The 55,343-nt window shown below is 70.1% G+C and carries 54 protein-coding genes and 1 pseudogene (2 of these 55 running past the window's edge); 21 read left to right on the top strand and 34 right to left on the bottom strand.

All coding sequences use genetic code 11. The features are described from left to right. The 3 genes in view from P9K36_RS21575 to P9K36_RS21565 are tightly spaced (at most 1 nt apart) and all read left to right on the top strand, a layout consistent with a single transcriptional unit that may run on beyond the window. Nucleotides 1–448: the 3' portion of a hypothetical protein gene (locus tag P9K36_RS21575; RefSeq protein WP_043759044.1), read on the top strand. Its footprint begins 53 nt before the window's first position; only the last 448 of its 501 coding nucleotides appear in the window; the start codon falls outside the window, past its left edge; the stop codon is at nucleotides 446–448. Next, nucleotides 445–1,083, top strand: coding sequence for a hypothetical protein (locus tag P9K36_RS21570; RefSeq protein ID WP_278305965.1), 639 nt, complete (start codon nucleotides 445–447; stop codon nucleotides 1,081–1,083). Before P9K36_RS21575 ends, P9K36_RS21570 begins: the two co-directional genes overlap by 4 nt. Before the next feature lies 1 nt (nucleotide 1,084). Then, nucleotides 1,085–1,507, top strand: coding sequence for a hypothetical protein (locus tag P9K36_RS21565; protein ID WP_052083663.1), 423 nt, complete (start codon nucleotides 1,085–1,087; stop codon nucleotides 1,505–1,507). A gap of 31 nt (nucleotides 1,508–1,538) precedes the next feature. Here the strand turns inward: P9K36_RS21565 and P9K36_RS21560 are convergent. After that, nucleotides 1,539–1,634 (bottom strand): annotated as a pseudogene (locus P9K36_RS21560) (IS5/IS1182 family transposase); the annotation flags it as partial. A 425-nt stretch (nucleotides 1,635–2,059) separates the two neighbouring features. Here P9K36_RS21560 and P9K36_RS21555 point away from each other — a divergent pair. Continuing rightward, nucleotides 2,060–2,590 (top strand): GNAT family N-acetyltransferase, encoded by a 531-nt coding sequence (locus P9K36_RS21555; RefSeq protein ID WP_278305964.1) that lies wholly within the window; start codon nucleotides 2,060–2,062, stop codon nucleotides 2,588–2,590. A 178-nt stretch (nucleotides 2,591–2,768) separates the two neighbouring features. Here the strand turns inward: P9K36_RS21555 and P9K36_RS21550 are convergent, their stop codons facing one another. From P9K36_RS21550 to P9K36_RS21505, 10 genes are all read right to left on the bottom strand, one after another. Then, nucleotides 2,769–3,251 carry a hypothetical protein gene (locus P9K36_RS21550; protein ID WP_278305963.1) on the bottom strand — a complete coding sequence of 161 codons (483 nt, stop codon included), beginning with the start codon at nucleotides 3,249–3,251 and terminating at the stop codon, nucleotides 2,769–2,771. Continuing rightward, entirely contained in the window at nucleotides 3,248–3,496 is a 249-nt protein-coding gene (locus tag P9K36_RS21545) for a hypothetical protein (protein WP_043759042.1), read from the bottom strand. Before P9K36_RS21545 ends, P9K36_RS21550 begins: the two co-directional genes overlap by 4 nt. Before the next feature lie 111 nt (nucleotides 3,497–3,607). Then, nucleotides 3,608–4,021 (bottom strand): hypothetical protein, encoded by a 414-nt coding sequence (locus tag P9K36_RS21540; RefSeq protein WP_043759040.1) that lies wholly within the window; start codon nucleotides 4,019–4,021, stop codon nucleotides 3,608–3,610. Continuing rightward, complete coding sequence (locus P9K36_RS21535) at nucleotides 4,018–4,230, bottom strand: hypothetical protein (protein WP_278305962.1); 213 nt, start codon at nucleotides 4,228–4,230, stop codon at nucleotides 4,018–4,020. Before P9K36_RS21535 ends, P9K36_RS21540 begins: the two co-directional genes overlap by 4 nt. Before the next feature lie 144 nt (nucleotides 4,231–4,374). Next, nucleotides 4,375–4,647 carry a hypothetical protein gene (locus P9K36_RS21530; RefSeq protein ID WP_278305961.1) on the bottom strand — a complete coding sequence of 91 codons (273 nt, stop codon included), beginning with the start codon at nucleotides 4,645–4,647 and terminating at the stop codon, nucleotides 4,375–4,377. 49 nt (nucleotides 4,648–4,696) lie between these two features. Then, nucleotides 4,697–5,707, bottom strand: coding sequence for a GSU2403 family nucleotidyltransferase fold protein (locus P9K36_RS21525; protein ID WP_043759035.1), 1,011 nt, complete (start codon nucleotides 5,705–5,707; stop codon nucleotides 4,697–4,699). Nucleotides 5,708–7,852: 2,145 nt separating this feature from the next. Beyond that, complete coding sequence (locus P9K36_RS21520) at nucleotides 7,853–9,445, bottom strand: tyrosine-type recombinase/integrase (protein WP_278305960.1); 1,593 nt, start codon at nucleotides 9,443–9,445, stop codon at nucleotides 7,853–7,855. Further along, the gene (locus tag P9K36_RS21515; protein ID WP_278305959.1) at nucleotides 9,442–10,512 is read right to left on the bottom strand and encodes a tyrosine-type recombinase/integrase; all 1,071 of its coding nucleotides are present in this window, start codon (nucleotides 10,510–10,512) and stop codon (nucleotides 9,442–9,444) included. Before P9K36_RS21515 ends, P9K36_RS21520 begins: the two co-directional genes overlap by 4 nt. A gap of 689 nt (nucleotides 10,513–11,201) precedes the next feature. After that, on the bottom strand, nucleotides 11,202–11,777 hold the full coding sequence (ssb, locus tag P9K36_RS21510; RefSeq protein ID WP_278305958.1) for a single-stranded DNA-binding protein: 576 nt from the start codon (nucleotides 11,775–11,777) through the stop codon (nucleotides 11,202–11,204). Nucleotides 11,778–11,945: 168 nt separating this feature from the next. After that, on the bottom strand, nucleotides 11,946–12,965 hold the full coding sequence (locus P9K36_RS21505; RefSeq protein WP_278305957.1) for an NADP-dependent oxidoreductase: 1,020 nt from the start codon (nucleotides 12,963–12,965) through the stop codon (nucleotides 11,946–11,948). 124 nt (nucleotides 12,966–13,089) lie between these two features. Here P9K36_RS21505 and P9K36_RS21500 point away from each other — a divergent pair, with 124 nt between their 5' ends. Both P9K36_RS21500 and P9K36_RS21495 read left to right on the top strand, forming a co-directional pair. Then, a complete protein-coding gene (locus P9K36_RS21500; protein ID WP_278305956.1) occupies nucleotides 13,090–13,488 on the top strand; it encodes a DUF4174 domain-containing protein in 399 nt (132 codons plus the stop codon). A 137-nt stretch (nucleotides 13,489–13,625) separates the two neighbouring features. After that, nucleotides 13,626–13,802, top strand: a complete 177-nt coding sequence (locus P9K36_RS21495) for a hypothetical protein (protein ID WP_164706367.1) — start codon at nucleotides 13,626–13,628, stop codon at nucleotides 13,800–13,802. 12 nt (nucleotides 13,803–13,814) lie between these two features. On the opposite strand, the gene P9K36_RS21490 is transcribed toward P9K36_RS21495, so the two are convergent. The 3 genes from P9K36_RS21490 to P9K36_RS21480 form a co-directional block, all read right to left on the bottom strand. Next, nucleotides 13,815–14,192 carry a hypothetical protein gene (locus tag P9K36_RS21490; RefSeq protein WP_139239466.1) on the bottom strand — a complete coding sequence of 126 codons (378 nt, stop codon included), beginning with the start codon at nucleotides 14,190–14,192 and terminating at the stop codon, nucleotides 13,815–13,817. A 110-nt stretch (nucleotides 14,193–14,302) separates the two neighbouring features. After that, nucleotides 14,303–14,698, bottom strand: a complete 396-nt coding sequence (locus P9K36_RS21485; RefSeq protein ID WP_043385158.1) for a hypothetical protein — start codon at nucleotides 14,696–14,698, stop codon at nucleotides 14,303–14,305. 68 nt (nucleotides 14,699–14,766) lie between these two features. After that, complete coding sequence (locus tag P9K36_RS21480; protein WP_051044952.1) at nucleotides 14,767–15,696, bottom strand: protein-methionine-sulfoxide reductase heme-binding subunit MsrQ; 930 nt, start codon at nucleotides 15,694–15,696, stop codon at nucleotides 14,767–14,769. Nucleotides 15,697–15,905: 209 nt separating this feature from the next. On the opposite strand from P9K36_RS21480, the gene P9K36_RS21475 reads away from it, so the two are divergent. From P9K36_RS21475 to P9K36_RS21430, 10 genes are all read left to right on the top strand, one after another. Next, nucleotides 15,906–16,916, top strand: coding sequence for an aldo/keto reductase (locus P9K36_RS21475; RefSeq protein WP_043761401.1), 1,011 nt, complete (start codon nucleotides 15,906–15,908; stop codon nucleotides 16,914–16,916). A 367-nt stretch (nucleotides 16,917–17,283) separates the two neighbouring features. Then, nucleotides 17,284–18,048 (top strand): ribosome maturation factor RimP, encoded by a 765-nt coding sequence (gene rimP, locus P9K36_RS21470; RefSeq protein ID WP_043385087.1) that lies wholly within the window; start codon nucleotides 17,284–17,286, stop codon nucleotides 18,046–18,048. A gap of 64 nt (nucleotides 18,049–18,112) precedes the next feature. Then, the gene (gene nusA / locus P9K36_RS21465; protein ID WP_043354656.1) at nucleotides 18,113–19,756 is read left to right on the top strand and encodes a transcription termination factor NusA; all 1,644 of its coding nucleotides are present in this window, start codon (nucleotides 18,113–18,115) and stop codon (nucleotides 19,754–19,756) included. A 25-nt stretch (nucleotides 19,757–19,781) separates the two neighbouring features. Then, complete coding sequence (locus P9K36_RS21460) at nucleotides 19,782–20,504, top strand: RNA-binding protein (RefSeq protein WP_043354654.1); 723 nt, start codon at nucleotides 19,782–19,784, stop codon at nucleotides 20,502–20,504. Nucleotides 20,505–20,580: 76 nt separating this feature from the next. Then, the gene (gene infB / locus P9K36_RS21455; protein ID WP_278305955.1) at nucleotides 20,581–23,511 is read left to right on the top strand and encodes a translation initiation factor IF-2; all 2,931 of its coding nucleotides are present in this window, start codon (nucleotides 20,581–20,583) and stop codon (nucleotides 23,509–23,511) included. Nucleotides 23,512–23,614: 103 nt separating this feature from the next. Next, on the top strand, nucleotides 23,615–24,043 hold the full coding sequence (gene rbfA / locus P9K36_RS21450) for a 30S ribosome-binding factor RbfA (protein WP_043354641.1): 429 nt from the start codon (nucleotides 23,615–23,617) through the stop codon (nucleotides 24,041–24,043). Between the two features lie 67 nt (nucleotides 24,044–24,110). Next, entirely contained in the window at nucleotides 24,111–25,127 is a 1,017-nt protein-coding gene (gene truB, locus P9K36_RS21445) for a tRNA pseudouridine(55) synthase TruB (protein ID WP_051044951.1), read from the top strand. 134 nt (nucleotides 25,128–25,261) lie between these two features. After that, complete coding sequence (locus P9K36_RS21440; RefSeq protein ID WP_278305954.1) at nucleotides 25,262–26,647, top strand: dihydrolipoyl dehydrogenase; 1,386 nt, start codon at nucleotides 25,262–25,264, stop codon at nucleotides 26,645–26,647. Nucleotides 26,648–26,731: 84 nt separating this feature from the next. Further along, nucleotides 26,732–29,347 (top strand): histidine kinase dimerization/phosphoacceptor domain -containing protein, encoded by a 2,616-nt coding sequence (locus P9K36_RS21435; RefSeq protein ID WP_278305953.1) that lies wholly within the window; start codon nucleotides 26,732–26,734, stop codon nucleotides 29,345–29,347. Next, nucleotides 29,344–29,937 (top strand): biliverdin-producing heme oxygenase, encoded by a 594-nt coding sequence (locus P9K36_RS21430; protein WP_043385097.1) that lies wholly within the window; start codon nucleotides 29,344–29,346, stop codon nucleotides 29,935–29,937. The genes P9K36_RS21435 and P9K36_RS21430 overlap by 4 nt, the downstream gene beginning before the upstream one ends. A gap of 5 nt (nucleotides 29,938–29,942) precedes the next feature. Here the strand turns inward: P9K36_RS21430 and P9K36_RS21425 are convergent, their stop codons facing one another. After that, nucleotides 29,943–30,836 carry a LysR family transcriptional regulator gene (locus P9K36_RS21425; protein ID WP_043385101.1) on the bottom strand — a complete coding sequence of 298 codons (894 nt, stop codon included), beginning with the start codon at nucleotides 30,834–30,836 and terminating at the stop codon, nucleotides 29,943–29,945. A 100-nt stretch (nucleotides 30,837–30,936) separates the two neighbouring features. Between P9K36_RS21425 and P9K36_RS21420 the strand changes: the two genes are divergently transcribed. Then, nucleotides 30,937–31,383, top strand: coding sequence for a DMT family transporter (locus P9K36_RS21420; RefSeq protein WP_043354631.1), 447 nt, complete (start codon nucleotides 30,937–30,939; stop codon nucleotides 31,381–31,383). Nucleotides 31,384–31,396: 13 nt separating this feature from the next. On the opposite strand, the gene gmk is transcribed toward P9K36_RS21420, so the two are convergent. Further along, on the bottom strand, nucleotides 31,397–32,059 hold the full coding sequence (gene gmk / locus P9K36_RS21415) for a guanylate kinase (RefSeq protein ID WP_053610106.1): 663 nt from the start codon (nucleotides 32,057–32,059) through the stop codon (nucleotides 31,397–31,399). A 52-nt stretch (nucleotides 32,060–32,111) separates the two neighbouring features. Next, on the bottom strand, nucleotides 32,112–32,969 hold the full coding sequence (locus tag P9K36_RS21410) for a YicC/YloC family endoribonuclease (RefSeq protein WP_278307317.1): 858 nt from the start codon (nucleotides 32,967–32,969) through the stop codon (nucleotides 32,112–32,114). A gap of 255 nt (nucleotides 32,970–33,224) precedes the next feature. Here P9K36_RS21410 and P9K36_RS21405 point away from each other — a divergent pair, with 255 nt between their 5' ends. After that, on the top strand, nucleotides 33,225–33,848 hold the full coding sequence (locus P9K36_RS21405; RefSeq protein ID WP_244538840.1) for a PAS domain-containing protein: 624 nt from the start codon (nucleotides 33,225–33,227) through the stop codon (nucleotides 33,846–33,848). Nucleotides 33,849–33,919: 71 nt separating this feature from the next. Here P9K36_RS21405 and mltG read toward each other — a convergent pair whose 3' ends face one another. The 5 genes from mltG to P9K36_RS21380 all read right to left on the bottom strand — a co-directional run bounded on the left by mltG (nucleotide 33,920) and on the right by P9K36_RS21380 (nucleotide 39,126). Beyond that, nucleotides 33,920–35,335, bottom strand: coding sequence for an endolytic transglycosylase MltG (gene mltG, locus P9K36_RS21400; RefSeq protein ID WP_043759011.1), 1,416 nt, complete (start codon nucleotides 35,333–35,335; stop codon nucleotides 33,920–33,922). Between the two features lie 163 nt (nucleotides 35,336–35,498). After that, entirely contained in the window at nucleotides 35,499–36,389 is an 891-nt protein-coding gene (mutM, locus tag P9K36_RS21395) for a bifunctional DNA-formamidopyrimidine glycosylase/DNA-(apurinic or apyrimidinic site) lyase (RefSeq protein ID WP_043759009.1), read from the bottom strand. A 162-nt stretch (nucleotides 36,390–36,551) separates the two neighbouring features. Beyond that, on the bottom strand, nucleotides 36,552–37,187 hold the full coding sequence (locus P9K36_RS21390) for a Smr/MutS family protein (RefSeq protein ID WP_043354621.1): 636 nt from the start codon (nucleotides 37,185–37,187) through the stop codon (nucleotides 36,552–36,554). Next, nucleotides 37,184–38,380 (bottom strand): MltA domain-containing protein, encoded by a 1,197-nt coding sequence (locus P9K36_RS21385; protein ID WP_179697123.1) that lies wholly within the window; start codon nucleotides 38,378–38,380, stop codon nucleotides 37,184–37,186. The genes P9K36_RS21390 and P9K36_RS21385 overlap by 4 nt, the downstream gene beginning before the upstream one ends. 32 nt (nucleotides 38,381–38,412) lie before the next feature. Continuing rightward, nucleotides 38,413–39,126 (bottom strand): Tim44/TimA family putative adaptor protein, encoded by a 714-nt coding sequence (locus P9K36_RS21380; protein WP_043354619.1) that lies wholly within the window; start codon nucleotides 39,124–39,126, stop codon nucleotides 38,413–38,415. A 349-nt stretch (nucleotides 39,127–39,475) separates the two neighbouring features. Between P9K36_RS21380 and secB the strand changes: the two genes are divergently transcribed. Further along, nucleotides 39,476–39,976, top strand: a complete 501-nt coding sequence (gene secB, locus P9K36_RS21375; RefSeq protein ID WP_012320646.1) for a protein-export chaperone SecB — start codon at nucleotides 39,476–39,478, stop codon at nucleotides 39,974–39,976. 406 nt (nucleotides 39,977–40,382) lie between these two features. Continuing rightward, nucleotides 40,383–41,615, top strand: coding sequence for an MFS transporter (locus P9K36_RS21370; protein ID WP_278305951.1), 1,233 nt, complete (start codon nucleotides 40,383–40,385; stop codon nucleotides 41,613–41,615). Nucleotides 41,616–41,821: 206 nt separating this feature from the next. Here P9K36_RS21370 and P9K36_RS21365 read toward each other — a convergent pair whose 3' ends face one another. From P9K36_RS21365 to P9K36_RS21330, 8 genes are all read right to left on the bottom strand, one after another. After that, a complete protein-coding gene (locus P9K36_RS21365; protein ID WP_012320644.1) occupies nucleotides 41,822–42,697 on the bottom strand; it encodes an RNA polymerase factor sigma-32 in 876 nt (291 codons plus the stop codon). A 319-nt stretch (nucleotides 42,698–43,016) separates the two neighbouring features. After that, nucleotides 43,017–43,622 (bottom strand): CarD family transcriptional regulator, encoded by a 606-nt coding sequence (locus tag P9K36_RS21360; protein WP_043354614.1) that lies wholly within the window; start codon nucleotides 43,620–43,622, stop codon nucleotides 43,017–43,019. Between the two features lie 506 nt (nucleotides 43,623–44,128). Then, entirely contained in the window at nucleotides 44,129–44,467 is a 339-nt protein-coding gene (fdxA, locus tag P9K36_RS21355; RefSeq protein ID WP_043354612.1) for a ferredoxin FdxA, read from the bottom strand. Between the two features lie 219 nt (nucleotides 44,468–44,686). After that, entirely contained in the window at nucleotides 44,687–44,980 is a 294-nt protein-coding gene (locus P9K36_RS21350) for an RNA-binding S4 domain-containing protein (protein ID WP_043385109.1), read from the bottom strand. A 12-nt stretch (nucleotides 44,981–44,992) separates the two neighbouring features. Continuing rightward, nucleotides 44,993–48,229, bottom strand: a complete 3,237-nt coding sequence (locus P9K36_RS21345; protein ID WP_278307316.1) for a helicase-related protein — start codon at nucleotides 48,227–48,229, stop codon at nucleotides 44,993–44,995. 205 nt (nucleotides 48,230–48,434) lie between these two features. Beyond that, nucleotides 48,435–48,752 (bottom strand): hypothetical protein, encoded by a 318-nt coding sequence (locus P9K36_RS21340; RefSeq protein ID WP_043351171.1) that lies wholly within the window; start codon nucleotides 48,750–48,752, stop codon nucleotides 48,435–48,437. Nucleotides 48,753–48,944: 192 nt separating this feature from the next. Beyond that, nucleotides 48,945–49,235, bottom strand: coding sequence for a DUF1330 domain-containing protein (locus P9K36_RS21335; protein WP_043385113.1), 291 nt, complete (start codon nucleotides 49,233–49,235; stop codon nucleotides 48,945–48,947). 72 nt (nucleotides 49,236–49,307) lie between these two features. Continuing rightward, a complete protein-coding gene (locus P9K36_RS21330; protein ID WP_051044790.1) occupies nucleotides 49,308–50,156 on the bottom strand; it encodes a DUF3108 domain-containing protein in 849 nt (282 codons plus the stop codon). A 454-nt stretch (nucleotides 50,157–50,610) separates the two neighbouring features. Here P9K36_RS21330 and rpmB point away from each other — a divergent pair, with 454 nt between their 5' ends. Further along, on the top strand, nucleotides 50,611–50,913 hold the full coding sequence (gene rpmB, locus P9K36_RS21325; protein ID WP_043351177.1) for a 50S ribosomal protein L28: 303 nt from the start codon (nucleotides 50,611–50,613) through the stop codon (nucleotides 50,911–50,913). 276 nt (nucleotides 50,914–51,189) lie between these two features. Here rpmB and cobT read toward each other — a convergent pair whose 3' ends face one another. The 4 genes from cobT to P9K36_RS21305 form a co-directional block, all read right to left on the bottom strand. After that, entirely contained in the window at nucleotides 51,190–53,097 is a 1,908-nt protein-coding gene (cobT, locus tag P9K36_RS21320; RefSeq protein ID WP_278305950.1) for a cobaltochelatase subunit CobT, read from the bottom strand. Nucleotides 53,098–53,102: 5 nt separating this feature from the next. Next, nucleotides 53,103–53,609, bottom strand: a complete 507-nt coding sequence (locus tag P9K36_RS21315) for a DUF29 domain-containing protein (protein ID WP_278305949.1) — start codon at nucleotides 53,607–53,609, stop codon at nucleotides 53,103–53,105. Between the two features lie 5 nt (nucleotides 53,610–53,614). After that, entirely contained in the window at nucleotides 53,615–54,598 is a 984-nt protein-coding gene (gene cobS, locus P9K36_RS21310) for a cobaltochelatase subunit CobS (RefSeq protein ID WP_043358054.1), read from the bottom strand. Between the two features lie 208 nt (nucleotides 54,599–54,806). Then, nucleotides 54,807–55,343: the 3' portion of a DnaJ domain-containing protein gene (locus P9K36_RS21305; protein WP_043358056.1), read on the bottom strand. Its footprint extends 90 nt past the window's final position; 537 of the gene's 627 nt are visible here — the last part of the coding sequence; its start codon lies beyond the right edge, outside the window — the gene reads right to left on this strand; the stop codon is at nucleotides 54,807–54,809.

Below are 55,343 nucleotides of genomic sequence, written 5' to 3'. Positions count from 1 at the left end.
GGCCGCTTGGGCCGAACCGACACTGGGGCTGGCCGAGCGCCGGGCGATCGCCGCCTATCGTGAAGGCCGCTTCCCGGCGCAGGAAAAGGCGGTTCAGGAGGCGGCAGGCTTCCCCGTGCCGGTCGAGGTGGCGTGGGATCAGCTCACCATCCCGGGTGACGCGCCGTACTACGCGGATCCGGGCTACTTCGAGACGACGATCTTCGAACCGCTGGCGGCGGGTTTGCGGGACGTGACCAAGGACCAGATGGGCCGTGATGCCCTGCGGGCGAAGCTTAAAACGGTTCGCATCCGTTATGACGAGAAGACCGCCCCAGCCTCGGCCTACCAAAACGGCCTGAAGTTCGAGGGCGGCGTGCTCGACGTGAACTGGCGCCCCTTCGCGAACGTGGCCGACTTCAAGGACCGGGTCGAGGCTGTGGTCAAGGTTCTGGAGAAGAACCTGTGAAGCTCTGGACTTGGGTCAAGCGCGGCAGCACTGTGAGCTTGCTTGCTCTGACGTTTGCCCAGGGCGGCGGCGCGGCGGCAGAGACTGCACCGCGATCGGGTCGTTACGGCAGCCTCGTCCTCGCGGTGCGGGGCAGCAGCGTATCGGGCGTCTTCGCGGACGTGCGCGGCGGGATCAACGGCATGCCGTCCTTCAGCTGCATCTTCCTCCTACGCGGCACGCTGTCCGGCCCCCGCGCGGCGCTCGAGACTTGGTACCCAGGCGAGGCTGAGCGCATCGCCGGCACCCTCACCTTCACGGCGGAGGGGGCCGAGCTGAGACTGGTGGAAGACCATGGCGGCTGCTCGATGACGACGGGCGGCATGGTAGACAAGCCCTACACCCTGCCGCGGGAGGTGCAGGAAGGAGAGGCGCGACCTGAGAACTGGCGCGGTGTCGGACTGGTGACCGCTCGACGCGCCGCTCTCCGGACCGAGCTCGGCCAAGCCCCGAGACGGACCCCTTATCTTGTGGCGGACGACGCGGTTGTGGTGCTGGAGCGCCGGGAGGGCTGGGTGCGGGCGCTCTACCAAGGCGGCAAGGCGCCCGTTGTAGGGTGGCTCCCGGCGACGGACCTAGCCGTCGAGGAGCCGTGACATGTTTCGTCGACCTCTCTCGCCGACGCGGCTTGTCCGGGCGGCGGTGCTCGGCGCGGCCCTTCTGAGCACCTCAACTGCCGCGGAAGCGCGACGCGCCGCGCTTCGGGCAGACGTCGAGGGTTACGCGATGGCTGCCTGTCTGACCCGGCAGGACGTACCGTACCTGCGCGAGCAGGGCCATCTGTGGGGCAATGCGATCTTGCAGCGCGGGCACGGATCAGTGGAGGATTGGACCACACTCGCCGACGCCGTCGGCGCAGCAGCCGCACGGCAGACCATGTCCATGGCTCGAGGCGACGGAGCAGTTCATGACGCGCTGAAACCGATGCCGCTGCTGTTCTGTCACGAACTCGTCCGCAGCCCAGCGGTCCGCGCCGCCAAGGTTCGGGCGATGCGGCACTTGGCACCGGATTACCGATAGACCGACCGTCCCGACCGACGATCCCACAGGCGAGCGGACGGCAGAAGCGATCCGTGAAGGCTTGGATCCTGGTCGTGCACCCACCCCGTGAGCGGCCGATGGCTCGGCTCTGCTCCCCTTTTTGCCCCTCAGGCGCAGCATTGGGCCTTCGGCGGCGGAGTCGCATAGCACCTGGGAAGTGGTCCGCCCGCTCGGGTGAACGTCCCGAACGACCTGACCTTGCCCCCTTGGCTGCCCGGGGCACGAAGCCAATTGTAGATGGTCGCGTTCGGCCCGGTGAGGGCCCGCGGTGCGTCCGTCTGAACGTTCGCTTACGGCGGAAGCGTGGAAGCCTACGGCCCGGATTTGAGGCGAAGGTGTCTGCTTTCGGGGCGTGCTTATGGGTGTCCGTACGGCTGCCGTGGGTCGCCAGCGGATGGACCGCTCAGGGTGGGTTCCTGCCTGTCTGCCTTGAGGCGGCGGATGCACCGAAGCGGACATGGCTATGGCGTCCTCACGCGGCCTACGGCAGGATTGTCTCTGTCTCCCTGCCCTTCAGCGCAAACCCTATCGATGATCAGCGCCACCTTCCAATCGGCGGATAGAGCGGATGCAGCCGCCATTGCCTCGCTTCATGCAAAGAGTTGGCAGGACGCCTATCGCTCCATACTAGATCCGAATTTTCTTGCTGGGCCAATCGAAGCTGATCGTCTCACACTTTGGTCCGACAGACTCGCCGATCCAGCACCGTCTTTGATCGTACAGACCGCCCGAGGCTCAGCCCATCAACTGATTGGTTTCATCGCAGCCTTTCGCGATCACGATCCGCGTTGGGGTAGCTGGGTAGATAATCTGCACGTTGCCCCAGAAATGCGAGGCCAAAAGATTGGGGAACGCCTGCTCCGCTCCATGGCGCAAAATCTTGCCTCTCAGGGCGCGGATAATGGACTGTACCTATGGGTGTTTGAGGCCAATCAAGCAGGGCTGCGGTTTTACCAAAGGCTTGGCGGTAAAGTGGTAGAGCACGACACCTCGCGGATCCCCGCGGCGAGCGGGAAGACCATCTTGCGAGTTCATTGGCCTACCCTGTCAGCCTTGGCTTGAAATCAGCGACAGGTAGCATCGTAGCCAACCCATTCGAGCGACCACGAACGGCCGCTATTGAGGGCCCCAAATACCGTTCATTTCGACTGGTTTGGGTCGGTGGCGGCTCTTGGCGGCGGATGCCAAGTGTCGGATTTGCACCACCAGGAGGACGACTTCGCGCGGAGCGGCGGCGCCGTCAGGTACCCGGCGGTCTCAACGGGCCTAAGTTGACGATGAGATCCTGGTGACGTTGGTTCACAAGGAGGTATTGCCTCTTGACCTCGTCGAACAGGGTCCGGCTTGCGGGGGCGATGAGGCCGCAGCCGGGTTCGTCGATGTCGGGGAAGAATTTACGAGTGTAGGGCAGAAAGGCGCGCTTACGGACGTCGATGAAGAATGCGACCTGACCGCCGAGACGGGATGCCTGTTCCCGTCCGACCTGGATCACGCCGATCGGCAATGCGTCGCCGAATTTTCCGACCTTCGAGGATGTGTAGACGCCCACGACCAATCCACGGGCTGGGACATCCGCAGAGGTCGCCGCACCGGCCTGCTGCTGCGTGAAGGCAGCGATGACGCAGGCCGCGTGTCGAACCAAGCCGGGCTCATCCGGTTCATTCTCGAAGGGAAACCGCGTCCAGACGAAGTCACCTGATCGAAACGGTATGGGTCCGGTCAACGGAAGAGGCTCAGCCGAGACTCGTAATCGGCGTCGGTTTCATCCGGATCGCGCTGCATCTCGTAGTGGTCGAGATCGAATGCCGGCATCGCCGGATCGAGATCGCCGAGGGTCGCTACGTATTCGGAGTGGCGGCGAACGAGGTCTTCGACGAGCGTCGACACGTCTACATTGTCCAGCTTCGCGACGCGGCGCGCGGCTTCGTAGACGTCGGCGTTGATTTCCAGCTGAACGGTTCCGGCCATGTCTCGGACATCCGAAGGTTCGGAGAGGAGCATATCCTACCCGATCGCCGACGCCCCGTCATCGGACTACATTTCGACGCCGCGTGTTCCGGGAACGGGTCGTCGCCGCCGTCATACGCCCCGAACTCCGCGCCCCGTGATCATGGCCTCCTCGACGTGCCTGTATCGGGCGAGCTGCTCCCGCAGACCGCGCACCTCTGCCCTCAGGGCTGCGTTGTGCTGCTCGAGCTGCAGGATGCGTCGATCGCGGCGGTCGGCTTTCGGCTTCGCGTCAAGCTCGTCGGATGCATCGTCCGCCGGCGGTGCCGTTCCCAGCCGCCTGACAGCCTCATCGAGGAGTGCCTTGGCGGTCGGGTTCTTGTAGAGCGTCTGCCGGTCGAAGCCGCAGGCGATAGCGATGGCCGACAGGTTCGGCTTCCCGCTCCTCTCCGGCAGCAGCTCGCCGGCGGCTTGCAGGCGGTCCAGATAGGCGCGAAGCGTGGCGACGTTGCGCTCGCCGATCTCGCGCCCGGAGACGCCGGTCATTTCCTCTTCGCCTTGCGCCGAGCATGCTGCGGAAGCGACAACCCCTTCTCCTTCCGCAGATCCAGGTCCGTCTGCCCCCGATCGACTTCGTCCCACCCCTCGTCGAGCTGCGCCTCGGTGATGTTCAGAGCGTGGGCGTTCCTCTGCCAAGTGCGGATACGGCGGGTCAGCTCTTCGTTCTCCTCGCGCAGATTGTCGATCATCGCCAAGAGGCGGGCACGGGACTTCGCCTCGTCGGCACGCGGGCCCGTACGGGGGATCTTCCTTCGGCCGGCGCGGATCTCGTCCGTCCTCTTCGCGAAGGCCTCGGAGATCTCGGGAAAGCGGCACAGGCCGCTCCTACTCCACTTCCATCAATGGATGACGAGCCCCTTCGCGATGACCGCATCCCAGGTCAGCGGCTGCTTCGCATCGCTCGGCCATGCCGAGATCTCCGCGACGAACCATTCACGGATTTTGGGGCCGAGCGCCAGACGTTGTCGAGGCTGCACCTTCTTGATCGAGGTGCCCGCCAATGTCCGACGCATGTGAGGCGTGCTCCCGGGATAGGGGATCAGCTTCCGCCATTCCTTCTTTCGAAACGGTGCATGCGGACACGACCGTTCCTTCGCCTCCTGCGTCTGCATGGCGTCGCTCCTTCGAACGAAGGCTTCGGAGATGGGTTGTCCGCGTCCGCTACGGACGCATCACGATCCGGTCGTCGGCATGGCCGCCTCCTTCGTCGATGGCGTCGGCGATCTCTGGGAAGAGCGCGAGATGTCTGCGCTCGAACGGTTCGGCTACTACGGCACTCGCAACGGCCGCGCAGGCCGCCGCGAGTGCCGGCAGGCGCTCGGCACGCGACGGATCGGCGAGATAGCGGCCTTCGAGGGACGAGAGGATCGCGAAGGCCCTCGGATCCAGCGCCGGAAGCGGCGTCGGCGTTCCGTCCAGGCCGACGGCGAGAAGCGGGATCGCTTCCGAGCCTTCAAAGGCCCAGTTCAGGGCATCGATCTCCTCGTCCAGGGCGTCGGCGCGGAGCATCCTGCGCCTCCATGCCTCGATGACGTCGCCGGACAGCAGCCGAAGGACGATGCCGCGACCGAACACGAGGCTGTCGCGTTGCTCCTCGACCGGGCCGAAGATCTTGCGGGCGGCGATCGCATCGAAGAGGCCGCGGTCCCTGACGAACAGCTCGGTCGGCATCAGGTCGAGGTCCGGGGCGTCGCCGGTGGGGAACGGCATCCGCATACGGCCCCGAACCTCGTACGCCGCCAGCGCGGCATTGCCTCCGATCGTGAAGTGGGCGGCTCCGAACCCCTCGCTCCGAAGTTCGCGAAGAAAACGCGCCGTCACGGCCTGGACACGGCCGATCCGGAGGGCCTTCAGAACCTTCGCATGGATATCGAGGCGTCCCTGGATGCGATCGAGCTCCACCTTGGCCTGCTCGCGACCGGCTTCGAAGGCCGCCTTGCGGCGCTCGGTATCCGGGGACCTGGGGCCCAGTGAGCGGGTACGCTGACGGTTGCCCTCGTACCGCAGGTTCACCGTGTGCGTGAGGTACTCGACGCCGCCATTCGTCTTCCAGCCGATGCTGCCGGCGTAGCGGGCGGCGGTGTCCGAGGCCTCCGCGAAGGCGGTCCAGAGTCGCTCGAGCTTTTCGAGAGCTTCCTCTTCATCCTCGTCGAAGAGATCCGAACCGCCCATTCCATCACCCAGATAAAATCCGAAGTGATATTATTTGTGGTAAGAGCGATTCGCAATCCCGGCGGTGCCACCCGTCCAGCGGCTTCAACATTCCGGCGAGGAGGGGCCGGGACGGTCAGGTGGCGAGCCCGATCCCATCAAGCGGACCCTGACGCAGGACGTCGGGCTGCATCTGTACGATCGTACCATCTTCGATGTCGGGATCGTCGTGGGCCGCCAGCATACGGCGATACCCGACGGCCATGCGGCGGTGATGCTCGACGTAGTTCGAAGCGCCGTAGGTCCCGTCCTCCACTTCCTCCAGCGATCGCGCGAGCGCGAGGTCGACGTCTGCCAGCAGCAGCTCGATGCGGGCGCGATGTACGGGATCCCCTTTGACGACAGCGCAATCGAGACAATCGGCGCAGGCGCCGTGATGCGGGCAGGGTGCGGTGCCCCAGTCGTGAAGACACAATCCGATGTCGGTCGTATGGACCGTCGCGAGCTGCACCAGCGAGAAGTGCCTCCGTTCGACGGGCGGCTTGCGCGACCACGTCGCAGCGATCGGCCCTTTCATCTTACCCTGCTCGAGCAGCTTCCGGGCCTTCCGCGCGAGCTGGTATCCGGGCTCGTGATCGTAGGCCTGGTTCGACCGCACATCCTCGCGACCCGACCAGCGTGCGAGGTCGACCTCTCCGAGTCCGCCTTCGGCGGCGATGGTGTTCAGGAAGTGCCGGACCTGATGGGTCTTGAGGACGAAGAACTCGCCGTTCGCATCCTTCAGATCGAACCGCTCGAATACTGACATCGAGCCGGGCCTGCTCTGCAGGAAGTCCTTGACGACGTCGTACGAAACGTTGTCGACGATCGCGGGAACGAGGCCCCGGCGCGATCCGAAGAAGTTGCGTGTGGCGATCAAGAGGTATTCCGACCGCTTCATGACGTGGTCGCCGCCGATCGGGCGGATGGCGTCGTGCAGAGCCTTCTCGATGTCTCCGAGCCGGTAGCGCCACTTCCTCTGCGTCGAGCATGGGGTACGCGGGATGCGGTAGGAGCGGACGAACACGACGATGTTCTGAAAGCCCTGGATGCCGACGGCCTCGCGCATCTCCTCCCCCGTCAGGATCCGGTCGGGCGAGGAGAGCCGCCAGCGATCCGTCAACCAGGCCCGCCCGGGGTTTTCCTCCATGAATGCCGCGATCGCGCGTGCTTCGGCGGTGAGTTCCTTGATCTGCCTGATGGCTCGGCGGGCGACGTCGACCATTGCGGTCGGGATCCACTTGATGTCGGCCAGGAAACCCTTGGAGCCGCGGTACCCAATGCCGTAGCGCACGACGGGGCGTCCGTCGGCGTCGAGGATGGGTTTGCCGTTGCGGGTGACGGGTTCCTCGACCTCGCAGTCGTAGGGCAGCCTGAGGATGTCGTTGATCCGCCAAGGTGCGCAGGGCAGGAGTTCGACGATGCGCATCCGCAGGATGTCCGGAGGCGACGACACGAGCTGCGAGGCGCGGGCGAGTGCGTCCAGCGCGCCCTCGTCCGGCATGCGGGAGTCCTCCTGGTCTTCGTCGCTGCCCTCGACCATGACGTGATGCCGGTCGAGCGGCCGCTTCGCCGTGTTCGTGAACTGGATCGGCGACATCGTGATGCCGGCGTCGTTCAGGATCTTGGCGAATTTCGCGAGGACGGTGCCGGCCGCGTAGGGACTGGAGGTTCCAGCACCGATCGATTCCGCGAACCTCAATGCTCGCTTGAACATCGCGCCCGTCAGGCGGCAGGGGTCGTGACCGACGTCCTTCGAGGCGTCGTATAGGATCCGGGCGACCGCGATCATGCGGCGATACCGGTTGATCTGCGACGGCTTCCTCACGTCGTCGAGGCGCACCACCGCCTTGAGGAAATCGCCGAAGTCCTTCGCCATCGCGGGCCCGTCGGGATCCTCGCTGGTCGATCGGACCGTGAAGGCGAGTTCGCCCTTGCCGGTCCCGCCCGGCTTGTTCGAACGGGTGGGCACGATCCAGATGCGGTCGTCGAAGGGGCTGTCGCCGAAGGCCGGCGCAAGGCGTCCGGACTCGATGAAGATCTCGAGGTTCTGCCTGGGCGTGGCTCCGAGCGTGGCCATGACGCTGCTCCGGACGCGTGAGGTGCGATGACGGCGACCGGGACGGATCATGCCGCGTCGTCCTTCCGTTCGGAGCGGGCCCGTTTCACCTCCTCGCAGCGCATGACGACGTCCGCTACGGCGAGAATGGTGTTGTCGAGCATGGTGATCATGCGGCCGTCGAGGCGACGGGCGCGCCGCTCTTCGCGGCCCTTCAGGAGCGTGTCGAGAATGCGTTCGTGCGGACCATCCAGCCACGGTTGGAAGCGCACGCAGGTGTAGCAGGCGGTCGGCGCGGCGAGGCCGCAGAAGGCGAAGCTGCCGCAGGTGCCGACGCCGCTTTCGGGCGCGGTACTGGAACCGAAGATGCGGCTCGCGCGCGTGCCGCCCCGCAAGGCCTCCGCCTCCGATCCGACCAGGGTGCCGAGGAAGGCCTGCGCCATAGGCGCGAGCTCGCGGGCCGTGGCGGCATCGAGCTTCTCGACGACGTCTCCGCGCAGGTTCACGTATGCTCGGACCGTCTGCTCGTCCCTGTGATCGAGGAGTTCGGCGACGACCCTCTTCGATGCACCTTCGCGCAGCAGCCGGGTCGCGAAGGTGTAGCGGAACCGGCGCGGGCCGGCCCTGAGGACCTTGCCCGTCCGCGGCGAAACGACCTTCAGGGCCAGGACGGTCTGCGTGATGAGCCGTCCGATCTCCTTGGGTGTCCGGTGCATCGCATAGGCGTGCCGCGGACGACCGACCTTGGCGGGGTCAGGCGTAGTGCGGTGGAACAGGGCGTGTCCGAAGGCTTCGTCCTCCCACGGCACGGCCTGCCTCGCAGCTCTGTTGGTGGCGACGAGGCGCTTCATGATGCCGGCGGAATGGGCATCGAGCTTTCGGATCTTGAACTTGGTCCGGACGAGCCTGTCCTTGCCCTTGATGCGCGGCACGGCGATCTGGGCATGGCCGTTCTCGTCCTCGAAGTCCTCGTCGCGCATCAACGAGATCATGCGGGGGTTCGGCCCGAGGATGACGCAGAGCCAGACCAGGGCGAGACGGTCGATCGGAACCGAATCTGTCTCCTGAGCGGCACGCAGCGCCTGCAGCAGCGCCGTGGTCTCGGCATCGTCGAGCGGGCCACCCGTGGGATCCCGGGTGAGGACGGCGACTCCCTTCGGGTTGCCGCCGACCGTGATTGCGTTGACGATGGAGGCGCTTGTCGGGTTGACCCCAGACCCTTCGCGCTTCGACAGGAAGCGGAACCAATGTTGGAGGTGGTGGAGCTCGCCGACCGACAGTTTGGCGGCTTCGCGGGCCTCGTAGAAGAAGGTCTGCAGTAGGTCGGGACGGTTTCCCAAGCGGATCGTCGGATGCGACCAGCGTCGGAACGCGCCGAGGGTCTTGAGCCTCTTGAGCGCCCGGAAGGCGTTCTGGACGTGGCTCGCCGAACTCGAGGTGATCAGGTCGATGAGGTGGTCGGCGGTGGCTTCCACCATTCCGCGGTGGGTGAATTCGAGCGCGGTCCAGTCGAGCCGGAAGTTGTGGCCGGGATCGTTCAAGTGCCAGACCGGGCCGTCCAGCGGCACTCTCTCGTCGTATGAATCGAACACGGCTTCGCGGGGATGCGGGACCAGGATGGGGTGATCGATCCCGGGAGGTCCCTGGAAGGGCACGTTCATGACCGGGAGTTTCCTTCCGCGCTGAGCTTCTGGAGGCGCAAAAGAAGCGAGCCTGCCTTTTCCTTGATGAAGCGCTGCCGGTAGTGCTCGCCCTGCTCCGAGGTCTTGCTCCAGCCGTTGAGGAAGTTGCGCATCCGCTGCTCGACGCCTTCGCGGAGCACGTTATCCGGCTGGTCATCGATCGCCTCGGACAGGCGGTCGTTGAAGCTGTGCCGGAGCCTGTGCGCGGTGGTCCAGGGCGGCAGGCCTTCGACCTTTGTGCGGAGGGTGACGAACATCGCCTCGACGGTGCTCTCGGCGATGGGGCGTCCGAGTTCGGATACGAAGACGTATCCGTGCCGCTTCGCTCCCGGATAGCGCTCGTCGTCGTTGTTATGCTCCGTCAGCCAGACGTCCAGCACATGCGCGAGCGCGAGCGAGATCGGGAGACGCCGCGCCCTCGTCTTGGCTGCGGGCGGCCTTGCGCGAGGATCGTCGGGATTGTTCTGGCGCCTGTGGATGTCGATCGTCGGCTCGGGCCCGTGCAGCGATAGATCCTGCTTCATCAGACCGAGCGCTTCACCTTTGCGGGTTCCGAGTTCGTAGAGGGTGAGGATCAGCGCGAAGTTGCGGAACTGGTGCTTCTTCTCAAAGGGGTTGGTCGTGCTCCCAGGTTCGATGGCGTCGCGCAGGATGGCCAGCTGGCGTTCGTCGAGGCCGAGCGTTTCGAACTCGTCCGGCTTCGGGATGCCCGACAGCATCCCGTCGGCGAACTTCTCCAACTGCCGTTCGGCCATGGTGTAGAGGTATGCCGGAGGGTCCTCCGCCTCGGTGCGTACGAGCTTGTGCATCGCGGCGCCGGCGCGCCATCGGACATACCGCACGACGGCGCGGCAACGGGCATCCCAGTAGCCGGGCCCGACCATGACTGAACCGCCATCGTCGTCGGCGACGCCCTGGTTGCGCCGCAGGGCGCGCTGCAGGCTCTTGGCGTCTCCGTCGGAAAGATACTCGAAGGCCGCAATACGGGCTTCGAGGTCGATGCCCCGTTCGAAGGTCCAGTTGAAGGCCGTGACCACGGCCGACATCGTCCGCTTCTGGTGGGAATAGCTGTGACCTGCGTCCCGCAGTTCGTTTGCGTGGAAGATGTTGGGCCACCACACGGGCATCCCGTTCCGGTCCACGACCGTGACGGTCCGTTCGCCAGGGAGCATGTCGTGGCTCTTCAGGCGCCATGGGCCTGGAGCGGGATAGGGTCTTGTCACGCCGGCGGTTCCCGAGATCGCCCCCAGACTGGATCTCCAGGGTTAAGGACACAAGTCCTGCGGATAGTGGACGGAGCGCCGAGCATCTTTCGATCTAAGATACTAGTTAAAATAGTTTATTACGGAATAGTGGACGAATCGCGGGCGTGGCAGACTCGAGCGGGATCGCCAGAACGACGGGTGATGGAAAGTGCCCTTCCGAGGCGATTTCCGTTGTCGTATCAGCCGCTTGCTACGATCAATGGACGATTCTGCGGTGACGCGGGTTTGGGCCGCGGCCGCTTTCTCGAGCTGTTCTGGAAGTGTCGGCGTCAGTCAGTGGACGATTGGCGGACTGATATCTAGCCTAGGATCTTGCAATAAAATGGGAATTACATTTTTGCGGACGTCTGGTTGCGAGCTGGGGTTCACGATCGAAAATTAGCGGCATCATGAAACAACAAAGCCAGCATTAAGATGCTGGCTTTGTTGACGATTTTGGTCCCAGTGGACGATTTGAAACTGACAAGGGTTCAGAACGGGATGTCGTCGTCGAGGTCGTAGCCGCCGCGGCTTCCGCCGCCGCCGCCGTTGCCGCCACCGCCCGAGGAGGCCGGAGCCGGACGCCGCTCGCCGCTTTGGGCGCGACCGCCTCCGAAATCGCCGCCGCGGTCACCGCCCCGGCCGCCCCCGAAATCCCCGCCGCGGCTGATCTGGCCGCCGCCCTCTTCCTCGCCGGCGAAGTCGCCGCCGCCGCCGCGCCCGTCGAGGATCGTCATCTCGCCGCGGAAGCGCTGGAGCACCACCTCGGTCGTGTACTTCTCGACGCCGGAATTGTCGGTCCACTTCCGGGTCTGAAGCTGGCCCTCGATATAGACCTTCGAGCCCTTGCGCAGGTACTGCTCGGCCACCCGGGCGAGGTTGTCGTTGTAGATGACGACCGAGTGCCACTCGGTCTTCTCCTTGCGCTCGCCGGTCGCCTTGTCCTTCCACGACTCCGACGTCGCGAGCCGCAGGTTGCAGACCGGGTCGCCCGACCCGAGGCGGCGCATCTCGGGATCGCGCCCGAGATTGCCCACCAGAATCACCTTGTTGACGCTGCCCGCCATCGCTCTCTCCTAGTCGTACGGATCTCACTGGGCACTTGCCCGGCGGCGCGCGAACCATGCGCCCGGGCCTCCGGAGCGGCAACCTGCGGGGCGGGCTTGTGCCCGCTTTCCGCAGCGCCGCCGGGTCTGTTTGTTCTATATCCGTTCCAGATCGGCGGCAAGAAGCCGTCAGGACACGCGGACGACGAGCTTGCCGAAATTCCGGCCCTTCAACAGGCCCATGAACGCCTCCGGGGCGTTCTCCAGGCCTTCGACCACGTCCTCGCGATAGCGGACGCGTCCGTCCTGGATCCAGCCGGCGACCTCCTTGCGGAACGTCTCGGCCTGCTCGGCGAAGTCCCAGACGATGAAGCCCTGGATGTGCAGCCGGTTGGTCAGGACCGCACGCATCAGGCCGGGCAGGCGGTCCGGGCCGGGGGGCACCTCGGTGGCGTTGTAGGCCGAGACGAGCCCGCAGACCGGGATACGCGCGAAGGGGTTGAGCAAGGGCATCACGGCGGCGAAGACCGCGCCGCCGACATTCTCGAAGTAGACGTCGATGCCTTTCGGGCAGGCGGCGGCCAGCGCGCCGGGCAGGTCGGGGCCGCGATGATCGACGGCGGCGTCGAAGCCGAGTTCCTCCGTGAGGTAGCGGCACTTCTCGGGGCCGCCCGCGATCCCGACGGCGCGGGCGCCGTGGATCTTGGCGATCTGCCCGACCAGGGAGCCCACCGGGCCGGCGGCGGCGGCCACCACGACGGTCTCGCCGAATTTCGGCCGGCCGATGTTGAGGAGGCCGGTATAGGCGGTCATGCCCGGCATCCCGAGCACGCCCAGCGCCGTCGAGGGCGGGGCGGCGGCGGGATCGACCTTGCGCGAGCCCTTGCCATCGGTGACGAAATAGTCCTGCCAGCCCGCGAAGGCGGTCAGCATCTCGCCCACGGCGTAGTCCGGGTGGTTCGAGGCGACCACCTCGCCCACCGTCTCGGCGGTGATCGGCGCGCCGATCTCGACGGGCGCCGCGTAGGATTTCGCGTCGCTCATCCGGCCGCGCATATAGGGATCCAGGGACAGCCAGCGGGTGCGCAGGAGGACCTGGCCGGATCCGGGCTGCGGCACCGGCACCTCCTCCAGGCGGAAGTTCTCGGGCCGCGGCTCACCGTGCGGGCGCGAGGCCAGGACGATGCGTCGGTTCATGGCGGTGGTCATGGCGAACTCCCGGTTATTGCCTGTCGCCTCCGATCTGGGGCGCCGGACCGTGGAGGCAAAGGCGCGGCTGTGATCTCCCGGACGGCTCGCGCGTTGTCCCGTCTCGGGAGCGCGGAGCGGCGGCATGCGGGGAGCGGCACTGGGATTCGGGCTGGCGGCGATGGCGACGGGGGCCGCCCTGGCCGGTCCCCTCGACGCCTATCGGGACCGCGCGCGGGTGCTGGTCCTGTCGGCGCCCGAGGCCGGGGACGCGGATCTCCGGGCGCAGCGGGCGGCCCTGGGTTCGGCCCGCACCGGTCTCGCCGACCGCGACCTCGTGGTGCTGGAAGCGGTCGGGTCCGGGGCGCAGGCGCAGGCCCTGCGCACCCGGCTCGGCCTGCCCGCGGACAGCTTCCGCGCCGTTCTGATCGGCAAGGACGGCGGCGCCAAGCTCACCGCCGAGGAGCCGATCGCCCCGCAGGCGCTGTTCGCCACGATCGACGCGATGCCGATGCGCCGCGCCGAGATGCGCGAGCGCCGCTAGGGCCGGATCCCCTGTGAACCGACGGGGTGCGGACACCAACGGTTAAGCCTACCGGCCTATCACCGAAACGTGTCGACGGCCGCGTATCGGCCGTCCGTTGAGGCCCGCCAGGACGCTCGGACGAGACGCTCGAATCGATGACCCGACAACAAGTCGCCACCGCCATCCGCCGCCTCGTCGACCTGCAGGTCGAGGATATCGAGCGCGCGGTCCGCGACGGCCATAAGACCATCGCGCTGAACGAACTGGCGGATCTGAACCGCCAGCTCAAGGCCTTCGCGGCCGCCCTCAAGAAGGCGCCGGCCCGCATCTGAGCCGGCGCGACGCTACCAGCGCGGTCCGCCCCAGCGACGGGGCGGAATGTCCTCCGGCGGCGGAGGCGGCGGGGGCGGCCCGCGGTCGACGACCGGCTCGTCGCAGACCCGCACCCGGCGCAAAACCGGCGCGCCATCCGGATCGAACCGACGCCGCACGAATTCCCGGCATGCTTCGGGGGGCGCCGCCGTGAAGCGGGGGCCGCGGAACGCGGCGTCGGGACGTGGCGGCGGCGGCGGCGGTCGGCGCTCCGGCTCCTCCTCCTGAGCGGGATCGCCATAGCCATGAGGAGGCGCGTAGGGACCGTCGAAATCGGCGGCCAGCGCCGGGCCCGTGGCGAGGAGCAGGGCGCAGAAAGCTGTGCGGACGAGGGAACGACGAGCGGGCACGGGGGCCTCGGCGTGATCGGGCGCGCGGGGATCGCGGCCATCATCACCGGAGCTAGCGCCAATGCGCCTGAACCCTCCCCGTGTGGTGCTGTCGGTTGCCGTTCAGCCGGCTATTTCTGCATCGCGTTGACTTCGCACTGGGCGTAGTCCGCGCTTGCCTTCACGTAGGCGTTGAGCTTCTGCAGGTAGGCCTCGGCGATCGGCCGGAAGGCCTGCGCCTGCAGGTTATAGGCCTTGATCGCGTCGTTGTAGCTGTAGCCCTCCCAGCCCGGGCAGCCCTCCTTGGCGTCGAGGCAGGCGGGCTTCTGCGGCAGCGCCGGCTTGGTCGGGCGGGCCGAGGCCGGCGGCGGCTCGGGCGCCGTGCAGGCTGCGACGGCCTGTGCCGCGGCCGCCGGGGGCGGCGCGGCGGGAGCCGCCTTGGCGGCCGGCTTCGCGGGTGCGGGCGGTGTCGCGAGGGCGACCGTCGGCGCGAGCAAGCCCGCGATCAGGAGAAGCGTGCCGCGCATGGCGTCTTGAAAGCTCCGCTGGGCCCGGGGCCGCCGGCGGCGGAGGACCGGGAGCGGGTTCTGCGGCATCAGGCCCGCGGCGACAAGGGCTCCCGGACCGGATCCCGGCGGGGCGTGGCGGCCGGCCGCCTCGTCGGCGCCGGGCCGGCGGCGCGCGCCTTCGGACCGCGCACCAGCGCCAGGAGCGGCAGCGACAGGCCGACCGCCAGCACCCACCAGGCCGGCCGGATCGGCCCGGAGAAGTCCAGGTTGGCGGCGAGCACGAGGCTGGCCGGGACGCCGCTGGCGAGCCCGTACCAGGCGGCCTCGAGACCCGCGGTGGCGAGGCCGGCGAGGATCGCGAGCAGCAGGAGCGACCAGGGCCGCTCCGGCCATTTGAACCGCCGCATCACCCGCCAGCCCATCAGCAGCAGGAACAGGCCGGCCGAGAAGACCGGATCGGTGACGTCGATCTTGGACTGCAGGAAGTAATGGACCAGGGCCAGGACAGCGATCGTGTAGACGAGGCGGTGCAGCCGGTTCCAGTTCGGGCCGAGGTTCCGGATCGCCGCATCCGTGGAGGTCAGGCCTAGGGCGATCAGGCCGATCAGCGCCACGAAGCCGATCGTCAGGTAAAGCCGCAGGGCGATCTCCGAGACGACCTTGGTGAGGATCAGGTTCTGGTCGACGGCGTAGAGGGTGAGATGGGCCACCGCGTAGGCCATCACGGTGATGCCGAGCATCCGCCGCACCGCGATGACCTTCGCCCAGTCGGCGATGCGGCGGAGCGGCGAGATCGCCAGGGAAAACAGCAGGAAGCGCACCGCCCATTCGCCGGTGGCGTGGATCAGCGCGGTGATCGGCTTCGCGCCCAGCGCGTCGAGCCGGTAGGCGGCCGCGAGGTACAGGGCCGGGGCGATGCAGGCCAGGAAGACCGCGAGCTTCAGCCAGGAGAGGCGACCGGCCCGGTCGAGCCAGGGGCGGGGGATGGCGGGGAGAACGGCCGAGCGGTCGATCATGGGTCTCGGACAGGCTCTTTTTCGGTGAGGGACGGCGGCGACCCGCCAGCGACATGCGCCACGGCGAGAACGGCCGCCCCCGGGCTCCGGTGCCGGCACGGGTCGGTTCGCCGCGGCCGGGCGCAGGTTACACGGGCCTGTCGCCCGGCACGGTTGACCTCGGCCGCGCCGCGGCGAGATAGCGGGGCGACGGACACCGGATGGATCCCATGCAGTACCGCAAACTCGGCCGCTCCGGCCTCAAGGTCTCGCCGATCTGCCTCGGCACGATGATGTTCGGCGGCCCCACCGACGAGGCCACCGCCGGCCGCATCGTCGGCAGCGCCCGCGAGGCGGGGATCAACTTCATCGACACGGCCAACGTCTACACGGAGGGCCGCTCGGAGGAGATCACCGGCCGGGCGATCAAGGGCGACCGCGCCGCCTGGATCCTGGCCACCAAGGTCGCCAACCCGACGGGCGAGGGCGTCAACGACCGCGGCCTGTCGCGGGTCCACGTGATGAAGGCCGCCGAGGACAGCCTGCGCCGCCTCGGCACCGATGTCATCGACATCTACTACCTGCACAAGGAAGACCACGATACGCCGCTCGCCGAGACGGTGCGGGCGATGGCCGACCTCGTGCGGGCGGGCAAGATCCGCCATTTCGGCGTCTCGAACCACCGCTCCTGGCGGGTCGCCGAGATCTGCCGGCTCTGCGACGAGCTGGGAATCGACCGGCCGGTGGTGAGCCAGCCCTACTACAACGCCTTCAACCGCATGCCCGAGACCGAGCACCTGCCGGCCTGCGCCCATTACGGGCTCGGCGTCGTGCCGTACTCGCCGCTCGCCCGCGGCGTGCTCACCGGCAAGTACGACCCGGATGCCCCGCCGCCGGCCGAATCCCGCGCCGGCCGCCAGGACACCCGGATGATGCAGACCGAGTGGCGTCCGGAATCCCTGCGCATCGCCCGGACCCTGAAGGCGCACGCCGAGGCGCGGGGCATCACGGCCGGCCAGTTCGCCACCGCCTGGGTGCTGAACAACCGCCTCGTCACCGGCGTCATCGCCGGGCCGCGCACCGAGGCGCAATGGCAGGAATATCTCGGCGCCCTCGACTACGCCTTCAGCCCGGAGGACGAGGCGCTGGTGGACGGGTTCGTGGCCGCGGGCCATCCGACCACGCCGGGCTACAACGATCCCGCCTATCCGCTGGAGGGGCGGGTGCCGCGGGGCGGCTGAAAGGCAGCCGATCCCCCACCCCCTCATCCTGAGGTGCATGCGCCTCGAAGGAGCCCTCCGGACAGCGCGCGATCCCTGGAGACCGCCTTCGAGGCCTCCTTCGAGGCCGCCGCGACGCTCCGGCACCTCAGGATGAGGCCGAGACCGGGACGAACAGGGCTGCGTCGTGCGCCTGATCCGTCTTGCGCTCCCGGCCGAGGGTCGCTATCTAGCTCTCAACAGTTCTGATGGCAGTCGAGAGGCTGCGGTTCGGGAGTGGGCCCCACCGGGTCCGCTCTTTTTTTTCGCCGCAGAGCCTCTCGCCGCACAAGGCCGCACGCCGCGGGCGGGCCACGCAGAACGCCGCGAAGGTTGCGCGCTCAAACCCATGTCGTCCGAGATCGAAGCGGATCTGTCCGAAAAGCGCCTCGTCCGCGAGGCCGGTGTCGCCGCGCGCGTCGCGCAGGCGATCGAGGGGCCGCTCCAGGGCCTCGGCTTCCGGCTGGTCCGGGTGAAGATGTCCAACATCAACGGCTGCACCGTGCAGATCATGGCGGAGCGGCCGGACGGCTCCTTCACCATCGACGATTGCGAGGCGGTGAGCCGCGCGATCTCGCCGATCCTCGACGTCGACGATCCGGTGGGCGGCGCCTACAACCTGGAAGTGTCCTCGCCGGGGATCGACCGGCCGCTGGTGCGGATCTCGGATTTCGCCCGCTGGGTCGGCTACGAGGCCAAGGTCGAGCTGAGCCCGCCGCTCGACGGGCGCAAGCGCTTCCGCGGCATCCTCGGCGCGCCGGATCTGGACAGGCAGACGGTCCCGATCGACCTGCCCGACGTGAAGGAAGGGCTGCCGAGCCGCATCGACCTGCCGCTCAAGGACCTCGCCGAGGCCCATCTCGTCCTCACCGACGACTTGATCCGCGAATCGCTCCGCCGCGGCGGACCGCCCCCCGCGGACGAGGCCGAGGAGACGGATGACGCGGAGCCCGCCGAGGAGCGCGCGGCGCCGCCGGCGCGCAGCCCCTTCCAGCCGAAGGGGCCCCGGAAGGCCAGCCCCGCGGCCAAGCTCCAGAAGCCGGCGCGGACCGGTCCGAAGAAGCCGGTCGTGACCAAGGCGTCCCGGCTGAAGGACCGCGATTCGCTGCATTGAGACCCCAATGTCGGCCGCCCGGCGGCCGGCTCGAAGATTTGACGGAAGAGAAGGACCGACACCGATGGCCGTCGTCAGCGCCAACAGGCTCGAACTCCTCCAGATCGCCGATGCGGTCGCCCGCGAGAAGGTGATCGACCGCTCCATCGTCATCGACGCGATGGAGGAGGCGATCGCCAAGGCCGCGCGCTCCCGCTACGGCGCCGAGACCGACGTTCACGCCGAGATCGACCCGAAGACCGGGGCTTTGCGCCTCTCGCGCCACCTCCTGGTCGTCGATCAGGTGGAGAATGACGCCCGCGAGATCACCCTGGACCAGGCCCGCCGCTACAACCCGGGGGCCCTCGTCGGCGACGTCATCTCCGACACCCTGCCGCCCTTCGATTTCGGCCGCGTGGCCGCCCAGTCGGCCAAGCAGGTCATCGTCCAGAAGGTGCGCGACGCCGAGCGCGCCCGCCAGTTCGACGAGTACAAGGACCGCATCGGCGAGATCCTCAACGGCATCGTGAAGCGGGTCGAGTACGGCAACGTCATCGTGGATCTGGGCCGCGGCGAGGGCATCGTGCGCCGGGACGAGATGATCCCGCGCGAGACCTTCCGGCCGGGCGACCGCATCCGCTCCTACCTGTTCGACGTGCGCTCGGAAGTGCGCGGGCCGCAGATCTTCCTGTCGCGCTCGCACCCGCAGTTCATGGCCAAGCTGTTCGGCCAGGAAGTGCCCGAGATCTACGACGGCATCGTCGAGGTGAAGGCTGTGGCCCGCGACCCGGGCTCCCGCGCCAAGATCGCGGTGATCTCCCGTGACGGCAGCATCGACCCGGTGGGCGCCTGCGTCGGCATGCGCGGCTCGCGCGTGCAGGCCGTGGTCGGCGAGCTGCAGGGCGAGAAGATCGACATCATCCCGTGGTCCGAGGACGAGGCGACCTTCATCGTCAACGCCCTCCAGCCCGCCGAGGTGGTGAAGGTGGTGCTCGACGAGGAGGCCGACCGCATCGAGGTGGTGGTGCCGGACGACCAGCTGTCGCTGGCCATCGGCCGCCGCGGCCAGAACGTCCGCCTCGCCTCCCAGCTCACCGGCTGGGACATCGACATCCTCACCGAGGCCGAGGAGTCGGAGCGCCGCCAGAAGGAGTTCGCCGAGCGGACCCAGGTCTTCATGGAGGCGCTGGACGTCGACGAGACCGTCGGCCAGTTGCTCGCGGCGGAAGGCTTCCGCAACGTCGAGGAGATCGCCTACGTCGACATCCAGGAGCTCTCCGGCATCCAGGGTCTCGACGAGGAGACCGGCACCGAGATCCAGGCCCGCGCCCAGGACCACCTCGCCCGGATCGAGCAGGCCCACGACGCCCGCCGCACCGAGCTCGGCGTCGCCGACGAGCTCCGCGAGATCGAGGGCATCACCACGCCCATGATGGTCGCCCTCGGCGAGAACGACGTGAAGAGCGTCGAGGATCTGGCGGGCTGCGCCACTGACGACCTCGTCGGCTACACGGAAGGCCGCGGCCCCGAAGCGGTGCGTCATGCGGGCTACCTCGACGGCTTCGACCTGTCCCGCGCCGAGGCGGAAGCTCTGATCATGGCCGCCCGCCTCAAGGCCGGCTGGATCGAGGCGCTGCCGGAGCCGGAAGGCGAAGACGGTGCCGAGGAAGGGGCAGAGGAAGGGGCCGAGGCGGCCGAGGGCGAAGAAGCCGCCCGGGCCGAGGGCTGAGCCGAAGGCCGGCGGCGGAAACGCGATGGTCGCGGACGACACGACCCTGCCCGAGGACGGGCTGGCTGCCGGGGGGCTCGATGCCGGCCCCGGCCGCCGCGCGCCCGAGCGGACCTGCCTCGTCACGCGCGTCGCCCAGGCGCCGGAGGCGATGATCCGGTTCGTGCGCGGGCCGGACGGCAGCGTCGTCCCCGACCTGCGCGCCAAGCTCCCGGGGCGCGGCGCCTGGATCAGCGCCCGGCGCGAGGCGGTCGCCACCGCCGTGCGCAAGAATCTTTTCTCGCGGGCCTTCAAGGGGCCGACCCCGGCCGCGCCCGATCTGCCGGACCGGATCGCCGCGGGTCTCCGGGAGGATCTGCGGCAGGCCATCGCGCTCGCCAACAAGGCGGGCTGCATCGTCGCGGGCTTCTCGAAGGTCGAGGCGGCGATCGGCGGCCAGCCCGGTGCCATCGCGGTGATCCACGCCGCCGAGGCGAGCCCGGATGGCCGGCGGAAGATCGCGTCGGCCTTGCACAGGCGCCATGGCGAGGCCATGTCAAGGATCCCGATCATCGATGACCTGTTCGAAGACGAATTGGACATGGCTTTAGGTCGGGGTCATGTGATACACGCTGCGCTCGTCGCAGGAGCCGGAGCCGCCGGCTGCCTGTCGCGTTGGCGTCGGCTACGCTCCTTCGAGGGCGCCGCCGCGGCGACCGGGGAGCCCGATCCAGCCCGAATCGGCGGGATCGATGAAGCCTCACGTTGACGACGCAGGACGGATTTGGCCGGCGCCACCGGGCGTCGGTTCACGGGACGATGGAAACCCTCAGGGTTCAGGCTGAATGAGCGATACGAATAACCCGGGCGACAAGACTCTGAATCGGACTTCCCCGAAGCCGCTTTCCCTCAAGCGGCCGATCGAGGCGGGCACCGTGCGTCAGAGCTTCTCCCATGGCCGCTCCAAGCAGGTCGTGGTCGAGACGGTGAAGCGCCGCGTGATCGGCGCGGCTCCGGCCGCTCCTGCCCGTGAGCCTGCACCCGCACCGCGTCCGGCACCGGCCGCGCCCGCGGCCGCGGCCCCCCGTCCGGCCCAGCGGCCGGCCTCGGGTGTGGTCCTGCGCACGCTGAGCGAACAGGAGAGCGCCGCCCGCGCGGCAGCCCTCGCCGACGCGCAGCGCCGTGAGGCCGAGGCCCGCCGCAAGGCCGAGGCCGAGGCCGAGGCGCGCCGCCGCGAAGCCGAGGAGCAGGCCCGCCGCGAACGCGAGGCCGCCGAGGCCCGCCGCCGCGAGGAGGAGGAGCGCAAGGCCGCGGCTGCGGCAGCCGCCGCTGCGGCGGCTGAGGCCGCCAAGGCTGCTGAAAAGGCAGCCGAAGCCCAGGCGGCCGCTCCCGCGCCCGCTCCCGCCCCCGCCGCCGCTGCGCCTGCCGCTGCTGCACCTGCCCGTCCGGCCGAAGCGCCTGCCGCGCCGCCGGCCGCTGCCCGTCCGGCCGCGGCTGCGCCCGCGCGCCCGGCCGCTGCGCCGGCCCGTCCGGCCGCCGCGCGTCCGGCTGCGCCCGCCTCGGCTCCGGCCGCGCCGCGCCCCCCGCTGACGCCCCGACCCTCCACGGGCGAGCCGCGCAAGACGATCACGGCCGATTCGCGCAAGCCGCGCGATCTCAACTTCATGGCCAAGCCCGCTCCGGCTCCCGAGCCCGAGAAGAGCGCGACGCCGGCGACCGCCGCACGTCCCGCCGGTGCCGGCGCCGCGGCGCGGCCGGCCGGTCGCGGTGCCCAGACCAACGACGACGAGTCCGAGACCAAGCGGGTCATCCGCCGTCCCGGCATGCCGCTCAAGATCATCACGCCGCCCAAGACGCCGAAGTCGCCGGGCGGTGACCGCAACCGCGGTCGTCTGACCATCGCCAACGCCACCTCGGGCGAGGACGAGCGGACACGCTCGGTCGCCTCGTTCCGCCGCCGCCAGCAGCGCATGAGCGGCCGCGGTCAGGTGGAGCAGAAGGAGAAGCTGTCCCGCGAGGTGACGATCCCCGAGACGATCACGATCCAGGAACTCGCCAACCGCATGTCGGAGCGGGCCGTCGACGTGATCCGCATGCTGATGAAGCAGGGCCAGATCCACAAGATCACCGACGTGATCGATTCGGACACCGCCCAGCTCATCGCCGAGGAGCTCGGTCACACGGTCCGTCGCGTCGCCGAATCCGATGTCGAGGAGGGCCTGTCGTCCGACGAGCCGGATCTGGAGGAGGATCTCGATCCCCGTCCGCCGGTGGTCACCATCATGGGCCACGTCGACCACGGCAAGACGTCGCTGCTCGACGCGATCCGCAAGGCGAACGTGGTCGAGGGCGAGGCCGGCGGCATCACCCAGCACATCGGCGCCTATCAGGTCGCGTCGCCGTCCGGCGACATGATCACCTTCATCGACACCCCGGGCCACGCGGCGTTCACGTCGATGCGCGCCCGCGGCGCCAAGGTCACCGACATCGTCGTGGTCGTGGTCGCGGCCGATGACGGCGTCATGCCCCAGACCATCGAGGCCATCCAGCACGCCAAGGCGGCCGGTGTCCCGCTGATCATCGCGGTCAACAAGATCGACAAGCCGGATGCCAAGCCGGAGCGGGTCCGCACCGAGCTGCTGCAGCACGACATCCAGGTCGAGTCGATGGGCGGTGAGACCCTCGAGTTCGAGGTCTCGGCCAAGACCGGCGAAGGACTGCCGGAGCTTCTGGAGGGTATCCAGATCCAGGCCGAGATCATGAACCTGCGCGCCAACGAGAAGCGCGACGGCGAGGGTACGGTCATCGAGGCGCAGCTCGATCGCGGTCGCGGCCCCGTGGCCACGGTCCTGGTCCAGCGCGGTACCCTGTTCACCGGCGACATCGTCGTGGCGGGCGCCGAGTGGGGCCGCGTGCGCGCCCTGATCGACGACCTCGGCGAGAACGTCCAGTACGCCGGGCCTTCGGTCCCCGTGGAGGTGCTGGGCTTCAACGGCACGCCGGACGCCGGCGACCGCGTGACCGTGGTGCCGAGCGAGGCCCGCGCCCGCGAGGTCACCGAGTACCGCGCCCGCCAGAAGCGCGAGCGTCAGAACGCCCGGACCGGCGGCGCCAACCGGTCGCTCGTCGATATGATGCGCGACCTCAAGGAAGGCGCCGGCCGGAAGGAACTGCCGGTCGTCATCAAGGGCGACGTGCAGGGCTCGGTCGAGGCGATCTCGGGCGCGCTGGAGAAGCTCGGCAACGACGAGGTCGCGGCCCGCATTCTTCTGGCGGGTGTCGGCGGCATCACCGAGTCGGACATCACCCTGGCGCAGGCCTCCAAGGCGGTGGTTATCGGCTTCAACGTGCGCGCCCTCAAGGAGGCCCGCGAGGCCGCCGAGCGGGCCGGCATCGAGATCCGGTACTACAACATCATCTACGACCTCGTGGACGACATCAAAGCCACGCTGTCGGGGATGCTGCCGCCGACGCTCCGCGAGGAGCGCCTGGGCGAGGCCGTCATCCAGGAGGTCTTCGAGGTCTCGAAGGTCGGCAAGGTCGCGGGTTGCCGCGTCCAGGACGGCATCGTCGAGCGCGGCGCCCATGTCCGCCTGATCCGCGACAGCGTCGTGATCCACGAGGGCAAGCTGAAGACCCTCAAGCGCTTCAAGGACGATGCGAAGGAAGTCACCTCCGGCCAGGAGTGCGGCATGGCCTTCGAGAACTTCGAGAACATGCGCGCCGGCGACGTGATCGAGTGCTACCGGGTCGAGGAGATCCGCCGCACCCTCTGACACACCGGACTCATCCGGACAGGGCGGCCGCGGCACCTGCCGCGGCCGTCTTTTCGTTTTCAGGACGTGAGCCGTCCGCTCCGGCGGAAAGGCCCGAGACAGAATGGCCCAGAAACCGACTTCCACCGGCCCCTCGCAGCGCCAGCAGCGCGTGGCCGAACTCGTGCGCCACGCGCTCGCCGAGGTGCTCCAGCGCGGCGACATCCAGGATCCGGTGCTCGGCACGCATGTCGTGACCGTCCCGGAGGTGCGGATGTCGCCCGACCTGAAGCTCGCCACCGCCTACGTGATGCCGCTCGGCGGTCTCGACGAGGCGCCGGTGATCGCCGCCCTGGAGCGCCACCGGAAGGTGCTGCGCCAGGAGGTGGCGCGGCGGGTGAACCTGAAATTCGCCCCGGAACTGCGGTTCCGACGGGACGAGACCTTCGACGAGGCGGCCCGCATCGACAAGCTGCTGCGGGACGAGCGGGTCCAGCGCGACCTTGAGACCGGGCACGAGGACGACGAACCGGAGACCGGGACGGGGCATTGAGTCCCGATACCCAACAGAAAGGGACGGGGCATCGACCCCGGGGGACAACGCGGACATGACGGTTTCCATGGAAGATCTTCCGCCGGCCGAGCACCAGGCTCCCGTGCCGGGCGCTGAGCGTCGTGGCCCGGAGGGCCGCCGTCCGCAGCGCGGGCCGCGTCCCGACCGCCCGAAGCGCCGGGACGTCTCGGGCTGGGTGATCCTCGACAAGCATGTCGGCATGACCTCGACCCATGCGGTCGCGGTGGTGAAGCGCGCCTTCAACGCCAAGAAGGCGGGCCATGCCGGCACCCTCGATCCGCTGGCCTCCGGCATCCTGCCGATCGCCCTCGGCGAGGCGACCAAGACCGTCCCGTTCGTGATGGACGGCCGGAAGGCCTATCGGTTCACCGTGCAGTGGGGCATCGAGACCGATACCGACGATGCCGAGGGGCGTCCCGTGGCCACCAGCGAGACCCGCCCGGACCGTGCGGCGGTCGAGGCCGCGCTCCCGGCCTTCGTGGGCGCCATCGAGCAGGTGCCGCCGCGCTACTCGGCGATCAAGATCCAGGGCGAGCGCGCCTACGACCTCGCCCGCGAGGGCGAGGTGGTGGAACTCGTGGCCCGGCCGGTGCAGATCGACCGGCTCGCGGTGGTCGAGCATGACGGCGAGCGCACCGTGATCGAGGCGGAGTGCGGCAAGGGCACCTACGTGCGGGCGCTGGCCCGCGACCTCGGCCGGATGCTCGGCTGCTACGGCCATGTGGCGGCCCTGCGCCGGACCCGTGTCGGTCCCTTCTCCGAGGCCGAGGCCTGCCCGGTCTCGGCCCTGACCGACGGCAGCCCGGAGGCGGCGCTCGCCTATCTGCGTCCGGTGGAGACGGCCCTCGATGCCATCCCGGAAGTCGCGGTCTCCCGTGATCTGGGCCTGCGCCTGATGCGGGGCCAGCCGGTGATCCTGCGGGGCCGGGACGCCCCCGTCGAGGGCAAGGCCTTCGCAACCTGTGCTGGCATCCTGGTCGCCGTCGGCGATGTGGAGCGCGGCGAACTGATCCCCCACCGGGTGTTCCACCTCGGCGGCACGGCCCCTGGCCGCAGCGCCTGAAACGCCGGCTCCGCACCGCCCGGTCCGGCGCGTGCGGAGCCCCGCCCGGTCCGTGCCGCCCTGAGACGTGATCGCGCAGGCGGAACGAACCTCGGCCGTACCGCTTTGGCTCCGGCGAACGGTCCGGGATGCTCATGCGCGAACTCGACTACGACGTGGCGGTGATCGGTGCCGGCACAGCCGGCATCGCCGCCCATCGCGCCGCTTCGGCCGCGGGGGCGCGGTCGGTGCTGATCGAGCGCGGGCCCGGCGGGACGACCTGCGCGCGCGTCGGCTGCATGCCGTCGAAGCTCCTGATCGCCGCGGGCGCTGCCGCCCACGCGGCCCGCAACACCGCGCTGTTCGGCATCCGGGTCTCCGGCGTCACGGTGGACGGGCCTGCGGTGCTGCGGCGTCTCCGGTCGGAGCGCGACCGGTTCGTCGCCAGCGTCGTCGACGGTCTCGCGGATCTCCCCGAGGACGAACGCCTCCGCGGCACCGCCCGATTCGAGAGCGACCGCACGCTGGTGATCGGAGACGCCATGCGGATCCGCTTCCGGGCGGCGGTCATCGCCACCGGGTCGAGCCCGATCGTGCCGGAAGCCCTGCAGGGTCTCGGCGCGCGCGTCCTGACCACCGATACCCTCTTCGAAGTCCCCGATCTCCCGGATTCGCTGGCCATTCTCGGGGCCGGGCCCGTGGGGATCGAGATCGCCCAGGCGATGGCGCGGCTCGGTGTCGCCGTCACGGTGATCGATGCGGGTGACACCGTCGCCGGCCTGAGCGAGCCGGAACTCGCCCGGCAGGCCGCCGCGATCTTCGGCGCGGACCTGGATCTTCACCTCGGTGCCGAGGTTCGGACGGCAGCGCCGGACGGCGACGGCGTATGCCTGCACTGGATCGACCGTGACGGGCGCGAACAGGTCACCCGGGCGTCGCGGGTGCTGGCCGCTACCGGCCGGGCCCCCAACTTGGATGCCTTGCGGCTCGAGGCGGCGGGCCTCCGCCGCGACGAAGACGGAGTGCCGGAATTCGACCGGCACAGCCTCGTCTGCGCGGGCGCGCCGATCCTGATCGCGGGCGATGCCGACGGCTGGCGCCCTGTCCTGCACGAGGCCAGCCGCCAGGGCCGGATCGCGGGGGGCAACGCTGCCGCCCTGGCCGCGGGCCGCCCGGTCGCGGCCCCCGCCCCCTGGACCCGCCTCGCCATGGTTTTCACCCATCCTCAGGGGGCGGTGATCGGCGCCCCCTACGATCCGGAGAATGCGGGACGGGTCGTCGGCACGATGGACTTCTCGGATCAGGGCCGCGCCCGCGTCGAGGGGACGAATCGCGGCGGCATCCGGCTCTGGGCCGACCGGTCGGGGCACCTCCTCGGCGGCGAGATGCTCGGACCGTCCGTAGAGCACCTCGCGCACCTGCTCACCTACGCAGTCGCGCACAAGCAGACCGCCCAGACCCTGCACGATCAGCCAGTGTACCACCCTACGGTTGAGGAAGGGCTGTTCAAGGCGATGTCTAAGATCGTACAGAGCACTTGAGGTTTTGATCTTGCTGACATCACAAGCATTGCGCTCGGCCCATCCCGTCGCCATACCCAGTTGAATGAGCCGGTTTCGCTCCTGATGCCGCCCAGCCAGGCCCCCAATACCGACGTCGATCTCGACGTCATCGCGCCGGACGCGCTCGACCGCCTGGACCAGGGCGTGATCGGGCTCGACTCGGCTGGCACCGTCGTGGCCTTCAGCGAGGGCGCGAGCGCCATCTCGGGCCTGTCGCGCGAGGCCGTGCTGGGGCGGGACTATTTCCGCGACGTGATGCCGGGCACCAACGTGCCGAATTTCCGGGGCCGGTTTCTGGCAGGGGCCCGCCGCGGGACGCTGGACGAGACCTTCGACTACGTCTTCGGCCGGCTGCCGCAGCCTTTGCGGGCCCGGATTCATATGCGCCATGGCCAGATCGCCGGGGGCAGCCCGGTGACATGGCTCACCATCGATCCGGTGGAGAGCCTCGGGGCCGACCACTCGCGCGAGGCCGTCATGGCGGCGATCGGCCGGCGGGTGCGTGCCGAGCCGGTGGATGCCAGCCTGTGCGAGCGTGAGCCCATCCACATCCCGGGCTCGATCCAGCCCAATGCCGTGATGCTCGCCGCCGACGCCGGGACGCTCCTGGTGGTCGCCTATTCGGCCAATGTCGGCGAGATCGTCGATCCGATCGAGCCGCCTCTGGCGGGGCGCCCCCTCGCGGACGTGCTGCCGGCGGATTTCGTTGCGGCGATCCGCGCCCGTCTGGCGCGCGGGACCCTCCATGACGGCGCGTCCCTGCGCCGGACCCTGGCATTCCCGGGCCGCGGGACCGCCTATCACGCCGTCGCCCATGCCCATGCCGGCCGCCTCATCGTGGAGATGGAGCTGGAGCCCGATTCGGCCGACGATTTCGCCACCGCCAGTCAGGCCGATACCGAACTCGCCGTCGGCCGCCTGCGCGAGGCCGGGACCCTGGCGGATATCGCCCGGATCGCAGCCCTCGAGATCCGGGCGCTCACCGGCTTCGAGGCGGTCTTGGTCTACCGCTTCGACACGGACTGGAACGGCGAGGCCGTGGCCGAGGACAAGGTGCCCGACTGGTCGCGCAGCCTGCTGGGCCTGCGCTTCCCCGCCTCCGACATCCCCGCCCAGGCCCGGGCCCTCTACACCAAGGCCAAGAGCCGCTTCGTCATCGATCGGGACAGCGTGCCCGTCGGGCTGGTCTCGGCGCCCGGCGCCGGCAACGGCCCGATCGACCTGACCTTCGCCCAGCACCGCACGCTGTCGCCCATCCACCTGGAGTACCAGCGCAATCTCGGCGTGAACGGCTCCATGTCGATCTCGATCATGGTCGAGGGGCGGCTCTGGGGCCTGATGATCGGGCATCATCGCCGCCCGCACTACGTCACGCCGGAGACCCGTGCGGCCGCCACGGTGCTGACCGACGCCTTCGCCATGCGGGTGCAGGAGATCGAATCGCGCCGGCTCTGGGCCGAGCGGCAGGCCCATCTCGACGTCGAGGGGCGTCTCGTGCGCGGCCTGACCCGATCCGACGATTTCGTGGCGGCCCTGACCAGCGGGACGACGACGCTGCTCGACCTGTTCGGCGCCACCGGCGCCGGCATCGTTTCGGGCGACCGGGTCACGGGGATCGGGCGGACGCCGCCGGTCGACATGGTGGCGGCGATCGCGGGCTGGCTGCGGGCGGGCGTGCCGGCGGGCGAGGTCTCCTACAGCAGCGACAGCTTCACCGCGGACTATCCGGAGGCGGGCCCGCATCGGGAGATCGCCAGCGGCCTGCTCGCCGTCTTCGTCGATGCCTCGCGCGAGAACCTGCTGCTGTGGTTCCGGCCGGAGGTGCCCAGCACGGTGACCTGGGGTGGCGACCCGCGCAAGCCCGTCCTCGCCGGCAGCGGCCCCGTGGCGGTGCTGCCCCGCCGCTCCTTCGAGCGCTGGGTCGAGGAGCGCACCGGCTTCGCCGCGCCCTGGGCGGAATGGCAGGTCCACCTCGCCGGCTCCCTGGCGGAGGCCGTCGAGGGCGTGGTGCTGCGCCAACGCCGCAAGATCGACGAGCTCACCGGCCTGCTCGCCGAGAAGGAGCGCCTCCTCGAGCAGAAGGATCTGCTCACCCGGGAGATCGACCACCGGGTGAAGAACTCCCTGCAGATCGTCTCGGCCTTCCTGCAGATGCAGCGGCGCCAGATCGCCGACGGCGAGGCGCGGCAGGCCTTCGCCGACACCTCCGCGCGGGTGATGAGCGTCGCGCGGGTGCATGACAGCCTGTACCAGGCCGACCGGTTCGACGAGGTGGATCTCGGCCAGACCATCGAGAGCCTGTGCAACGACCTCGCGGGGCTGGCAGGCGACGGGCATGCCGTCGATCTCTCGGCGGAGCCGGGCCTGATGGTGCCCTATCGCAAGGCGGTGGCGCTCTCGCTGATCGCGACGGAACTCGTCACCAACGCCTTCAAGTATGCGGCCAACCCGACAGGCGGCGGCCGTGTCGAGGTCAGCGTCTCGGCATCGGGCCCCGGCGAGGTCCAGTTGCGGGTCTGCGACGACGGATCGGGCCTGCCCGACGACTGGGCGGACGCCAAGGCGCGGAGCAAGGGCTCGGGACTGGGCATGAAGCTGATCCGGGCGATGCTCGATCAGATCAACGCCAAGCTCACCGTCGCCAACAATCCCGGCGCCTGCTTCACGATCACCGCGTGAGAACCCGCGACGGCCTGCATGCGCGGCTGCGTGCCGCGACCGATCCGGCTCACCGGGCGCTGGAGGCGTCCCTGGACTGGCAGGCGCGGGTCGCGACCCTGAGCGGCTATCGCAACCTGCTGGGGCGTCTCTACGGGTTCCACGCGGTCTGGGAATCCGCCATCGGGTCCGGGCTCGCCGACGAGGTTTTCCTGGCGCCGCGCCGCCGTCTCACGCGCCTCGCCGCCGATCTCGACCATCTCGGCCTGACGCCCTCCGCGGTCGCGGCGCTCCCGCGACCGACCTCCCTGGTCTTCGACGGACCGGCCGCCGCCATGGGCGCGCTCTACGTGCTGGAAGGCTCGACATTGGGCGGCCAGCTGATCGGCCGCCACATCGCCGGCCTGCACGGCTTCTCCGGCGACGGCCTCGCCTATTACCGGGCGCACGGGCCCGCCGCGGGGGCGATGTGGGCAGCCTTCCGGACGCGCCTGGAGATCTTCGGCGAGGACCCGGCCGCGGAGGCCGCGCTCACCGGCGCGGCCGTGTCGACCTTCTCGGCGATGGGCGCGTGGCTCGGTCCCGGTCCGGAGACTCCGGTCGCCGCCTGAGCCGATCAGCGTACGCCGAGGGCGTCACGCTCCGCCGCCAGATGGACCATCAGCCGCTCGGCGAGGCGCCCCGGCGGCCGTCCCGCCGGCCGCACCAGCACGGTCTCGATGGGGATCTCGGGCCGGAACGGCCGCAGCACGACGGGACATCCGCCGAGAGCCCGGGCCGGAACCGGGTCGACGATGGCGACTCCGAGACCCTCGGCGACGAGGCCGCAGCGCGCCGCGGTGTACTCGGCCATCAGGGCGAAATGCGGGGTCACGCCGGCCTGCGCGAAGGCCGCCTCGGTCGCCGCCTGCACGGGACTCGATCCGGCCGCGATCAACGGCACATCGGCGAGATCCGCCGCCGTGATGGCCCGTCGGCGGGCCAGGGCATGCCCGCGGGGCAGCACGCACACGGCGGCGACCCGCAGGAATGTCTCGGCGATCACGCCCGCATGGCCGGACCGCGGCCGGGCCAGTCCGAGATCGCATTGGCCCGAGGCGGCCCAGGACCAGATCGTGTCCGGGCTCGGGACGTGGACGGAAATGCGGAGACCGGGGCATTCCGCGTCGAGCCGCCGGATCGCGCGGGGCAGCAGCCCGGCGGCCAGGGAAGGCTGACAGGCAACGCGGAGACCGCCGGTGCCGCGCTCGCGGATGCGGCACGCGGCTTGTCGCAGGTGATCCAGCCCGGCGAACGTCTGCGCAACCTCGTGGGCGAAGGCCTCGCCTTCCGGGGTCGGGAGGGCGCTGCCGTGGCCGCGCACGAACAGCGTGAAGCCGAGTGTCGCCTCAAGCTGTGCGATGGCACGACTGATGTGGGGTTGACCGATCCCCAGGACCTCGGCGGCACGCGTCATGCCGCCGTGACGCATCACGGCGCGGAAGAGGTCGAGATGCGCGGGGTTGATCATGCCGAACGTGCATGGAATCGGGTCTTGGCGGCATTTGACGGCATCGACCGTGCCGGTTGTCAATGAGGCCCGGCACCCTGACCCGAGAGGCCCGTTCTCGATGCTCGCCTTCGCACTCTCCGCCCTGCTCGCCGTCCTGGCGGGCGCCGGACTCGTCCTGCAGCAGATCCTGAACGCCAACCTGCGCGCGGGCCTCGACTCGGCGTCCTGGGCTGGCGTCTCCAGTTACGCCGTCGGTCTCGCCTGCATGGCTCTGCTCGCCGTAGCCCTGCGCGATCCCGCCCCGGCCGTAAGCGTGGCCGGGCGGATCCCGTGGTGGACTTGGAGCGGCGGCCTGTTCGGCGCGCTGTTCATCGGGCTCGCCATCCTGCTCGTCCCGAAGCTCGGCGCCGCGACCTTCTTCGCCCTTCTGGTCACGGGCCAGATGCTCGCCTCGGTGCTGTTCGATCAGGTCGGTTTGCTCGGCCTCGCGCAACGGCCCGTCGATCTGCCCCGCCTCTTCGGGGTCGCGCTCCTGATCGGCGGCGTCGTGCTGATCCGCCGGTAGAGCCGGGTCCGCGTCACGGCGTCTCCGCCAGCAACCCCTCGACGAAGGTGGTGAGGCCGGTGCGGCGCGTCCGCCGGAGCCGCTCCGCCGCCAGGATGCCCTGGAGGGCCCGGAAGGCGTTCTGCAGGTCGTCGTTGACGATGACGTAGTCGTACTCGACCCAGCGTTGGATCTCGGTCCGGGCATTGGCGAGACGCTTCTCGATCGTCTCGGCCGAATCCTCCGCCCGGCGCTCCAGGCGCTGGCGCAGCTCGGCCATGCTGGGCGGCAGGATGAAGACCGTCACCACGTCCTGGGCGAGCTTGGAGCGCACCTGTCGCGTGCCCTGGTAGTCGATGTCGAAGATCATGTCCCGGCCGGAGCCGAGCACCTTTTCCACCGGCCGCCGGGGCGTGCCGTAGAAATTGCCATGGACCTCCGCCCATTCGAGCAGGTCGTCCCGGTTGCGCAGGTCGTCGAAGGCCTCGCGATCGATGAAGTGGTAGTGCCGCCCGTCGATCTCGGAGGGGCGGCGCCCCCGCGTGGTCACGGAGATCGACAGGTCCAGCGCCCAGCTCGGATCCTGGGCGATCGCCCGCGTCAGGGTCGTCTTCCCCGCCCCGGAGGGCGAGGAGAGGATCAGGATCAACCCCCGCCGCGCGATGGAATCGGAGACCCTCCCACCCTGCTCGGTCATGCGCGTGGCTCCCCGACGTTTCGCATCCGTACTCTCACATCCTGATCCGGCATCATTCGATGTTCTGGACCTGCTCGCGGAACTGCTCGACCACGGCCTTCAGGTCCAGGCCGATCCGCGACAGGCTGATGTCGTTGGCCTTGGCGCACAGCGTGTTGGACTCGCGGCCGAACTCCTGGGCGATGAAGTCCAGGCGCCGGCCGATCGCGCCGCCGGCCGCCAGCAGCTCCCGGGCGCTCGTCACATGGGCCCGAAGCCGGTCCAGTTCCTCGCGCACGTCCGCCTTGCCGGCGAGCAGCATCGCCTCCTGATGCAGACGGTCCGGATCGAGGCCGCTGCCGCCCAGCGCCGCGACGGCCGCCTCCAGACGCGCCCGCACGGCTTCGGGCTGACGCGCGGGATTCGCCTCCGCGGCCTCGGTCAGCGCGGCGATCCGGTCGACCTGGCCGATGACGACCTGTTCGAGCTGCCGCCCCTCCGCGCGACGGGCCTCGACGAGATCCGCGACCAGCTGGACCACGCCTGCGGCCAGATCCCGGGCGAGGGCGTCGGTGTCTGCCGCCTCGTCCTCGACCTCGATCACGCCGCGGACGCCGAGCAGCCCGTCCATCGTGGCGGGGGCCACACCCTCGGGGACCGGCACCCGGGCCACCGCCTGGGCGAGACTCGCCAGCAGCGTCTCGTTGATCCGCACCCGCGCGGTGGTCTCCGGCTTGGTGAGCGTCAGGGTCAGCTGGCACTGGCCGCGGGTCAGGGTCTTCTGCAGGGCGGTGCGGGCGGTCTCGCCGAGCCCGTCATAGCCGGCCGGCACACGGGTGCGCACGTCGAGGCCGCGCCCGTTGACGCTGCGGACCTCCCAGACCCAGTGGACCGGTCCGGTACTGCCGGCCGCCCGGGCGAAACCGGTCATGCTCGTGATCTGGGCCACGCCGACCCCCGTCCCCGTGAAGATCGGGGCCTGTAGCACGGATCTCTCCACGGGGAAGAGGCCGGTCCCTGCGACGGACCCATCCCGGCCCGCGCGCGGGTCCCGTCGCCCCCGCGCCACCGAGGACGTCACGGATCGACTTTCGTACGACGCCGCCAACATTGCATTTCAAGATCAAGTTGTGTTCGTAGGTCCGGGTCGTTTTCACAAGAACCCGGATGGCGCATGCCACGATCAGTGTTGACCAGGTCCGCGCTCACGCCGTTCGGCATGTCCGCGCTGGGCGTCGGCATGTGGGAGGACGTGCCGCATCTGGGACGCGTGCGCGGGGATGCGACGATGGCCCGGATCTTCGGGCTGACCGAGGCCGAGGCGGCGCAGGGCGTGAGCTGGGAGCAGCTCTCCGCGCTCTTCCATCCGGAGGACCTCGCCCGGGACCAGATTCAGCGCCGCCGTGTCCGCGACGAGGGCGGCCTCTTCGCGTGGGAGCATCGCATCGTGCCCGCCCCCGGGCTCGTACGCTGGGTGCTGGCCCGCGGCCGGTTCGAGCGCCGCGCGGACGGGCTGGTCTATGGGCGTGGGATCGTGATCGACATCACCGACAGCCGGACCGAGGGGCCGTTCGAGCCCCCGGCGGGCTTTCTCGGGGCGCCGGCCGAGCAGGGCTCCGTCGTCGAGCAGATGGCGGATGGCGCGATGCGTCTGTGGGAGCGCCTCGGCGATCTCGGGCTCGACGAGGCGAAGCGGGTGCAGCCGCTGCTGGAGGCCCTGCTGTATGAGCTGGGACGCCAGATCGCGGCGTCCCTGTCGGGTCCTCCTCCGGACGGGCAGGGGCGGCCGCGAAACCCGAAGGCGCATTGAGGCCGGCGTGAGTCCGGCGCGGCTGCGTCACGTCCGACGACGCGTCGCAGCAATCCGGCCGGTGCCGGTCCCTAGCGCCGGCCCCGGGGCGCCGGGGCCGGTTCGCTCAGGGCCGGCACCGTCTTGGGCGAGCCCAGGTCGTAGCTGCGGTTCTTCAGGGGATCGAGGCGCGTGCCCTCGGAGGCGTCGAAGGCCCGCGAACCCGGCGTGCCCGTATCCGCGGCGAAGGCCGCGTTGGTGTTGATCCCGTTGGCCGCAGGCGCACCGCCCGGCGCGTAGGCCGAGGCGCGGCCCGGCGTCGCCGGGTCCGGACCCGGCTCGACCTTGTCGACGGCGTCCGGCGGCGCCTGCCGGCTCTTCTCCACGGCACGCCAGCGGGCGACGTTGCGCTGATGCGCTTCGAGGGAGTCGGCGAAGGCGTGGCCGCCGGTGCCGTCCGCCACGAAGTAGAGGTCCTTCGTCCGGGAGGGGTTGGCCACCGCCTCCAGGGCGGCCCGGCCGGGATTGGCGATCGGCCCCGGCGGCAAGCCCTCGATGACGTAGGTGTTGTAGGGCGTCGGCCGGTCGATCTCCGACCGGAGGATGCCGCGCCCGAGGGTGCCGCGGCCCCCCACGAGGCCGTAGACGATCGTCGGGTCGGATTGCAGCTTCATCCGCTTGTTCAGGCGGTTGATGAAGACGCCGGCCACCCGGGGCCGCTCGTCGGCGCGGCCGGTCTCCTTCTCCACGATGGAGGCGAGGGTGACCATCTCGGCCGGGGTCCGCACCGGCACGTCGGCGCTGCGCCGCAGCCAGATCTGGTTCAGAACCTCGCGCTGCTTGGCCTTCATCAGGTTGACGATCTGCTGACGGGTGGCCCCGCGCTCGAACTTGTAGGTGTCGGGCAGGAGCGAACCTTCCGGGGGGATCTCGTTGATCTCGCCGGTGAGCACGTCATTGTCGTTGAGGCGGCTGACGATCTGCTCGGAGGTCAGGCCCTCCGGGAAGGTGATGGCGTGCTGGACCTGCCGGCCGGTGGCGATGGTGTCGAGGGCGTCTGAGATGCTCGCATGCGCCTTGAACACGTATTCCCCGGCCCGGAGCGCCGGCCGGCCGCCGAAGCGGGCGGCGAACTCGAACAGGCCGGTATGGTCAATCACGCCCTCGCGCTTCAGGGTCTCGGCGATCTCCGCCGTTCCGCTGTGGGTCGGGATCACAACGACCTTGTCGGCCGCGAGCGGCCCCGGCTCGCGCACCTGCCGCTGGAACAGCGTGATCCCGATCATCGCCGCGATGGCGATGACGACCGCGAAGGTCAGGGCTCCGCTGATGAGGCCCACGAGGCCGCTCCGCTCGCGCTCGGGCTTCTCCGGGGGCGGGGGCGCGACCGTCGGTTTGATCGCCTCGCCGGGGGAGCGCGGCGAGAGCCGCTGCGGCAGGGCGGGCTCGCCCGTCGGATCCTGCGCGGTGGTTTCGGGCGCGGGCGTCTTTGAGCGGCGGAAGAACATCGGGATCCTGTCTGGGCCCGCGCGACCCGTCACGCGTTGCGGGCCGGGATCGGCTGCCCGCAACCGGGTGCGCACGTCGAGGCGCTAGACCCTAGCCGGGTTTGTGGCGAAATTGCCGTTTCGCGGCGCAGTGACGCACGGTTCGACGCACGGTTCGTTGCGGTCAGTTCGGGGGCTGGCAGGTCGCGCAGAAGAAGGTCGAGCGGTTCGCCTGGACGATGCGGGTGATGGAACCGCCGCATCCCGGCCGGCTGCAGGACAATCCGACCCGATCGTAAACCCGGAAGGCGTGCTGGAACGCCCCCGCGCTGCCATCCGTGTGGGCGTAGTCGCGCAGGGTCGAGCCGCCGGCCTCCACGGCCTCCTGCAGGACCTTCACGATCGCCTTGGCGAGGGCGTTGGCCTTGGGCGTCGGGCGCCCGTCGGGCCGGACGAGGCTCCCGGCCGGGGCCTCGGGGTGCAGGCGCGCCCGGTGCAGCGCCTCGCACACGTAGATGTTGCCGAGGCCCGCGATCAGGCGCTGGTCGAGCAGGGCGGCCTTCAGCGGCGCGATCTTGTGGCGGAAGAGCTGCGCGATCACCGCCCCCGTCAGACCATCGAGGGGCTCGATGCCCATCCTGGCGAAGTGGCGGCAGCCGGCGAGATCCGCGCTCGGGACCAGATCCATGAAGCCGAAGCGGCGGGCGTCGTTGTAGGTCACCGTGGCGCCGGTGCTCATCGCCATGACCACATGGTCGTGCTTGGGCGTGCCCTGGGCCCCTTCGAGGTAGAAATCCCCCGGCGACAGGTTGCTGCCGTCCGGCAGGGCCACGTCGAACCGGCCACTCATGCCGAGATGCATGACCAGGGTCTCGCCCGAGTCGAGCGCGGCGGTGAGGTATTTCGCCCGGCGCGCGAGGTCCGTGACGGTCCGCCCTTCCAGCCGGGCGGCGAAGCGATCCGGGAAGGGGAAGCGCAGGTTGGCCCGGCGCAGGGTGACACGGCTGAAGCGGGCTCCGACCAGGGCGGGCGCCAGGCCCCGCCGCACCGTCTCGACTTCGGGAAGCTCCGGCATCTCTCTCGCGACTTTGCGTGCGTGGCGCCTCATGCGCCGGCTCCGGATATCGGCGGGATCGGTCCGGGCCGCAACCGCGCGGCTCCGGCGCGGTTTGCCGCGCAGGCTGCGGACACCGGTGAACAGGCCGCTGCGCGCCGTGCGGCGCCGGGTTCCGGACCCCTATCGGCGCCGCAGACGGACGTAGAGCGCGCCGCCGCCGCCATGGTGGCGGGCGGCCTCCTCGAAGCCGAGGACGATGCCGCGCAGTTCCGGCCCCCGCAGCCAGTGCGGCACGCTGCGGCGGAGCACCCCGCGCTCGGCGAAGGCCTCCGCGTAATCCGGTCCGCCCTTGCCGGTGACGACCAGCACGTAGGAATGCCCGGCGGCCCGCGCCCGGAGCAGGAAGCCCGTCAGCGCGGCATGGGCCTCCGTCTGCACCATCCCGTGCAGGTCGATCCGCGCCTCGATCGCCAGTCGTCCGCGGCGCAGGCCGACCTTGGCGGTCCGCTCCAGGCTGGTGCTCGGGCTGTGGCGCTGCGGCGGCGGCTGATACGGCGCGGCGGTTGCCGGACGCGGCGGCTCCGGTGCCGGTTTCGGCGGATGCTTCGCCCGCGGCCTCTTGGCGGTTGGCGGCGCACTGGGCTTCAGGATCGGGGCCGACAGGGGCGGCATGGCGGCGGTCGGGGGCGCCGGCGGTCGGGGAAGCTCGGGGGTCGGGGACGCGCGGCCCGGCAACGGCGTCACTAGCTTGGCGATCGCGTCCCAGAGGCGGGCCTCGCCCGCGGTCAGGCGGCGCCCGCGGCGCGGGGGCCTCACGGCGCGGCTCCGGGCGCAGCGGCGCGGCGCGGCAGCAGGACCACGAATCCGATGGCGTCGCGGAGGTTTCCGGCGACCACGCCGGCCGCAGGACCGGTGCCGACGAAGAGGTCGCCGCGAGCAGGGCCGACGATCGCCGATCCGGTATCGGCGGCGATGACGAGGCGCCCGGGCGCGTCCGGGGCTCCGTCCTGCGCCGCGCCGGGCAGCGGCCCTGCGAGCCAGAACGGCAGGCCGTACCGCCAGAGGGTCGAATCGACCGCTAGGCTGCGGCCCGGGCTGAGCGGCGCGTTCGCGGCGCCGGGCGGCCCGAGAGCCGGATCCGCGACCGGGGCGAGGCGGAAGAAGATGTAGGAGGCGTTGGTGCGGATCAGGCGCTTGGCGATCTCGGGATGCGCGCGCAGCCAGCCGGTCCAGCGGGCGAGCGTCAGGCCCTCGAGCGGCAGATGCCCCTCCTGGACGATCAGCTTGGCCACCGCCGTATAGGGGCGCCCGTTGCGGCCGTCGTACAGCACCCGCACCGCGCGACCGTCCGGTAGCCGGACGCGCCCGGAGCCCTGGACCTGCAGGACCAGCAGATCGACCGCGTCGCGCAGCCACAGGATCGGCTTCGCATGCGCCCCAAGGGCTCCGTCGTCGATGGCGGCGCGGTCGGGATAGGGGGCAAATCCGTCCGCGGTGGCCCGCGCGGCGCGCAGGGTCGGATCGAGCCCCGGACGGGTTTCGCCGGGGGCGAGGGAGATCAGGTCGTCGGGGCGGGCGAGCACCGGCGTCGGAAAATCCGGCCCGGGCGCGAGGGAGCCCGTGAGCTCCGGCTCGAAATAGCCGGTCAGGAAGCCGGGCCGATCCGCGCCGGGCCGATCGATGCGGAAGGCGTCGAACCGCTCGCGGAAGAACGCGGCGGCGTCCGGCACGGGGCCGGCCGCGGCCGTGCAGGCCTCGGCGAGGGCGGCCGGATCGCCCGCGACGCCGTCCGGCTGGGGCTGGGCGGGCGCCGGTGCCGCGCAGACCCGCCGGAAGGCGTCGAGCGCCGCCTCCGCCTGCGCACCGGGAAAGCCCGGCAGGTCCGCCGGGGCGACGGGGCTCAGGACCGCACCGCCGACCGCCGTCGGCGCGGCGGACACGGATGGACTCAGCAGGAACGCGAGGAGGGCGGCCGGGACTGCTCCGGACCGGGCATGGGGAATCGGCACGGCAAGATCGTCACGGCACGCCTGTCACGGGCTCAGGCGCCGGCCTCGGTGGCCACGAGCTGCCAGTTCGGGTCCCGCGAGCCGAGGGTGCGGGAGAAGGTCCAGACATCCGGAACCTCGACCACCGTCTCGGCACTGCCGTCCACCACCTTGCCGTCCGCGTTGCGGGTGGCGGTGATGAGGTTCGACAGGAAACGCACGGTGACGTGAGCCACCCGGTTGCGCACCTCGACGGCCACGATCTCGGCCTTGTCGATGGAGACGAAGGTGGTCTCCAGGGTCTGCCGGTTGCGCTCCCGCTCGGCGATCGCGCGTTCGAAGGCCTCGCCGACCTCCTTGGACAGCAGGCCGCGCAGGGTCTTCCGATCGCCCTTGGCGAAGGCGATCATGATGGCTTCGTAGGCGGATTTCGCGCCCTCGACGAAGGCGCGCGGGTCGAACCCGGGCTCCGCCTGGACGCAGGCCTCGAGGCCGCGGGCGACCTCGGATCCCGGCTCGGCGATCCCCCGCCAGTCCCGCGGCGCGGCGGCGGTCGGCGGCGCGGCCTGCACCCGGTCGGCACCCGGCAGCCGGACGACGTTGTCGCCGTCGGAACGCGCCTGCGGTTCGGTGCGGCTGCGGTCGACCGGCTTGAACGGCGAGCGTTCGGCGCCTGTCTTCTGACCGAGCACGGAGCGCAGACGCCAGATCACGAAGACGGCCAGCGCCAGGAAGATGATCGTCGTTACGTCGAAACTGTCCTGCATCACCGATCCGATGGTGGCCGCGGCGAGACCCTGTGCCCCTTGCTCAGGTCATGCCCGGTGCGGCGCCGGCTAAGCGCGCATAGGTATGGCCGACTCATATCCGACCAACGCGCCGGGAGCGAGCCGGTTGTATCGTCGGGGTCAACTGGTCCCGCACGCAATCGCGATATGGGTTGCCGGTGCCGCCGGCGCCAGCGCCCCGTCACCTCGCCTGTCACTTCGCTTGTCCAGGCCCGGCGCGCGTGTTAGCGGCCCTGCCGTTTGGGTAGTTCCGCGGCGTGATCCAGCGGCTCCCGCCGCGACAACAACCCGCGCCGGCCCCGCCGGTCGATCGAGAAGGATGATCCGCATGGCCGATTCCCCGGCAGCGAACGGCAACGGCGGCGGCATGCCGCAGGGCGATGTGCCGACCATCAATGCCCTGGCGCAGTACACGAAGGATCTCTCCTTCGAGAATCCGAACGCCCCGCGCTCCCTTCAGCCCAAGGAGGGCCAGGGGCCGCAGATCAACATCCAGGTGAACGTCAACGCGCAGCAGCTCTCCGAGACCGATTTCGAGGTCGAGCTGAAGCTCGAGGGCGACGCCAAGATCCAGAACGAAGTGCTGTTCGCCTTCGAGGTGACCTATGCCGGCGTGTTCCGGCTGCTCAACATCCCGGCCGACCAGATCCATCCGGCGGTGATGATCGAGTGCCCGCGCCTGCTCTTCCCCTTCGCCCGCCAGATCGTGGCCGAGGCGGTGCGCAACGGCGGCTTCCCGCCCCTGTACATCGACCCGATCGATTTCGTCGGCCTTTACCGGCAGAAGGTGATGGAGCAGCAGGGCGCCCAGGGCCCGCTCGCCTCCTGAGGTGACGACCGGCGGCCGCGCGGCGGCCGCCGGGACCCCGAGAGGCCGCCGCCCGCGCGCACAGGGCGTCCGCTCAGGAGCGCGGCGCTCAGTGCGACGAAGCTGCCCGGCAGGTCTGGCAGCCCGAACCGGCCGCCGACCTTCCCGGCGCCTTCGGGTGCCGTGCTGGGCGCTAGGGCTGCCACCGCGAGCCTGCCCATCGCCGCCGCCGACGAGGGCCCCGGTCCCGGTCAGGGCGGCCGCGCCGCGGACCGTGCAGGGTTTCGCCCGCTCTCTCGCCGAAGACGCCGCACGTCGCCCCGCATGAGGGTGTCGCCGCCCTGCTCCGCGACGGAGGCTGCGTTCCGGGCTTGACCGTTCCGGGGTCCCCGTTCACGTCCGGGGCCCGAAACGGCTCCAGGATCGCATGGCCCCCACCACAAACCTCGCCTTGATCAACCTGTTCATCGGGGACATCCAGGGCGGCCTCGGCCCCTTTCTGGGAACCTGGCTGGCGGAATCCGCCTCGTGGAGCCCCGCCCGGGTCGGCTTCGTCGTCACGCTGGTGGGGTTCGGCACGCTGTTCCTGAGCGGCCCGTTCGGTGCCCTGGTGGATCGGTTCCCCCGGCCACGCCTGCTGATCGCCCTGGCCTGCGGGGCGATCCTCGCGGGCACGCTGCTGCTCCTCCCGGCGCGCAGCTTTCCGGCGGTCCTGTGCGCGCAGCTGCTCGCCGCGGCCGGCGGCACCCTGCTGTTGCCGGCGGTCGCGTCGTTGACCCTGGGCATCGTCGGGAAGGACCGCTTCCCCGCCCAGCAGGGCCGCAACCAGGCCTTCAACCACATCGGCATCCTGGTCGCGGCGGGGGGCATCAGCCTCGGCACCGGCTATTTCGGGCCTGCGATCGCCTTCTGGGTCCTCGGCGGCATGGCTGTGGCGGCGATCGGCGCCACGCTGACGACGCCCGCCGGCGCCTGGAACCGGCGCCGCGCCGTCGGTTGGAAGGAGGACGACGCGGACGAACCCGAGCGCAGCGGCCTGCGTCAGGTTCTCGGCAACCGCCGTCTGCTGGTGCTGACCGTGGCGCTGACCCTGTTCAACCTGGGGAACGGCGGCATGCTCTCGCTGCTCGGGCAGAAGCTCGTGGCGACCGCGGCCGACGCCACCACGTGGACGGCGCGCTACGTCATGGTGGCGCAACTCGTCATGGTGCCCGTGGCTCTGTTTGCCGGTTCGCTGGCCGACAGGCGCGGACGCCGTCAATTGCTGATGGTGGCCTTCGCCGTGCTGCCGGTGCGCGCGCTCATGTCCGGATTGATCGACGATCCGGTGTGGCTGATCGCCGCCGAGGTGCTGGACGGCGTGGCCTCCGGCATCGTCGGGGTGGCGGTGCCCGTGGTGGTGGCGGACCTGACCTGGGGATCGGGCCGGACCCAGACGGCGCTCGGCAGCGTCAACGCGGTGCAGGGCGTGGGCGGCGCGCTCTCGAGTTGGTACGGCGGCCTGTCATACGGGCTGTTCGGCTGGACCGGTGCCTTCCTCGCCCTCGGCGTGCCGGCGCTCGTCGCCCTGGCGCTCGTGATCTGGCTCGACGCCACCCCTGAGGCTGGCCGCCGCCGGCGCCGGCGGGAGCGGCGCAGCCCCGTCGTTCAGGGGGCGTAACGGGCGCGCGGCGGTATCCCGCTCGCGACCACGGCACCGGCCCCCGTCATCGCACGCGCAGGCAGGTATATCCGCAGGTACACCCACTGCGCCGGAGATGTCGGGCAGCCGGCCCGACAACGGCGGCCCGTCGCATGGGCGACGCTTCTGAAACACGAAAGCCCGGCCGCCGGGCCGGGCTTCGTGACGATGACGCTGCGTGCCGCTCAGCCGATATGGGGGCTGCCCGTGGCGGCGGGAAAGCGGTCGGCGAGCGCACGGCGCAGCTTTTCCAGGGCCCGGTTCTCGATCTGGCGGACCCGCTCCTTGGAGATGCCGAGCCGCTGGCCGAGGGCTTCGAGGGTCGCCTGATCCTCGGCGAGGCGGCGCTCGCGCAGGATGCGCAGCTCACGCTCGGAGAGGACGGTCAGAGCCTGCTGCAGCCAGCTGAGGCGGCGCTCGCCGTCTACCGTGGCGCTCACGGTCTCGTCCGGCAGGTCGGCCCCGTCGACCAGGAAATCCATCCGTTCCGACGACGCGTCGCTGTCCTCGCCCACGGGGGCGTTGAGCGACATGTCGGGGCCGGACAGGCGCGCATCCATCAGGGCGACGTCGTCACGGGACACCCCGATCGCGCTGGCGATGCGGCGATGGATCTCGTCGCCGACATGTTCCTCGGTGGATTGCATCAACCGGGCGCGCAGCCGGCGCAGATTGAAGAACAGGGCCTTCTGCGCCGACGAGGTCCCGCCGCGTACGATCGACCAGTTGCGCAGGATGTAATCCTGGATCGAGGCGCGGATCCACCACGTCGCATAGGTGGAGAAGCGGACGTCCCGCTCCGGCTCGAACCGGGCCGCGGCCTCCATCAGGCCGACATGCCCTTCCTGGACGAGGTCGGCCATGGGCAGGCCGTAGTGACGAAAACGCCCCGCCAGGGCGATGACGAGGCGCATATGGGCCGAGATCAGACGGTGGAGGGCCCGCTCGTCGCGCTCGTCCTTCCATCGGACGGCGAGGCCCCGCTCTTCTTCCCGGGCCAGGAAGGGCGCCTCCATGGCAGTCCGTATGAACTGCCGTCGAATTCCCGCGATCTCAGCCATCCGCCTGCCTCTTGTTGCCGAGTGCTGTTGCGGCGTCGGACCCAAGGGCCCGACGCGCAGGCGCCACCGGGGGGTGACGCCAGGCAACCGACAACGGAAGGCAAAACGGGAAAGTTCCGTCCCGATGCCCCACAATGCGACAACGCAGCGGCCACGAATTCGTGTTCCGTCGGGAAGACATGGGATCCGGCCCCGCGCCGTCCAGCCCAGGCCTTCGCGAACGGTCAGGGCCGTTGGGGGGAGCCGGCTGCGCGGACGCAAGAAAAAACCCGGCCACCAGGGCCGGGTTGAATGTCGTTGTCGCGATGCGATGCGCGCCTCAGGCGGCTTCCTCCTGAAGGTCGTCGCCCTCGCTGTCCCCCTCGGCCTCGGCTTCGGGCTCGGCCTCGTTCTTCGCCCGGCGGGGCGACTTGGCGAGGCTCTGCTCGATCAGCTTCAGCGCCTCGGTCTCGGTGATGCGGTTGACCGAAGAGATCTCGCGCACGATCCGGTCCAGAGCCGCCTCGTACAATTGGCGCTCGGAATAGGATTGCTCGGGCTGGGCCTCGGAGCGGAACAGGTCGCGCACCACCTCGGTGACGGAGAGCAGATCACCCGAGTTGATCTTGGCCTCGTATTCCTGCGCGCGGCGCGACCACATGGTGCGCTTGATCCGGGCGCGGCCGGTCAAAAGGTCGAGAGCCTTCTTCACCAGTTCCGGCTCGGCGAGCTTGCGCATGCCGACGCTGTTGGCCTTCGCCGTGGGGACGCGCAGGACCATCTTGTCCTTCTCGAACGAGACCACGAACAGCTCAAGCTTGTAGCCCGCGATTTCCTGCTCCTCGATCGCGGTGATGCGACCGACGCCGTGGGCCGGATACACGACAGCCTCGCCGGTCTTGAAGCCCTGCCGGCCTGTGGTCGTCGTCTTCTTGGCTGTGGTCATGCGAGAAGGGCCTCCACTGGCGCGCAGCGTTCGGCGCCGCGCGAAACCGTGTTCTTCCGGGCGGGACACCCGGTCTGCCTCGCCGCTCCCGAAACCCCCGCGCCCAGCGCGACGATCCCGGTCATTCCCCGGCGCGGCCGTGCAAGCACCTGGCGCGTCCGCCGAAGTCTCCTTCGGCGGCCGATCGCGTACTACTCCTAACAACCGAAAATCGAAGGCGTTTCAGCCGGAGGGAGCACGTCAGGCGCAAGCGACGGCAGGCGGATTGTCTACCACAATCCGGCGCGCAGATCAAAGCATCCCTGAAGACGCACGCGCGGACCAAGCGCGGCGTCAAAGAGTTTTACACTGGTGCCATGGGACAGGAATGACCTGGCCGCGTATCTGGGCTTCGTATGACGCAGCCCCGAGGAGGCCTTCAGCGAAGCGGCGGGGCTGAAAAAACTTCCCGCCCACTGGAAAGCCGCGGGCGCATGCGCGTCAGATCCTGTGAATTCGCCCCGAGCTCAGTCGCCAGATCCAGGATTCGGCGAGAAATGCGCCTCCAGCTTTCCGGCCTTTCCGTCCCACTCCTTGGCGTCGGCCGGAGCTTCCTTCTTCTGCGTGATGTTCGGCCAGGTTTTGGCGTAGTCGGCGTTCAGCTTCAGCCACGTGTCCAGATTCGACTCCGTGTCGGGCTTGATCGCTTCGGCCGGGCATTCCGGCTCGCACACGCCGCAATCGATGCACTCATCCGGATGAATGACGAGCATGTTCTCGCCCTCATAGAAACAATCCACCGGACAGACCTCGACGCAGTCCGTGTATTTGCACTTGATGCAATTGTCGGTGACGACGTAGGTCATCGGATGTCTTCGTCCTAAAACTCGACTTGGCCCGGGCAGAGCCTGGGGACGGCCTGCGCGCGCCAGCGGGCGCTGCGAGGGGAACGCCGGTGAGGCCCGGCGCGGAGCCGGGCTTCGGAGGCCAACGGCTCTAGACCCTGCCTCCCGGGCTGACAAGCGCGTGTGCACCGCATGCGGTCCGCGACGGCCCGCTCGCGCGGGGGCTGTGGCAAAGCCTCATCACTCGTGCGTCTCGACCGGCGGCCCGCCGCCGGACAGATCGTCGTACAGCAGCCGCGCTTCCGGGGCGGGGCCGCGCCGTACGCCGAGGCCGAGGACCCTTACAGCCAGGGTCGCGTGCGGCGCGGCCACCGTCACCACGTCACCGATGCCGATCGCCCGCGCCGGGTTCTCGGCCCGGCTGCCGTTCACCCGGACGAACCCGTCGGAGGCCAGCCGCGCTGCCAGGGACCGGGTCCGCGCGAAGCGCGCGAACCACAGCCATTTGTCGAGGCGCTGCCGGTCCTCCCGCATCCGCGGTGAAGGTCAGCGCTTCCCGCCGTCGCCGGCCTCGAGCTGCGCCTTCAGCGCGGCGAGCTTGGCGAAGGGCGAATCCGGATCGGGCGCCCGCTCGCGCCGGGGCGGCCGCTGGTCGGGCCGCGGGCCGGCATGGCGCTGCTCCGCATTGCGCTGATCGTCGCGGCGTTCCGGCCGACCACCCTCGAACCGGTCGCGGCGTGGACCGCGATCCCGTCCCGGCCGCGGGCCGCCGTCGCCACCTTCGGCGCGACGATGCTCCGGCCGGCCGCCATCCGCGCGTCCCTGGCCCGGGTTCTGGCCCGGCTGGCCCGCATCCCGGCCGCGTCCCGCGCCGCGGGGGCGATTCTGCGGACGCTGGTGCGCCGGGCGCTGATGCCGCTGCAGGCGCCAGACGTCGATCTGCGGAACCTCCGCGGCGGGTTCGCCCTCCGCGGCCGTGCCTTCGGCCGCATCGGCCGCAGCGGGCTCCGCCTCGGCCGTGCCGGGCGCGGCCTCCTCGGTGGCGGAGACCGGCTCGGCGACCGGCGCAGCCTCCTGGGGAGCCTGGTCTGGTTGCTCCGATCCGGCGCCGGTCGCCTCCGCGTGCGGCGCATCGCCCGCGGGCTCCTCGGCCTGCTCTCCGGCGGTCGCATCGGCTGCGAGGTCCGACGCCTGATCCTCGGTCGGGGACGCCTCGCCCTCGACGGCCGGGACCTCATCCCCCGGGGAGGCGTGTTCCGCGGCGGTCTCGACGTCCTCCGCGGCCGGAGCCTCGTCGCCGGCCGGCTCCGCGGCATCCGCCTGCGCGGCAATGGCCTCGTCGGAAGACGCCTCGGCCGGGGCGGCCTGTGCGGCCGGCGCCGTGGCCGCAGCGGGGACGAGCGGCACCGTGATGGCGGGGCCCGGACGCGTCTCCACGTTGTAGCCCAGGGACTTCAGGATCGAGGCGAAATCCTCGCCCGAGCAGCCGACCAGTGAGGTCATGCCGACGGTGGCCACGAAGCCGTCGCCGTCGGCCGTTCCGTCCGGCGGGGCGCCCGGGGTGGTGCCGGGGCGATAGGCGATGGCCGGGCGGATCAAGTCGGCGAGCCGCTCCAGGATGTCGACGCGCACCGCGCGCTCGCCGCTGACCCGGAAGCCGGCCGCGCGGTACAGCCCCTTGGCGATCTCGCGGTCCACCTTGATCGAGGTGCGGCCGGAGCCGGCCAGATGCGCGATCTCGTCGAGGCCGCGCTGGTCGAGGCCGCCGTTGCGCAGGGCCCAGAGCTGCGCCGCGAGCGTCCGCGGCGCCGGCTTGAGCAGGGCCGGCAGGAAGATGTGGTAGGCGCCGAAGCGGACGCCGTGGCGGCGCAGCGCCCCGCGGCCGTCCTGATCGAGGCTGCGCATCTCGTGCGCCACCTTCGAGCGTTCCAGCACGCCCAGCGCCTCGACGACCTGGTAGCCGATGCCCTTGGCGAGACCCGTGAGGTCCGCCGCGGTCTCGATCTCCATCAGAGGGCCGAGCAGGCGCACGATGTAGGCTTTCAGCCACGCATCGAGGCGGGCCTCCACCTTCTCCCGGTGCGCGCCGGTCAGGCTGTCGTCCGCCAGCAGACGGATCTGCGGGGCGAACAGCTTCTCGCCGGGGGTGAGCTTGGCCACCGGCGCGCCGGTCCATCGGATCGTGCCGTCATGCGAGAGCACGAGGGTCGAATCGGCGGTCGCGGCGAATCGTTCGGCCCGCGCCTCGATCTCGCCCGCGAGCGCCTTCTCGGCGGCGCTCCTCAGGGTCTTGGCCTCGTGCCCTTCGGCGCTGGCATCGGGAACGAACAGGAATCCGTGAAGGTGGCCGACATGCTGACCCTCGACGGTGACGTCACCGTCGGCGGTGATCTGGGCTTCGAGCATCGTGTTCTCTCTCAGGCGCCGCATCAGGACGCTGGTGCGCCGGTCGACGAAGCGGCTCGCGAGGCGTTCGTGCAGGGCGTCGGACAGTCTGTCCTCTACCCGACGTGTCTCGCCCTGCCAATGTTCCGGGTCGCGCAGCCAGTCGGGTCTGTTGGCCACGAAGGTCCAGGTGCGTCCCTGGGCGATCCGACGGGAAAGGGTGTCGATGTCGCCGTCGGTCCGATCGATCATGGCCACCTGCTCGGCGAACCACGTGTCGGGGATGCGGCCGGCCATCCCCTTCATGAGGAATCGGTAGAGCTGGGCCACCAGATCGGCGTGCACCTGCGGGTGGACCTTGCGGTAGTCCGGCACGCCGCAGACGTCCCAGAGCCGCCTCACCGTGGCGGCGCTGCGCGCCATGTCGCGGATGTCGTCCTCCTTCATGAGGATCTCGAGCGCCTGCTGATCCTCGCCCATGGGGGCGCGGGTCAGCCCCGATTCGCGCGGGTGCTCGTCGAGGCTCGCCTGCAAGCCCTCCAGGCTGCCGAAGCGCAGGTCCGGATTGCGCCATTGCAGGATGCGGAGGGGATCGAAGTCGTGGCTCTCGAGCCGCTCCACCAGCTCGGCCTCGAAGGTCGGGCAGCGCCCGGTGGAGCCGAAGGTGCCGTCGGCGAGGTGGCGCCCGGCGCGGCCGGCGATCTGGCCCATCTCGGCGGGGGTGAGCTTGCGGAAGCGGGTGCCGTCGTACTTCCAGTTCGCCGCGAAGGCGACGTGGTCGACGTCGAGGTTGAGGCCCATCCCGACGGCATCGGTCGCGACGAGGTAGTCCACGTCGCCCGCCTGGTACATCTCGACCTGGGCGTTGCGGGTCCGGGGGGAGAGCGCGCCGAGCACCACTGCGGCGCCCCCGCGCTGACGCCGGATCAGCTCGGCAATGGCGTAGACCTCCTCGGCCGAGAACGCGACGATCGCGGTGCGCCGGGGCAGGCGCGACAGCCGCTTCTCCCCCGCGAAGGTCAGTTGCGACAGCCGCGGCCGGGTCGTGGTGTGGACGTTGGGGATCAGGTCCTGAACCAAAGGCAGCATGGTCGAGGAGCCGATCAGGAGGGTTTCCTCCCGGCCGCGGACGTAGAGCAGGCGGTCGGTGAAGACGTGGCCGCGGTCCATGTCGGCGGCGAGCTGGATCTCGTCGATGGCCACGAAGGCCACGTCGAGGTCGCGAGGCATCGCCTCGATGGTGCAGATCCAGTAGCGCGGCCGGTCCGGCTTGATCTTCTCCTCGCCGGTGACCAGCGCGACCTTCTCGGGGCCGACCTTGGCGACGACGCGCAGGTAGACCTCCCGGGCGAGAAGCCGCAGGGGCAACCCGATCATCCCGGTCGGGTGCGCGAGCATCCGCTCGATGGCGAGATGCGTCTTGCCGGTGTTGGTCGGCCCGAGGACCGCGGTGACGCCGCGGGCGCGGGCATCGCGGGACAGCGAGCGGCTGGGCGAGGGGCGGAGCAGCGCGTCGATGGTCGGCGGTTCCTTCGAACGGGAAGGCCGTCGCGGCGCCGTCGCGGCGCGGGCGGGGAGGCGGGTTCGACCGGCCGGCCGCGTCTCAGGGACGGTAGGGCCGGGACGGTCCGCCCTCATATGGGATGCCGCCCCCGCCAGGTCCAATCTGGGGCGTGATCATCGGGAAGATGTCGATCTGCGTCGTCGGCGTGCCCGGCTGCGGTGCCACGTCGGCGCAGAGCGTGTCGGGCACCGCCACGAGGGGGCCGCGCCGCGGCGGCCGGTGCTCGACGACTTCGGCCGACGAGAAGGCGTCACCGCCGCAGCCCGGATCGGCGGTGCCGGCGCTCAGGGGCTGCGCGGCCGCCGGGCCGGTGACGACGGCCAAGGCGAGGGCGATTCGGAGAGCAAGCGGGCGCATCCGCCGATTATCGCCGGGAACGTGAAGATTTCCTCCACCGCCGGCCGCGCGCTCCGGAGCCGCCTCCTCTGGGCCCGCAGGCACCTGAGGGAGAGCGCCACGGTTTCAGGCCTCGCGCTGCCCGAAGGCGCGGCGCTCCGGGCTGAGGGCGGCGCGGGCTGCATCGACCGCGGGCTCCGAACGCCAGGCGGATCAGTCGACGCCTTCGACGAGGACCACCTCGCCGATCCCCGCCGGCCGGCGCTTGGCGACGGCGGCCTGGTACTCGGGCGAGAAATAGTAGGCGCGCGCCGCCTCGTAGGACTCGAATTCCAGCACGACGTTGCGCGGACGGGCCTCGCCCTCCAGCGCCTCGCAGCGGCCGCCGCGCACCAGCGGCGTGCAGCCGTACTTGCGCATGGCCTCGGAGGCCAGGGCGGCGTAGTCCTTGTAGGTCTCCGGATCGGTGACCGTCATCCGGACGATGATGTAGCCCTTGGGCATTGGCTGACCTCCCTGGCGCGGCTGTCGCGCCGCGCGGACGTGCCGGGAAAGCCGCGGGCGGTCAAACCGCCGCTACTGCCCGGGCAGGCTCGCCTGTGCGACGCTGGTGCCGGCGGCGCCGGCCGTCCCGGTCGTGCCCGCATTGCCGCCCTGGCTCCAGCGCGTCGCCTCGATGATGTTGGTGCCGATCGTGGTGAGCACCGAGATGCGCAGCGGGATCAGGACCCGCGTCCCCTCGACGGGGGCGAGCCAGACCGACATCTCGCGGTTCTCCTCCATGAACTTCACCCCCGGCCGGTCCGGGCGGTGGCCGGCCACCGCCTGGTAGCGGGCGTTGCAGACGAGCACCGGGCCGGCATAGCCGGGCTTCTGAACCGGGCGCGTCTCGGCGTAGCTCAGCACCACGTTGAAGCGGGTGGCGCCATCGAAGACCGGCAGGGTGCGGTTGCAGTTTTCCGGATCGAGGGGCTCGCCGCGTCCCTGAGTCGGCATCAGCAGGGCGCTGACCGGGTCGATGATGCCGCGCTTGTTGGAGGCTGTGACCGGGACGCGGTCCTGCATGTCGACGAGGGGCGGCGTGATCTCGGCCTGGACCACGTTGCCGTGCGCCAGGGCCATGCGCACCGCGATGCCGGAACTGGCCGTCTGGGTCGCGATGGCGAAGGCGCCGGGCTGCGGTGCCGCCGCGAAGCTTCCGGAGGCCCGGGCCGAGCCCTTGCCGCCGGTGATCGCGCCGACGAGGCCCGTGAGCACCGCCGACACGTCCATGAGGTAGCGGTCGCGGTCGAACGAACCGGCCAGCCGCGCCGTGCCGATCGGCAGGCCGGCGAGGTTGATGCCGTAATCGACCGCCACGGTCGCGGCAGCCCCCGCGGCCCGCTTCGCGCGCGACGCCCGCGAGGCGGCATCGGCCGGAGCCATGAGGGCAGCGAGGGCGAGGAGGCTGCCCGCGAGGCGCCCGGCAGCGTGCTTTGTCACAGGCTTGATCATCCGACGGATTGGCGTGGCGCTCATGATCCGGATCGCATCCCAGGGCGGGCGGCCCAAGACACGCGCTCGGACACACCCTCTCGAACACCCCCGCGCGTCGGACGCCTCTCGAGGCCCGGAGCCGGGAGAGGCACCTTCCTGCAGGTGGAAGAAGGCTATATCCCGGCATCGTGGTTAACAGACCGTTGGGCGGCCGGGGCGGCCCGGGCGGCTCTGCGGTCGGCGGGCACCTTGACGCGGCGCGCCTTCGTCGCCTATAGGCTCGCGCCTTCAACAGGACTCCGCCGGACCTGGAACACGCAATGGGCGCCGCCTGCTGCGACGATGATCGCGCCGGTCGCGATCGGGTCTATTCGGGCGGAACGAGACGGGATCGTTTTTTATCATGGCGCGCCGCTGCGAACTCACCGGCAAGGCCGTTCAGGTCGGCCACCTCGTGAGCCACTCGAACCGCAAGACCAAGTGCCGGTTCCTGCCGAACCTGTGCAACGTCACCCTCCAGTCCGACGCGCTCGGCAAGCGCGTCCGTCTGCGGGTCACCGCGCACGCCCTGCGCTCCGTGGAGCACCGCGGTGGGCTCGACGCCTTCCTGATCAAGGCTGGCGAGGGCGACCTGTCGCAGACCGCCCGCCTCCTGAAGCGCGAGATCCACAAGAAGCTCGCCGAGGCCCCGGCCGTCGCGGCCTGAGTCTCCGGGCTTCACGCCATCCTTCATCGGACGGTTCGAACCGCCGTGGCCCCCGAGGCCGCGGCGGTTTCCGCTTGCGCACAACAGGCACAGTGATCCGGAAAATCCCGTTCACGACCGCATCCTGAGGGGGCCGCGGCAGCGGGCCGCCAAGGAGGGCTCCAGGGGTCGGGCGGCCTGACGGAGGTTTCCTTCGCGGCCTCCGCGGCGCTCCGGCATCTCAGGATGAGAGGCCGGAGCGGATGGGCCTCGAGGTCGGAGAAGGCCCGCGGACGGTCAGCGCCGCCCGCCCGCCGCGCGCAGCATCCGGCCGGTCGGTGCCGGCGTGCCGTTCTCCTCGAACAGCTCCGCGAGCTTCTCGGTCATCGCCCCGCCGAGTTCCTCGGCGTCGATGATCGTCACGGCGCGGCGGTAGTATCGCGTCACGTCGTGGCCGATGCCGATGGCGAGCAATTCCACCGGCGAGCGCGTCTCGATCTCCTCGATCATCCAGCGCAGGTGCCGTTCGAGGTAGTTGCCGGCATTGACCGACAGGGTCGAATCGTCCACCGGCGCGCCGTCCGAGATCACCATCAGAATCTTGCGCTGTTCCGGCCGGCCGAGCAGGCGCTTGTGCGCCCAATCCAGCGCCTCGCCGTCGATATTTTCCTTGAGCAGACCTTCGCGCATCATCAGGCCGAGGTTCTTGCGCGCCCGCCGCCAGGGGGCGTCGGCCGATTTGTAGACGATGTGGCGCAGGTCGTTCAGGCGGCCGGGATTCGGCGGCTTGCCGGCGGCGAGCCACGCCTCGCGGCTCTGGCCGCCCTTCCAGGCCCGGGTGGTGAAGCCCAGGATCTCCACTTTCACGCCGCAGCGCTCCAGTGTCCGCGCCAGGATGTCGGCGCAGGTCGCCGCCACGGTGATCGGCCGGCCGCGCATCGAGCCGGAATTGTCGAGGAGCAGCGTGACGACCGTGTCGCGGAAGTTCGTATCCTTCTCCTGCTTGAAGGAGAGGGGCTGGTAGGGGTCGATGACCACGCGCACGAGCCGCGCCGGGTCGAGCTGACCTTCTTCCAGGTCGAAGTCCCAGGCGCGGTTCTGCTGGGCGAGGAGACGGCGCTGAAGCCGGTTGGCGAGGCGGCCGACCACCCCCTGCAGATGGGAGAGCTGCTTGTCGAGGTAGGAGCGCAGGCGCGCCAGCTCGTCGGCGTCGCACAGCTCCTCGGCGTGGATGACCTCGTCGAACCGGGGGTTGAACACCCGGTATTCGGGTCCACGCGCCTCGTTGCCCTGCCGCTGGGGCGGCCGCGAGGCCTCCGAGGCCTCCTCGGATTCCGCATCCTCCGCCTCCTCGGGCAGCTCGCCCGAGGGCGCATCGGCGGATTCCTGGGCGCCGTCCTCGATCTCGTCGGACGCTTCCTCGGAGGTCTCGATCTCGGCGCGCTCGCCCTGGCTCTTCTCCTCCGAATCGCCCTCGCTCGGGTTCTGCTCCTCGTCCTGGGCGTCGTTCTCGTCGTCGTTCTCGTCATCCTCGGCGTCGAACGGCGTCTCGTCCGACATGTCGAGGGAGGTGAGGAGATCGCGCACCGAGCGGGCGAACTTGCGCTGGTCCTCGATCGAGCCGATCAGCCCGTCGAGATTCGGGCCGGCCTTGGACTCGATATGCTCGCGCCACAGTTCGACGATCTTGGTGGCAGCCTCGGGCGGCTTCTGGCCGGTCAGGCGCTCGCGCACCATCAGGGCGACCGCGTCCTCCATGGGGGCGTCGACCCGGTCGGTGATGGTCTCGTACTTGCCGCCGCGGTGGTAGCGGTCCTCCAGCATCGCCGAGATGTTGCTGGCGACGCCCGCCATCCGGCGCGAGCCGATCGCCTCGACCCGGGCCTGCTCGACCGCGTCGTAGACTGCCCGGGCAGCGGCGTTCTCGGGGGCGAGGCGGCGATGGACGGCGACGTCGTGGCAGCCGAGCCGCAGCGCCATGGCGTCGGCATTGCCGCGCAGCACCGCGACGTCCTGCGCCGAGAGCTTGCGCGGCGGCTCGGGCAGCCGGGCCTTGTCGCCGGTGAGCGCCGGCCGGTCGGTGGCGTAGGTGACCTCGACCTCGGAGCGCCGGGCGATGGCGCGCAGGCAGCCGGCCACCGAGCGCTTCAGGGGCTCGGCCACGGGTTCGCGGCGCTCGCCGGGCTTGCGGTTGGAGATGGACATGCGGGCTACCGGTCGACGTCGACTTCGAAGGGGCGATTCAGGATGTCGTCCCAGCTGTAGGGACACTCCGCGGGCAGGGTTTTGGGCGAGCGCCTCATCTGCCGGGCCGCCCCGAGGCGACCGAGGCGGAACCCGTCGCGCTGCGCCTCGTCCAGGCTGGATCTCAACCCGGGGCTCTTCCGCAGCTGGATCAGGATGCGCTCACGGTGCTCGGCGATGCTGAGCGTCGAGCTGCGGCTGCGGCGTTCCGGCTGATGATCCCATTCCAGCATGTGGAGCACGACGATCTCCACAGCGCTGGTGAGCCGATGATATTCGCTCAGGCCCACGTCGCTCAGCTCCTCGGCGATGTTGTCGAGGTCGAGGGCGTCCACCCGGCCGGCGCGGAGCAACGCCACCTGCTCCTGAACCCAGCTATAGAGATCATCCGCGTAGCGCGTCCGCCCCTCGGCATGCGGAGCCGCCGGAGCGTCCTCGCGGGTCGGGGCCGGATGCGCCATCGCGTCCTCCATGCAGATCAGCTCAGCGCGACGTTCACCGCGCTCTCGGGCAGCTCCTTGCCGAAGGCGCGCTGGTAGAACTCGGCCACCAGCGTCCGCTCCAGCTCGTCGCACTTGTTCAGGAAGGTCACCCGGAAGGCGAAGCCGATATCCTTGAAGATGTCGGCGTTCTCGGCCCAGGTGATCACCGTGCGCGGGCTCATGACGGTGGACAGATCGCCGTTCATGAAGGCGTTGCGCGTGAGATCCGCCACCCGCACCATCCGGTTGACGATGTCGCGGCCCTGGTCGCTCCGGTAATGCGTGGCCTTCGAGAGCACGATGTCGACCTCGCGGTCGTGGGGCAGATAGTTCAGCGTCGTGACGATCGACCAGCGGTCCATCTGACCCTGGTTGATCTGCTGGGTGCCGTGATAGAGGCCCGAGGTGTCCCCCAGTCCCACGGTGTTGGCCGTGGCGAACAGCCGGAAGGCCGGGTGCGGGCGGATCACGCGCTTCTGATCGAGGAGCGTCAGGCGGCCCGAGAGTTCCAGCACGCGCTGGATCACGAACATCACGTCCGGGCGGCCGGCATCGTACTCGTCGAATACGAGGGCTACGTTGTTCTGCAGCGCCCAGGGCAGGATGCCGTCCTGAAAGGCGGTGACCTGCTTGCCGTCCTTCAGGACGATGGCGTCCTTGCCGACGAGGTCGATGCGCGAGACGTGGCTGTCGAGGTTGATGCGGATGCACGGCCAGTTCAGCCGGGCGGCCACCTGCTCGATATGGGTCGACTTGCCGGTGCCGTGATAGCCGGTGACCATCACGCGGCGGTTGCGCGCGAAGCCCGCCAGGATCGCGAGCGTCGTCTCCCGGTCGAAGATGTAGTCCGGATCGAGATCCGGCACGTGCTCCTCGGGCTCGGCATAGGCCGGGACCTTGAGGTCGAGGTCGATGCCGAAGACATCGCGGACGGAGACGGTGCGGTCGGGCAGCGCGGCGGGCGTATCGTCAGAGAGCATTCGGAACCTCGTGAGGCGCGGTCGCTCCACTCCCTAGCAGTGGAGCATCCGCGCGAAAGGACGTCGAGCCGGGCCTCCGCGGCGGGGCGAAGCCATCCTTAGACGGCGACGCGCCCGGGCGCCACCGACCGGCATCGACCCCATATAGGGTCGCGCCGTGCGGATTGCCCTATCCCGGATGCGAACCGGCGTGCAGGGTTCGTGCCGGTCAGCAGAGTCCGGCTCCACGCAGCACGTCGTGAGCCCGGATGATGTCGCGCAGCCGCTCCTCGAACGACCGGTCGCCGCCGTTGGCGTCGGGGTGGAAGCGCTTCACCAGGATCTTGTACTGCGCCTTGATGGCGGCCGAATCCGCGCCTTCCTCAAGGCCCATCACGTCGAGGGCCCGGCGGACCGTGGCCGAGTGACGGGGCTTGCGCGGCTCCTCGGGCTGACGCGCGCGCCGGCGGGCATCGCCGACGCCCTCGCCGCGCAGGATGCCCAGCGGATCGACATAGGCCCAGTCGCGGGCCGGCTCGTCGGCCGGTTTCGCCTGGCCGGTCCGGTTCACGCCCATCGCCCAGGTCGGGCGATGTCCGATGATCGCGTCCTTCTGATAGGCCTGGACGGCGGCATCGTTCATGCCGTCGAAGTAGTTGTAGGTCGCGTTGTAGGCGCGGACGTGGTCCATGCAGAAGCGCCAGTACTGGCCCTCCGCCTTCCGGCCCTTGGGCGCCCGGTACAGACCCGGATGGGTGCAGCCCGG

It is taken from the genome of Methylobacterium sp. 391_Methyba4 (genome assembly GCF_029691625.1).
GTDB lineage: Bacteria > Pseudomonadota > Alphaproteobacteria > Rhizobiales > Beijerinckiaceae > Methylobacterium > Methylobacterium fujisawaense.
The sequence above is the reverse complement of the archived record's forward strand: the minus strand, read 5'-3'. Positions and strand labels throughout refer to the sequence as shown.

Coding starts and splice junctions, on each gene's coding strand:
- P9K36_RS21515 (WP_278305959.1), bottom strand. CDS start 10,512: ATGTCGGCCGTGGTCACGGCCTTCAACTGGACCTTCGAACGGGGCATC.
- truB (WP_051044951.1), top strand. CDS start 24,111: ATGGAAGATCTTCCGCCGGCCGAGCACCAGGCTCCCGTGCCGGGCGCT.
- P9K36_RS21340 (WP_043351171.1), bottom strand. CDS start 48,752: ATGCGCCCGCTTGCTCTCCGAATCGCCCTCGCCTTGGCCGTCGTCACC.
- P9K36_RS21350 (WP_043385109.1), bottom strand. CDS start 44,980: ATGCGGGAGGACCGGCAGCGCCTCGACAAATGGCTGTGGTTCGCGCGC.
- rpmB (WP_043351177.1), top strand. CDS start 50,611: ATGGCGCGCCGCTGCGAACTCACCGGCAAGGCCGTTCAGGTCGGCCAC.
- mltG (WP_043759011.1), bottom strand. CDS start 35,335: ATGTTCTTCCGCCGCTCAAAGACGCCCGCGCCCGAAACCACCGCGCAG.
- P9K36_RS21425 (WP_043385101.1), bottom strand. CDS start 30,836: ATGATCAACCCCGCGCATCTCGACCTCTTCCGCGCCGTGATGCGTCAC.
- P9K36_RS21335 (WP_043385113.1), bottom strand. CDS start 49,235: ATGCCCAAGGGCTACATCATCGTCCGGATGACGGTCACCGATCCGGAG.
- secB (WP_012320646.1), top strand. CDS start 39,476: ATGGCCGATTCCCCGGCAGCGAACGGCAACGGCGGCGGCATGCCGCAG.
- P9K36_RS21365 (WP_012320644.1), bottom strand. CDS start 42,697: ATGGCTGAGATCGCGGGAATTCGACGGCAGTTCATACGGACTGCCATG.
- P9K36_RS21545 (WP_043759042.1), bottom strand. CDS start 3,496: ATGGCCGGAACCGTTCAGCTGGAAATCAACGCCGACGTCTACGAAGCC.
- P9K36_RS21495 (WP_164706367.1), top strand. CDS start 13,626: ATGACCCGACAACAAGTCGCCACCGCCATCCGCCGCCTCGTCGACCTG.
- P9K36_RS21530 (WP_278305961.1), bottom strand. CDS start 4,647: ATGCAGACGCAGGAGGCGAAGGAACGGTCGTGTCCGCATGCACCGTTT.
- P9K36_RS21410 (WP_278307317.1), bottom strand. CDS start 32,969: ATGACCGGTTTCGCCCGGGCGGCCGGCAGTACCGGACCGGTCCACTGG.
- P9K36_RS21440 (WP_278305954.1), top strand. CDS start 25,262: ATGCGCGAACTCGACTACGACGTGGCGGTGATCGGTGCCGGCACAGCC.
- nusA (WP_043354656.1), top strand. CDS start 18,113: ATGGCCGTCGTCAGCGCCAACAGGCTCGAACTCCTCCAGATCGCCGAT.
- P9K36_RS21420 (WP_043354631.1), top strand. CDS start 30,937: ATGCTCGCCTTCGCACTCTCCGCCCTGCTCGCCGTCCTGGCGGGCGCC.
- P9K36_RS21360 (WP_043354614.1), bottom strand. CDS start 43,622: ATGACCACAGCCAAGAAGACGACGACCACAGGCCGGCAGGGCTTCAAG.
- P9K36_RS21505 (WP_278305957.1), bottom strand. CDS start 12,965: ATGACCACCGCCATGAACCGACGCATCGTCCTGGCCTCGCGCCCGCAC.
- P9K36_RS21345 (WP_278307316.1), bottom strand. CDS start 48,229: ATGCTCGCGCACCCGACCGGGATGATCGGGTTGCCCCTGCGGCTTCTC.
- P9K36_RS21435 (WP_278305953.1), top strand. CDS start 26,732: ATGCCGCCCAGCCAGGCCCCCAATACCGACGTCGATCTCGACGTCATC.
- P9K36_RS21520 (WP_278305960.1), bottom strand. CDS start 9,445: ATGAACGTGCCCTTCCAGGGACCTCCCGGGATCGATCACCCCATCCTG.
- P9K36_RS21315 (WP_278305949.1), bottom strand. CDS start 53,609: ATGGAGGACGCGATGGCGCATCCGGCCCCGACCCGCGAGGACGCTCCG.
- ssb (WP_278305958.1), bottom strand. CDS start 11,777: ATGGCGGGCAGCGTCAACAAGGTGATTCTGGTGGGCAATCTCGGGCGC.
- P9K36_RS21480 (WP_051044952.1), bottom strand. CDS start 15,696: ATGATCGACCGCTCGGCCGTTCTCCCCGCCATCCCCCGCCCCTGGCTC.
- P9K36_RS21500 (WP_278305956.1), top strand. CDS start 13,090: ATGCGGGGAGCGGCACTGGGATTCGGGCTGGCGGCGATGGCGACGGGG.
- cobS (WP_043358054.1), bottom strand. CDS start 54,598: ATGCTCTCTGACGATACGCCCGCCGCGCTGCCCGACCGCACCGTCTCC.
- P9K36_RS21540 (WP_043759040.1), bottom strand. CDS start 4,021: ATGACCGGCGTCTCCGGGCGCGAGATCGGCGAGCGCAACGTCGCCACG.
- mutM (WP_043759009.1), bottom strand. CDS start 36,389: ATGCCGGAGCTTCCCGAAGTCGAGACGGTGCGGCGGGGCCTGGCGCCC.
- gmk (WP_053610106.1), bottom strand. CDS start 32,059: ATGACCGAGCAGGGTGGGAGGGTCTCCGATTCCATCGCGCGGCGGGGG.
- P9K36_RS21460 (WP_043354654.1), top strand. CDS start 19,782: ATGGTCGCGGACGACACGACCCTGCCCGAGGACGGGCTGGCTGCCGGG.
- P9K36_RS21565 (WP_052083663.1), top strand. CDS start 1,085: ATGTTTCGTCGACCTCTCTCGCCGACGCGGCTTGTCCGGGCGGCGGTG.
- P9K36_RS21485 (WP_043385158.1), bottom strand. CDS start 14,698: ATGCGCGGCACGCTTCTCCTGATCGCGGGCTTGCTCGCGCCGACGGTC.
- rbfA (WP_043354641.1), top strand. CDS start 23,615: ATGGCCCAGAAACCGACTTCCACCGGCCCCTCGCAGCGCCAGCAGCGC.
- rimP (WP_043385087.1), top strand. CDS start 17,284: ATGTCGTCCGAGATCGAAGCGGATCTGTCCGAAAAGCGCCTCGTCCGC.
- P9K36_RS21555 (WP_278305964.1), top strand. CDS start 2,060: ATGATCAGCGCCACCTTCCAATCGGCGGATAGAGCGGATGCAGCCGCC.
- cobT (WP_278305950.1), bottom strand. CDS start 53,097: ATGTCCATCTCCAACCGCAAGCCCGGCGAGCGCCGCGAACCCGTGGCC.
- P9K36_RS21370 (WP_278305951.1), top strand. CDS start 40,383: ATGGCCCCCACCACAAACCTCGCCTTGATCAACCTGTTCATCGGGGAC.
- P9K36_RS21475 (WP_043761401.1), top strand. CDS start 15,906: ATGCAGTACCGCAAACTCGGCCGCTCCGGCCTCAAGGTCTCGCCGATC.
- P9K36_RS21525 (WP_043759035.1), bottom strand. CDS start 5,707: ATGGGCGGTTCGGATCTCTTCGACGAGGATGAAGAGGAAGCTCTCGAA.
- P9K36_RS21330 (WP_051044790.1), bottom strand. CDS start 50,156: ATGGCTCCGGCCGATGCCGCCTCGCGGGCGTCGCGCGCGAAGCGGGCC.
- P9K36_RS21380 (WP_043354619.1), bottom strand. CDS start 39,126: ATGCAGGACAGTTTCGACGTAACGACGATCATCTTCCTGGCGCTGGCC.
- infB (WP_278305955.1), top strand. CDS start 20,581: ATGAGCGATACGAATAACCCGGGCGACAAGACTCTGAATCGGACTTCC.
- fdxA (WP_043354612.1), bottom strand. CDS start 44,467: ATGACCTACGTCGTCACCGACAATTGCATCAAGTGCAAATACACGGAC.